Source organism: Adhaeribacter terrigena, from assembly GCF_016623615.1.
GTDB classification, from domain to species: domain Bacteria; phylum Bacteroidota; class Bacteroidia; order Cytophagales; family Hymenobacteraceae; genus Adhaeribacter_A; species Adhaeribacter_A terrigena.
Window position 1 is genome coordinate 1 of the sequence record NZ_JAEHFX010000007.1, and the last position, 57,671, is coordinate 57,671.

Annotated in this window: 40 protein-coding genes (1 of these 40 running past the window's edge); 18 read left to right on the forward strand and 22 right to left on the reverse strand. The window is 47.1% G+C overall.

All coding sequences use genetic code 11. The features are described from left to right. Window positions 1–488: 488 nt before the first annotated feature. Entirely contained in the window at window positions 489–1,958 is a 1,470-nt protein-coding gene (locus I5M27_RS13230; RefSeq protein WP_200506793.1) for an amino acid permease, read from the reverse strand. A 221-nt stretch (window positions 1,959–2,179) separates the two neighbouring features. On the opposite strand from I5M27_RS13230, the gene I5M27_RS13235 reads away from it, so the two are divergent. The 7 genes from I5M27_RS13235 (at window position 2,180) to I5M27_RS13265 (ending at window position 10,670) form a co-directional block, all read left to right on the forward strand. Continuing rightward, complete coding sequence (locus I5M27_RS13235) at window positions 2,180–3,010, forward strand: sulfite exporter TauE/SafE family protein (protein WP_200506794.1); 831 nt, start codon at window positions 2,180–2,182, stop codon at window positions 3,008–3,010. Window positions 3,011–3,348: 338 nt separating this feature from the next. Then, window positions 3,349–4,572 carry an exonuclease SbcCD subunit D C-terminal domain-containing protein gene (locus I5M27_RS13240; RefSeq protein ID WP_200506795.1) on the forward strand — a complete coding sequence of 408 codons (1,224 nt, stop codon included), beginning with the start codon at window positions 3,349–3,351 and terminating at the stop codon, window positions 4,570–4,572. A 9-nt stretch (window positions 4,573–4,581) separates the two neighbouring features. Continuing rightward, the gene (locus I5M27_RS13245) at window positions 4,582–8,253 is read left to right on the forward strand and encodes an SbcC/MukB-like Walker B domain-containing protein (protein ID WP_200506796.1); all 3,672 of its coding nucleotides are present in this window, start codon (window positions 4,582–4,584) and stop codon (window positions 8,251–8,253) included. 14 nt (window positions 8,254–8,267) lie between these two features. Continuing rightward, complete coding sequence (locus I5M27_RS13250) at window positions 8,268–8,501, forward strand: hypothetical protein (RefSeq protein WP_200506797.1); 234 nt, start codon at window positions 8,268–8,270, stop codon at window positions 8,499–8,501. Window positions 8,502–8,722: 221 nt separating this feature from the next. Further along, window positions 8,723–9,346, forward strand: coding sequence for a class I SAM-dependent methyltransferase (locus I5M27_RS13255; RefSeq protein WP_200506798.1), 624 nt, complete (start codon window positions 8,723–8,725; stop codon window positions 9,344–9,346). A gap of 48 nt (window positions 9,347–9,394) precedes the next feature. After that, window positions 9,395–9,922, forward strand: coding sequence for a DUF4385 domain-containing protein (locus I5M27_RS13260; protein ID WP_200506799.1), 528 nt, complete (start codon window positions 9,395–9,397; stop codon window positions 9,920–9,922). A gap of 40 nt (window positions 9,923–9,962) precedes the next feature. Beyond that, complete coding sequence (locus I5M27_RS13265; RefSeq protein WP_200506800.1) at window positions 9,963–10,670, forward strand: thermonuclease family protein; 708 nt, start codon at window positions 9,963–9,965, stop codon at window positions 10,668–10,670. A 116-nt stretch (window positions 10,671–10,786) separates the two neighbouring features. Here the strand turns inward: I5M27_RS13265 and I5M27_RS13270 are convergent, their stop codons facing one another. Both I5M27_RS13270 and I5M27_RS13275 read right to left on the reverse strand, forming a co-directional pair. Continuing rightward, a complete protein-coding gene (locus I5M27_RS13270; protein WP_200506801.1) occupies window positions 10,787–11,641 on the reverse strand; it encodes a universal stress protein in 855 nt (284 codons plus the stop codon). Between the two features lie 152 nt (window positions 11,642–11,793). Further along, window positions 11,794–12,081 (reverse strand): HNH endonuclease family protein, encoded by a 288-nt coding sequence (locus I5M27_RS13275; protein ID WP_200506802.1) that lies wholly within the window; start codon window positions 12,079–12,081, stop codon window positions 11,794–11,796. A 153-nt stretch (window positions 12,082–12,234) separates the two neighbouring features. Here I5M27_RS13275 and I5M27_RS13280 point away from each other — a divergent pair, with 153 nt between their 5' ends. Continuing rightward, entirely contained in the window at window positions 12,235–13,494 is a 1,260-nt protein-coding gene (locus tag I5M27_RS13280) for an MFS transporter (RefSeq protein ID WP_200506803.1), read from the forward strand. Between the two features lie 274 nt (window positions 13,495–13,768). Further along, window positions 13,769–14,437 (forward strand): hypothetical protein, encoded by a 669-nt coding sequence (locus I5M27_RS13285; protein ID WP_200506804.1) that lies wholly within the window; start codon window positions 13,769–13,771, stop codon window positions 14,435–14,437. Between the two features lie 93 nt (window positions 14,438–14,530). On the opposite strand, the gene I5M27_RS13290 is transcribed toward I5M27_RS13285, so the two are convergent. Beyond that, on the reverse strand, window positions 14,531–15,757 hold the full coding sequence (locus I5M27_RS13290; protein ID WP_200506805.1) for an alpha/beta hydrolase family protein: 1,227 nt from the start codon (window positions 15,755–15,757) through the stop codon (window positions 14,531–14,533). 178 nt (window positions 15,758–15,935) lie between these two features. On the opposite strand from I5M27_RS13290, the gene trxA reads away from it, so the two are divergent. Further along, window positions 15,936–16,244, forward strand: coding sequence for a thioredoxin (gene trxA / locus I5M27_RS13295; RefSeq protein ID WP_200506806.1), 309 nt, complete (start codon window positions 15,936–15,938; stop codon window positions 16,242–16,244). Window positions 16,245–16,500: 256 nt separating this feature from the next. Here trxA and I5M27_RS13300 read toward each other — a convergent pair whose 3' ends face one another. Genes I5M27_RS13300 through I5M27_RS13310 form a run of 3 tightly spaced genes read right to left on the reverse strand, consistent with a single transcriptional unit; the run spans window position 16,501 to window position 20,971 of the window. Then, window positions 16,501–18,315 (reverse strand): SulP family inorganic anion transporter, encoded by a 1,815-nt coding sequence (locus tag I5M27_RS13300; protein WP_200506807.1) that lies wholly within the window; start codon window positions 18,313–18,315, stop codon window positions 16,501–16,503. Between the two features lie 50 nt (window positions 18,316–18,365). Next, window positions 18,366–19,259, reverse strand: a complete 894-nt coding sequence (locus I5M27_RS13305) for a bile acid:sodium symporter family protein (protein WP_200506808.1) — start codon at window positions 19,257–19,259, stop codon at window positions 18,366–18,368. 11 nt (window positions 19,260–19,270) lie between these two features. Continuing rightward, window positions 19,271–20,971: an arylsulfatase gene (locus I5M27_RS13310; protein WP_200506809.1), complete on the reverse strand. Its 1,701-nt coding sequence runs from the start codon at window positions 20,969–20,971 to the stop codon at window positions 19,271–19,273. A 616-nt stretch (window positions 20,972–21,587) separates the two neighbouring features. Here I5M27_RS13310 and I5M27_RS13315 point away from each other — a divergent pair. Beyond that, a complete protein-coding gene (locus tag I5M27_RS13315) occupies window positions 21,588–21,899 on the forward strand; it encodes a hypothetical protein (RefSeq protein ID WP_200506810.1) in 312 nt (103 codons plus the stop codon). A gap of 140 nt (window positions 21,900–22,039) precedes the next feature. Here I5M27_RS13315 and I5M27_RS13320 read toward each other — a convergent pair whose 3' ends face one another. Together I5M27_RS13320 and I5M27_RS13325 are read right to left on the reverse strand one after the other, a co-directional pair. Next, entirely contained in the window at window positions 22,040–23,410 is a 1,371-nt protein-coding gene (locus I5M27_RS13320) for a sensor histidine kinase (protein ID WP_234462529.1), read from the reverse strand. Continuing rightward, a complete protein-coding gene (locus I5M27_RS13325; RefSeq protein WP_200506811.1) occupies window positions 23,400–24,779 on the reverse strand; it encodes a sigma-54-dependent transcriptional regulator in 1,380 nt (459 codons plus the stop codon). Before I5M27_RS13325 ends, I5M27_RS13320 begins: the two co-directional genes overlap by 11 nt. Before the next feature lie 566 nt (window positions 24,780–25,345). Here I5M27_RS13325 and I5M27_RS13330 point away from each other — a divergent pair. The 6 genes from I5M27_RS13330 (at window position 25,346) to I5M27_RS13355 (ending at window position 36,069) form a co-directional block, all read left to right on the forward strand. Continuing rightward, window positions 25,346–26,602, forward strand: coding sequence for an efflux RND transporter periplasmic adaptor subunit (locus tag I5M27_RS13330; RefSeq protein ID WP_200506812.1), 1,257 nt, complete (start codon window positions 25,346–25,348; stop codon window positions 26,600–26,602). A gap of 162 nt (window positions 26,603–26,764) precedes the next feature. Next, a complete protein-coding gene (locus tag I5M27_RS13335) occupies window positions 26,765–27,466 on the forward strand; it encodes an ABC transporter ATP-binding protein (protein WP_200506813.1) in 702 nt (233 codons plus the stop codon). Window positions 27,467–27,639: 173 nt separating this feature from the next. Next, window positions 27,640–30,042: an ABC transporter permease gene (locus tag I5M27_RS13340; protein WP_200506814.1), complete on the forward strand. Its 2,403-nt coding sequence runs from the start codon at window positions 27,640–27,642 to the stop codon at window positions 30,040–30,042. Window positions 30,043–30,150: 108 nt separating this feature from the next. Beyond that, window positions 30,151–32,019, forward strand: coding sequence for a M61 family metallopeptidase (locus tag I5M27_RS13345; RefSeq protein WP_234462530.1), 1,869 nt, complete (start codon window positions 30,151–30,153; stop codon window positions 32,017–32,019). Between the two features lie 910 nt (window positions 32,020–32,929). Further along, entirely contained in the window at window positions 32,930–35,251 is a 2,322-nt protein-coding gene (locus I5M27_RS13350; protein ID WP_200506815.1) for a TonB-dependent receptor, read from the forward strand. Continuing rightward, the gene (locus I5M27_RS13355; protein ID WP_200506816.1) at window positions 35,251–36,069 is read left to right on the forward strand and encodes a DUF4249 domain-containing protein; all 819 of its coding nucleotides are present in this window, start codon (window positions 35,251–35,253) and stop codon (window positions 36,067–36,069) included. Before I5M27_RS13350 ends, I5M27_RS13355 begins: the two co-directional genes overlap by 1 nt. A gap of 247 nt (window positions 36,070–36,316) precedes the next feature. Here I5M27_RS13355 and I5M27_RS13360 read toward each other — a convergent pair whose 3' ends face one another. The 3 genes from I5M27_RS13360 to I5M27_RS13370 form a co-directional block, all read right to left on the reverse strand. Next, window positions 36,317–37,147: a purine-nucleoside phosphorylase gene (locus I5M27_RS13360; protein WP_200506817.1), complete on the reverse strand. Its 831-nt coding sequence runs from the start codon at window positions 37,145–37,147 to the stop codon at window positions 36,317–36,319. 198 nt (window positions 37,148–37,345) lie between these two features. After that, window positions 37,346–39,109 (reverse strand): signal peptide peptidase SppA, encoded by a 1,764-nt coding sequence (sppA, locus tag I5M27_RS13365; protein ID WP_200506818.1) that lies wholly within the window; start codon window positions 39,107–39,109, stop codon window positions 37,346–37,348. A 329-nt stretch (window positions 39,110–39,438) separates the two neighbouring features. Next, entirely contained in the window at window positions 39,439–40,707 is a 1,269-nt protein-coding gene (locus I5M27_RS13370) for a replication-associated recombination protein A (RefSeq protein WP_200506819.1), read from the reverse strand. Between the two features lie 307 nt (window positions 40,708–41,014). Here I5M27_RS13370 and I5M27_RS13375 point away from each other — a divergent pair, with 307 nt between their 5' ends. Next, on the forward strand, window positions 41,015–41,890 hold the full coding sequence (locus I5M27_RS13375; RefSeq protein WP_200506820.1) for a DMT family transporter: 876 nt from the start codon (window positions 41,015–41,017) through the stop codon (window positions 41,888–41,890). Between the two features lie 611 nt (window positions 41,891–42,501). On the opposite strand, the gene I5M27_RS13380 is transcribed toward I5M27_RS13375, so the two are convergent. The 10 genes from I5M27_RS13380 to I5M27_RS13425 form a co-directional block, all read right to left on the reverse strand. Beyond that, window positions 42,502–44,736: a gliding motility-associated C-terminal domain-containing protein gene (locus I5M27_RS13380; protein WP_200506821.1), complete on the reverse strand. Its 2,235-nt coding sequence runs from the start codon at window positions 44,734–44,736 to the stop codon at window positions 42,502–42,504. Window positions 44,737–44,868: 132 nt separating this feature from the next. Then, entirely contained in the window at window positions 44,869–46,341 is a 1,473-nt protein-coding gene (locus tag I5M27_RS13385) for a gliding motility-associated C-terminal domain-containing protein (RefSeq protein WP_200506822.1), read from the reverse strand. After that, window positions 46,331–46,900, reverse strand: coding sequence for an RNA polymerase sigma factor (locus tag I5M27_RS13390; protein WP_234462531.1), 570 nt, complete (start codon window positions 46,898–46,900; stop codon window positions 46,331–46,333). Before I5M27_RS13390 ends, I5M27_RS13385 begins: the two co-directional genes overlap by 11 nt. 767 nt (window positions 46,901–47,667) lie before the next feature. Beyond that, entirely contained in the window at window positions 47,668–49,302 is a 1,635-nt protein-coding gene (locus I5M27_RS13395; protein ID WP_200506823.1) for a T9SS type A sorting domain-containing protein, read from the reverse strand. 266 nt (window positions 49,303–49,568) lie between these two features. Then, window positions 49,569–51,230 carry a T9SS type A sorting domain-containing protein gene (locus I5M27_RS13400; RefSeq protein ID WP_200506824.1) on the reverse strand — a complete coding sequence of 554 codons (1,662 nt, stop codon included), beginning with the start codon at window positions 51,228–51,230 and terminating at the stop codon, window positions 49,569–49,571. 233 nt (window positions 51,231–51,463) lie between these two features. Next, window positions 51,464–51,694 carry a hypothetical protein gene (locus tag I5M27_RS13405; RefSeq protein ID WP_200506825.1) on the reverse strand — a complete coding sequence of 77 codons (231 nt, stop codon included), beginning with the start codon at window positions 51,692–51,694 and terminating at the stop codon, window positions 51,464–51,466. Window positions 51,695–51,890: 196 nt separating this feature from the next. Then, complete coding sequence (locus I5M27_RS13410) at window positions 51,891–53,567, reverse strand: T9SS type A sorting domain-containing protein (protein WP_200506826.1); 1,677 nt, start codon at window positions 53,565–53,567, stop codon at window positions 51,891–51,893. A 229-nt stretch (window positions 53,568–53,796) separates the two neighbouring features. After that, a complete protein-coding gene (locus I5M27_RS13415; protein ID WP_200506827.1) occupies window positions 53,797–55,308 on the reverse strand; it encodes a T9SS type A sorting domain-containing protein in 1,512 nt (503 codons plus the stop codon). A gap of 251 nt (window positions 55,309–55,559) precedes the next feature. Further along, the gene (locus I5M27_RS13420; RefSeq protein WP_200506828.1) at window positions 55,560–57,071 is read right to left on the reverse strand and encodes a T9SS type A sorting domain-containing protein; all 1,512 of its coding nucleotides are present in this window, start codon (window positions 57,069–57,071) and stop codon (window positions 55,560–55,562) included. Window positions 57,072–57,298: 227 nt separating this feature from the next. After that, on the reverse strand, window positions 57,299–57,671 hold the final stretch of the coding sequence (locus I5M27_RS13425; protein ID WP_200506829.1) for a T9SS type A sorting domain-containing protein. It continues 1,289 nt past the right edge of the window; only the last 373 of its 1,662 coding nucleotides appear in the window; its start codon lies off the right edge, out of view — the gene reads right to left on this strand; the stop codon is at window positions 57,299–57,301.

Consider the following 57,671-nt stretch of genomic DNA (forward strand, 5'->3'; position numbering starts at 1 on the left):
TCTTTTACAAAACATTCAGTGCCAGTTCCTAAGCCTTTCAAACGTGCGGAAGAAGCTGCCCTTTTTCCGTTTTGGTGTTGCAAAGATACGGTAAGTTGAACCGGATTTCCTAACCACTATTTTGCCAAATTCCTGTTAGCGGCGCGAAAGCTGCAGTAACATTTATAAAAACAGTGCTTTAAGGCCGGAAATATTTTATAACTTTTTTCTAAAGGCCGCGTTCAAGGCTTTTTTTACTGCCGGAAAAGCAAAACCATTTGGCTGGGTGACCTTCGCTTCTCCCTTTTTTGCCCTTGTTTATCTCTATACCAATTATCGGTAGAAGAAGTATTTTGAAAGCTTGCCATTATATAGTATATAGAAACCCCCTTCCGACTTTTTTCCTTTAAAATGATACCGTTTTTATCCGCCTGTCTGGTTAAAAGTAAAAAGCCGCTTCTTTAAAAGGAGGCGGCTTTTTACTTTTTATGCTTTTAACGATAGCGTTTTTATAAGGCTTCGTTCTCTTTTCTTAGTTTGCTGTGCTTTCTTCCATATAAGAAATAGATCGCTATTCCTAATGCCATCCAGACGATGAGGCGTAACCAGGTATCCCACGGCAGATTGATCATCATGTAACCGCAGATCAGGATTCCCAGGATCGGAACCACAGGTACAAATGGCGTTTTGAACGGACGTGGAATATTGGGATTCGTTTTCCGGAGCATTAAAATACCGCCGCATACAATCACGAAGGCTAATAATGTGCCAATACTTACCAGTTCTCCCAAAAGCCCGATCGGGAAAATCCCGGCCACGGTGGCAGCAATTACGCCGGTTACGATGGTTGTAATGTGCGGGGTGTGGAAACGCGGGTGAATTTTACCGAAAACCGGAGGCAATAATCCGTCGCGGGACATGGCGTAGAAAATACGGGGCTGGCCCATAAGCATTACTAAAACCACGGAAGCCAAACCGGCCACAGCACCAATACCGGTAAAGAAGAATAACCATTTCAGGCCCGGGCCGGCAGCCGTTAATGCTACCAGAACAGGATCAGGAACGTTCAGATTTTTATAAGATGTAAGGCCCGTCATTACTAAAGACATGGCTACATATAATAGTGTACAGATACCTAAAGAAGCTAACATCCCGATCGGCATGTCGCGTTGCGGGTTCTTGGCTTCCTGGGCGGCAGTACTAACGGCATCGAAACCGATGTAAGAGAAGAATACTACGGCCGCGCCGCGCACAATTCCTTCCCAGCCATAGCGGGAACTGCCATCAGGCAATAATTCGCGGGCAGGAATAAACGGCTCCCAGTTGGCAGAATTCACATATTGAAAACCAAAACCGATAACCAGTAATACGATGGCTACTTTTATGAAAACAATTAAGTTATTGAAACGCGCCGATTCCTGAATTCCCACTACTAATAAAGCCGTCATGGCCAGAATAAGCAGCACGGCCGGCAGGTTGATAATTGTGCCGGTGGTGGAAAATACTCCGGCTTCATACGCTAAAGGCGCACTGGCGATGGATTCCGGAATGTTTATGCCGGAAGATTTCAGTAAACTGACCACGTTTCCGGACCAGCCAACGGCCACGGTAGCAGCCCCAAACAAATATTCCAGAATCAAATCCCAGCCAATGATCCAGGCAATGAATTCACCTAACGTGGCATAGCCGTACGTATAGGCCGAACCAGCGATGGGAATCATGGAGGCAAATTCGGCGTAACATAAACCTGCAAACAAACATCCTAACCCCGCAATAATGAAAGAAAGTACAATTGCCGGACCAGCTGCGTTGGCGGCGGCAGTACCGGTAAGTACGAAAATACCGGCTCCTATAATAGCGCCGATTCCAAGCATGGTGAGGTTGGTAGCCGAAAGTGTGCGCCGAAGCCCATGTTCGCCACTCTCCGACTCCTGCATTAGTTTCGCAATAGATTTGGTTGCGAATAAATTGTTAGCCATAAAAAGAGTTAAAGTAATAACTGTTTTAAATATTTGAAGAGCCAATATAGGAAATTACTATGCAATTGCACTATAAAGACTCAGGGAAACTTTGATTTTTCTGCCTTATTTGCATTTTTAACCAGTCCAGACTGTACTTTTCACATTAAAACCGCATAAAATATGATGATAAAATTGGCAGACTCGTAAAGAAATAAAGTACCTGCACATTTTATTAAGTCATGGAAACAATCTTACTCACCGATTTCAACACCTTTCATCTGGTTGGCTACCTGGCCGCCATTCTGATCGGGGTGTCTTTGGGGCTGGTAGGAGGCGGAGGATCCATTCTTACGGTTCCGGTGCTGGTTTACCTGATCGGTATCAATCCGGTGGTTTCTACTTCGTATTCGCTTTTTGTGGTGGGGCTCACGTCTTTGGTTGGCGCGGCCACCTACATGAAACGCAAACTTATAAACTACCGCACCGCTATTGTTTTTTCCATTCCCTCTTTTATATCCGTTTTTCTGACCCGGAAATTCCTGGTGCCGGCCATTCCGGAGGTAATTTTTGAAAATGCGGACTTCATCATTTACAAAGAACATTTTATTATGGTATTGTTTGCTGGCCTTATGACGGTGGCGTCGTATGCCATGATCCGGCAAAAACCGCTGCACGGCCATACGCTTCCCAACCCGAAAGTTATTTCTTACCGCTTTATCTGGGCTCTGGGAGCTATTTTAGGCGTGCTAACCGGCACCGTGGGCGCCGGCGGCGGTTTCCTGATCATTCCGGCGCTGATCTTGTTTGCGGGCCTGGAAATGAAAACGGCCATTGGTACTTCGCTCTTAATAATTGCCATCAATTCCCTGATCGGTTTTACCGGCGATATCAGCACCCACCACATCGACTGGATTTTCCTGGGAGGTTTTTCGTCGCTGGCCATTGGGGGGATTTTAACCGGAACGTACGTTTCTACCTTCGTGCCGGGCCAAACGCTGAAGCCGGCTTTCGGGTGGTTCGTGCTTTTAATGGGCTGCGGCATTATTGCCAAAGAAATGCTGCAATTCTAACCGGAAAATTTCTTTACCCTGAAGCACTTTTAAAGCCCGAAACCCTAGTGTTTTATAAACTTCAAACTGAATGTTTGTCTATACTGTCCCTTTAAGTTTTAAGGCTGAAATTCATAGCGTTTTTTTACTACATATATAATAAAGGATAAGCACCTACTTTTTCCGCCCGAAAGCATAGCGTTTTCACAGGCTTGCGAACGGGAGCAAACAATTTCAGAACTTCAGAAACCGCGTGCCGGATCGATCTTTCTTTTTTTCAACTTCCCAACAACCAGTAACTAGTAACCAACAAGCAAAAACAGTATCTTTACTTTCTGGAAAGAAAGGCTGATACTGTGATGAAAGTTTTACATACCTCCGACTGGCATTTGGGCAAACGCCTGCTGCACCACGAACGCACTGAAGAACACCAGCATTTTTTAAACTGGCTGCTCGAGATCATTCAAACCGAAAAAGTGGATGCGTTGCTGGTGGCCGGCGACATTTTTGATACCGGTGCGCCTTCCAACACGGCTTTAAAACAGTATTACGATTTTCTGCGGGCCCTTTATTTAACCGGCTGTAAACACGTAATTATTACCGGCGGCAACCACGATTCCATTTCTACTTTAAATGCCCCGAAAGAATTACTCAAGTATTTCAACATTCACGTAATTGGCGGCGTACCGGCCGATCTGCAGGATGAAATCATTCCGTTAAAAAATGAAGCCGGCGAAGTAAAGTTGGTCGTATGCGCGGTGCCTTTTCTGCGAGATAAGGATGTGCGCCTTTCGGTTGCCGGCGAAACGGCCGAAGAACGCGAACAGCGCATTAAAGACGGCATCTGCAACCATTATAAAGCATTAGTACCTTTCATTTCAGAATTTAAAACGGCCGGAATTCCGGTAATTACTACGGGCCATTTGTTTGCCGCCGGCAGCAGCCCTTCCGATTCGGAAAAGGAAATTCACGTGGGCAACCTCGGCCAGATCTGCGGCGACCAGTTTCCAGTGGAGTTCGATTATGTGGCGTTGGGGCATTTGCACCGGCCGCAAATTGTGGGCGGCTTCAACCACGTGCGTTATTCGGGTTCGCCTATTCCCTTAAGTTTCAGCGAGAACGACGACCGGAAAAGTATTTTGCTGCTTGATTTTGAAGATGGAAAACTCAGTAATTTAACGGAAATGCCGGTTCCGCGGCAGCGCCGGCTGGTGCGGTTTAAAGGCAGCCTGGAAAAAGTACACATCCAGATGCTGAGTTTCGAAAACGATAATCCGTTACCGGCCTGGGCCGAAATCCAGGTAGATACCGAAAGCTTTATTCCAAACCTGGAAGAAAACCTGCGCGAATTACTCGGCGGAAAAACGGACCTGGAGCTGATAACCTGTCGGCAGAATCTGGTGCGGGCCAAAGTTACGTTAGACAGCCAGGTGCAGGAAGAATTGCATTTGCACGACCTGCAACCCAAAGAAGTTTTCCGCAAGCGTTGCGAAGCCGAATTCCCGGAACTGAGCCACGAAGACTTGTTGCAGACTTTCGACGAATTGCTGGAAAATATGGGCGAACAACTGGCTAAAAACTAGGAAACTGCTGTGAAGATAAAATCGATCCGTTTTCTGAATCTGAACTCGCTGCGCGGCGAACACGAGATCTGCTTTGATGCCGCGCCGCTCAGCGATTCGGGCTTGTTTGCTATCACCGGACCGACCGGCGCGGGCAAAACCACCATTCTCGATGCCATTACCCTGGGTTTGTACGGCCGCGTAAACCGCCACGACCGCGATCTGCCATCCGAAATCATGACGCGCCACACGGCAGAAGCTTTTTCGGAAGTTACGTTTGAAGCGCGCAACGTGGTTTACCGGGCCAAATGGAGCGTTTACCGGAGCCGCAAAAAAGCCGACGGCAACCTGCAGCCCATTAAAATGGAATTGTGCCGCGTGGCCGACGAAGAAATTTTCGACCTGAAATCGCATGAAGTTCCGGGGAAAATCTCGGAGTTGTGCGGGCTGGATTACAACCAGTTTCTGCGCTCGGTCATGCTGAGCCAGGGGGAATTTACGCGCTTTTTAAAAGCCAACGAAAACGAACGCAGCGAACTGCTGGAACGCATAACCGATACCGGCATTTATACCGATATTTCGCGGCAGGCGTACCAGCGGGCTAAAACCGAAAAACAAACCTTACAATTACTGCGAAGCGAACTTTCCGGGCAAACCTTGCTGGCCCCCGAACTCGTGGCGGAGTACGAAAATACGCTGGATGAATTGCAGCAATCGGAAAAGGAGCTGAAGCAAAACCACAGTGAAACCGAAACTCAGATCGCCTGGCTGAAGAACCGGGAAAAACTAACCGAAAAGAAAGAACACACCCGGAAAGCTTTGCACGAACTGCAGGAAAACGCGGCGAAATACGAAGCTGATTTTGCGCGCCTGGGGCAACATAAAATTGCGCTGAATTTCCGGCCGGAACTGGTAAAACTGGAACGCGAACAGCAATTCTTAACGGACCTGCAAAGCCAGCAAACCGAAATCCTGACCCAGCTTCCGGAACTGAAAAAGGCCGTAGAAACGTCGCAGCTAAAATCGGAAGAAGCCAAAACGGTATTGAAATCGGCGGAAAAAGTGCTGCATGAAATTGCACCGCTGCTGGACGAAGTGCTTCAGAAAGACGCCGGCATCGAAAGCATCCGCAAACAATTCCTTAAAAACAAAGAAGCGTACCAGCTGGCAAAATCGGCGTTCGATTTGGATGCTTCAGAAGTAGCGCGTTACCGCCAAACGGTAGTTGAACTGGCCGAAAAACTATCGGAACTAAAAAGCTGGTTGCAGCAACACGCCGCGGAAAAAGAACTGAGCAGCGAACTGAATATTTTTGAGCGCTACCTGAAAGACCTGCAGGAAATTATGCAGGCCGGGCAGAAGTGGAAAAAGGAAAAATTAACAGCTACGGAGGCTATTCAGACTGCCAAAATGCAGGCCGCAACCGCTGATGAAAAACTGACTACCCTGGCCACTGAAAAAGCAAAATTGCAATCGGAGATTGCCCAAAATTCCGAAACGCTGCAAACGACTTTGGCCGGAACCTCGGAAACGGAACTGGAAGCGGCGGTGCAGGAATTACCCGTGAAACTAAACAATCTGGAAAAACTGCGCCAGCTGAGTTTGCAGTTTGCGGCAACAGTTTTAAAAGAACAGAATTTAGCGGCGCAGAAAAATTCGGCTTCGGAAAAACTGGCCACGCTGCAAAATACTGAAACAGAACTGAGCCAAAAACTGGAAGCAGCCCGCGGCATTTTAACGCAGTACCAGGAAATTGTAGAGTTTCAGTTGCAGGTGCAGCATTACGAAGAAGCGCGCAAACAATTGCAGCCCGATTGCGAATGTCCGCTTTGCGGCGCGCTGGAACATCCGTTTGCCAACGGCCAAACACCCAAACTGACCGATGCCGCCGAAAAACGCAATGCGCAGCAAAAAACGGTAGCAGAACTGGAGAAAAAATCGGCGGAAACAGTTGCGGACCGATCGGTATTGCAGGCGAATCTGAAAACGCTGGAAAATTCTTTAGCGGAAATGGTGCAGCTGCAGGAAACAATTAAAAAGGACTTTTCGGAAATAAATGCGGCGCTGAAAAATGAGTTTGTTATTTCGGAAACGGATGTAATTTCGGAAGCGATCGCGGCAAATCAGGCGGTGCTTGCCACAAATAAAGTGCAGCTGGAAAATGTAAAAAAAGCAAATCAGCAGATGCAGTTTTTAACTGAAAAACAATACCGTTTGCAAACCGAGACCCTGACCACTACTTCGGTAAAGGAACAGGCTTTGGAACGGCAAAAAACTTCGGAAGAAACGCTGCAAAACGCCGGAAAAGAACTCCACGATCTGCATGAACAATACGCTAATATTGCCGCGGAAGCCACTTCGTTTGCAAACCGTTTCGGCCTGACTTTTTCGGTGGAAAAAGGTAGCGTTTTACTGCAGCAACTACGGCAACGGGCGCAACAGTTTTCTTCCCAAACGGAGACTTTGCAGCTTACCCAGTTACGCGTAGCCGAAGCTGAAGGAAACCTGCAAAAAGTAGAAGCTACGCAAAGCCAAAAGCAAACCCAGCTCGATGCCTTGCAGGCCACTTTAACGCGGGAACATCAGGAATTAACGGCGCTGAAAACCGAACGCGAACAGCTTTTCGGACAGAAAAATCCGGCTGAAGAAAGGACACGTTTAACGGCTGACTGCGAACAGAAAAAAGCGGCGGCGGAAACGGCGCAAAACCTTTGGCAACAGCAAACCGAAAAGCTGAACCTGGCAGAATCTTTCCGGGAAAAATTGCAGCGCGATGCCGCCGTTGCGCAGGAGCATGTGCAACAATTACAAGCGGATCTGGAAGCAAAACTGGTTACGCAAAATATTATTTCAATACCAGCTTTAAAGGCTTTATTCCTGCCCGATGAAGAAGCTACGCAATTGGTTAATCTGCAAACGCAGCTCGAAAAACTGCTTACCGAAACCAGCCAGACCTTAGCCGATACCAGCGCCGAGCTAAAAGCGGAAGAAGCCAAAAACCTGACCCAGGAAACGGTAGCCATTTTAACCGAAAAACTGCTGCAAACCGATCGCGAGATCAGCCAGGCCAACCAGCAAATGGGCAGCATTACCCAGATCCTGAAACGCGAAAAGGAACTGCAGAAAAAGCACCAGGCCCTGGCAATCCGGATTTCCAACCAACAGAAAGAAGCCGAACGCTGGGAAAAATTATCGGAACTGATCGGTTCGGAAAGCGGCAAGAAATTCAGCAAGTTTGCGCAGGGCCTTACGCTGGCTAAACTGGTTACGCTGGCCAACCGCCACCTGCAGAAACTAAACGACCGTTACCAGTTACTCAAAGCACCAAACGCCGACCTGGAACTGCAGATGATAGATACCTACCAAGCCGATGCCGTGCGTTCGGTCAATACTTTGTCGGGCGGCGAAAGTTTCCTGGTAAGTTTAGCGCTGGCTTTGGGCCTTTCCGATCTGGCCAGCCATAAAACGCAGATCGATTCGCTGTTTATTGACGAAGGTTTTGGCACCTTGGATGCGGAAACGCTGGATATTGCCATTACAGCTCTGGAAAACCTGCAGGCCAGCGGTAAAATGATCGGGATCATTTCGCACGTAGAAGCGTTGAAAGAACGCATCAGCACCCAAATCCAGGTAAAGAAAATGAGCGGCGGGGTGAGTAAGATCGAAGTTTCGGCGTATAGTTATGATGGTGTTTTTGTGTGATAAAATCTTGTGCGATGAAACCGAAAATTAAATTTACTTCACTGGAAGCTCAATCAGACCAAAGTGCTTACTGGAAAACCAAAAGCTACGCTGAACGGCTGGCCGAAGGCTTCCGGTTAAACCAAAAAGCATATTGGGAATATTATTCGCAGCCTGAGCCTAAAATGGAGCGCCGGTCAAGGTTATTTATTAAAAATCCGGAGGAAAGTCTGGAAGAATTCTTCGCCCGTAAAAACAGAAGCAAATAATGCTTTAATTGGAAGCCCACACATAAATAAATTTACCGTCCTGAAGATAGCGGAGTACCTTCTTGGCTCCTTGTAGAAACTTTTCTGTAAAGTGCCGATGAGTTGTTTCGCTAACGCTCAACATGACAGTTATTTTTGAAACAGTTCTTCTTCTTTTTGCAAATCCCTGAGAATCCCCACACTTTTACGGCTCTAAAACATACCGTTTTCTCTATATAAACATGAGCCTGAACTCGAACCGCTGGAACCGCATCCGGTACACGTTTTACACCCCGATCTACGATCTGTTGGTGGGCAAAATTTTTACCAGTTCGCGCCGGAGTTCCATTGATTTATTGCAAATTAAGCCGAACGAAAAAGTGCTTTTGGTGGGTGCCGGAACCGGGCTGGATTTTCAGTTTCTGCCGAGACAGGCACAGGTTTACGCCGGCGATATTACGCCTTCCATGGTTGCGAAAATGGAGCATCGCGCCAGGGAATTAAAACTGAACGCAACCATAGATGTAATGGACGGGCAGAATTTGCAATTCCCGGATAATACTTTCGATAAAATAATTTTGCATCTGATCGTAGCGGTAATTCCGGACCCGGTAAAATGTTTGCAGGAAGTAGAACGGGTTTTAAAACCGGGCGGCGAAGCGGTGATCTTCGATAAATTCCGGCCTAAAAACCAGCGGCTTTCAAGCCTAAGGGCATTTTTTAATAAACTTACTTCATTCCTGTTTTCGGATATTACACGGGTGATTGAAACGCTTTTATCATACACGAACCTGAAAATCCGGAAAGATATTCCGGCTAATTTTAACGGTAATTTCCGGATCATATTGGTAAAGAAACCGGTTTAAGTTTTCCCTTTTTCGTTTTTTTCGTAGAAGCTGAAATACTTCCGGAAAATGAAGAAAAACGCGTTCCCTTACCAGTTAGATTTCAACCAGACCGATTTCCGTCAACACCCGGAATTGTACCGCATTGGCGTGGGCGAACAGGGCGTTTTGCTGGTGCAGCCTTACAAAGCCGAGCTCCTGCCCCACTGGAAATTCAGGACCGAAGCAATTGCCAAAGTTTCGGCGGAAAAAATTTATGCGCTGTTTGAAAATTACCTGCAGGAAAAAGATTTTGTAGGCGCCGATATGGCCCGGAAATTCCTGCAAATGGGTTTCACCCGCGCCCGCCGCTATGCCAACCACAAAACCGGCCGCAAGTATAAAACTGGTGAAGAAGATAAAACCGATGGGTTGGAATATCCTTATTCTTCGGGCAGTAAAAACAAGGGCAACGCCATTATTAGACAGGAATCCGACGCACTTACCAGCGAAAAAGCCCGGGCCGCGGCTGTATTCAAGGAATACTGGTTCAAGGCTAAAGACCACCCCGAATACCTGCAACAAAAAGCGGCTTTCCGGGAAAAATATTATGAATAAAAATCCTAGCTTTTCAGCACTGAAAACTAAACCTGAACCTATGCCCCTGAAACCAACTTATTTCCGCAGTTTGTTTTGCTGGTTTTCCGTATTGCTGCTTTTTAATGCCTGCCAGGGCAAAACCCAGGAGGGATATAAAGTGATCGGCATAAAAGACGGCGACACCATTGAAATTCTGGTTGATAATAAACCGGTTACGGTGCGGCTGTACGGCGTGGATGCTCCCGAAAAAAAACAGCCCTACGGCACGCAAGCCCGCAATTTTGCTTCGGAGCTGGCTTTCGGAAAATTTGTAACGCTGAAAGATAAAGGCAAAGACCGCTACGGCCGCACCATTGGGGAAATTATGCTGCCCGACGGTAAATCCCTGAATAAGGAACTGGTGGCCAACGGTTATGCCTGGTACTACAAAGCCTACGCCAACGACCCGAAGCTGGGTTATTTAGAGAACGATGCCCGAAGACTGGAGCGCGGTTTATGGAGCCAGCCCAACCCACAGGCGCCCTGGGATTTCCGGAAGAATAAACGCGATAAAAGCAAAGCTGCTGCCAACAAACCCATTGCCAAACCCACCGATGCCGACCGCGAAGTTTTCATTTGTCCGACCGGCAGCAGCGCCGTTTACCACCTAAAACCCGATTGTTACGTTCTGAAACGCTGCCAGGGCCAGATAGAAGCGGTAACGCGCGGCCACGCCGTAATGAATTTAAGAAGAACGGCCTGCAAAGTTTGCAGCAAAAAACGCTAGAAAGTGGTATGGTTTCCGCCAGTAAAAGTGCCGTTAAAACGCTATGGTTTCAGGCTTAAAAAGTAAAAAGCAGTGCCCGGAAACCCGGGCACTGCTTTTTTTTGACTTGCTGAAAATTAAACCGTAGCCTGGGCTTTTTCGTCCAGCACCAGCATCGGGAATTTGGAATGGTAGGTCAGTTTTTCGGTTAAGCTGCTGTGGAACAGGTTACTGAAAAAGCTGCGGTGCCTTTTCAGGATCACGAGCAGGTCGGTGTTCGTTTTGGTCAGGTAATCTTTCAGGCCCACTTCTTCGTCGGGGTGGATAATGGCGGAAAAATGGACGTTCTGGGCCGCAAACATTTCTTCTATTTTCCGGCCGAATTCAGCTGCTTTTTGCTGGCCTTCGGTATCGGTTTTTTTATCGATGTGCACCACTTCTACATGGGCGCCGGTAAGGGCAGCAAGTTCCAGCACCTGTTTCAACGCCTGGGTATCGGCGTTTTGCAGATCCGAAGCGTAGGCAATTTTCTGAATGCGCGGTTTGCGGGCGTTGGTAGGTATGGAAAGCACCGGGCAATACACATCTTCAATAATAGCCAGGGTATTGCTGCCGATCAGAATTTCTTCCAGGGTATTGCCGCCCCCGGTAGAACCCACCACCACCAGGTCGTAACCTTCGTGCACTACGTAATTGCGCACCGCATCGGCCAGAAAAGCGGTTTTTACTTCATAATCGCAATCCCAGCCCGAGCCGCCATATTGTTCTTTTAGGTAATTGCAGGCCGAAGCCAGCTTATCGGTGGCGTCGCGGTTCATTTCGCCTACTACTTCGGTAGCCACCAAAGCTGTTTCTGCAGTTTCGGCTAAAGGCAGGTGGGTTACGTGCAGCAAAGTAAGCTGGGCGTTCGCCTGACTGGCCAGAAATGCAGCGTACTCCATAGCACGGGTAGAGGTCTTCGAAAAATCGGTGGGGCAAAGTATCTTTCTCATAGGTTTTATGCTGGTAAAAACGCGCAAAAATAACAGTTCTGCTACGCTTCTGGGTTTGATTGCTTAAAGATAACAATTTTTTAATATTACAGTTTACGGCAAGGCCTCACTTTTTAGCTATAAAAGCATAGCCATATTAACAGAAATAATTTTCAGCGGCGGCCCCGTTTATTGGAAAGGCTGTTTATGGGTTTGTTCTGCACCCAGCGCAGGTATTTCTGCAAGGGCCCGGCCTGCTGCAAAGCCGGAATGGAATTGTACAACAAAGCAAGTTCGCGGTTGGTAAGCCGGTTATGAATGGTGGCGTGGCAGGGCTGGCAAAGTTCGGCTGTAGGCCCGTACCGGCCGCCTTCTTCGCGCGGCACCAGATGATGCCGGCTCAGGCTATCCACTTCGCGGCGGCATAATTCGCAGATCTGGGTTTTAGCTTGCTTTTTCATAGCGTTTTTCAGCTTTCCTGCCCTACTTCAGGCCTTCCTGAACAATTTTTCTTACGGTAAAATACATTTACAAACGAATGCGTACTTTTGCCCCCTGGCTTTTTGTTTTTACGTAAACAGGGGCCGTTTACGCTTTCAATTCTTTTACAATTTATGTCCGAATTTCAGGAACGTGCGCCGCAAGCTTCCACCGGCAGCCTGGGCGCCGATCAACTGGTACCAAAAGTGGCGATCCGCGAAGGGTTGCTTTTATTTATCCTGGCTGCCATCCAGTTTACCAACGTCATGGATTTTGTGATCATGATGCCGCTTGGCCCGCAACTGATGCGCGTTTTCGATATTAATCCGAGTCAGTTTGGCTTGGTGGTTTCGGCTTATACTTTCAGCGCCGCGATCTCCGGTTTCTGTTCCGCGTTTTACATCGACCGGCTGGACCGCAAAAAAGCCTTGCTGGGACTGTACTTAGGTTTTGCCATTGGCACCGCGCTTTGCGCCCTGGCTCCCACGTTCGAATTACTGGTGGCGGCGCGCGTAGTGGCCGGTTTGTTTGGCGGTGTTTTAGGAGCGCTGGTTTTAGCCATTATCGGTGATGCCATACCGGAAGAACGGCGCGGCGCGGCTACCGGCAAAGTGATGGCTTCTTTTTCCATTGCTTCTATTGCGGGTATTCCGGTGGGTTTGTACCTGGCGAGTAAAACCAGCTGGCACGCGCCTTTTTATCTGCTTGCCGGTATGAGCCTGTTGGTTTTGGGCTTAGCCATGAAATTCCTGCCCGAACTGAAAGGCCACTTAACCAATGCACCGCACGAAAAACCGCACACAGTATTGCTGAATATTTTCCGGAAAAAAAACCTGCTCTGGGCCTTGCTGCTGGTGGTAATTCTACAGCTGGCGGGTTTTACGGTAGTGCCTTTTGTGAGCCCGTACATGGTGGCCAATATTGGCTTTGAGGAAACTGAACTAAGCTACATTTATTTGTTTGGCGGCCTGGCTACCGTGGTTACTTCGCAAATGGCGGGCCGGCTGGCCGATAAATACGGCAAAAAACGCGTTTACATCATTTCGGCGCTGTTTTCTATTATCCCGATCCTGGCCATTACCCACCTGCCGCGCATGGAGCATTACCTGGTTTTTATCGTTACTACGCTTTTCTTTATCGTTTTCGGGGCGCGTTTTGTGCCGGCCATGTCCCTGATTACCTCCAGCGTAGAACCCAAACAGCGGGGCAGTTTTATGAGCATCAATTCCTCGGTGCAGCAGGCGGCTTCGGGTATTGCGGCGTTTGTATCGGGCCTGATCGTGCAGAAAGCCTCTAACGGCCAGTTGCTGCATTTCGGCACGGTTGGCATTCTGGCTTCGGTAGCTACGGTAATTTCCATTTTTGTAATTCTCAAGCTGAAGCCTGTGAGTTAAAAACGGTATGGTTTTGGGCTGAAAAAGTATAAAGCCCGGCAAAACGCTATGGTTTTAGCTGCAAAAAGTAGGGCCCGGGAAAAACTTCCGGGCCCTACTTTTTTGTGAACATTCCGATACCGATTCTAATTCATGAAAGATCAGACTTTAAAATAAAATTGAACAGCAACCGCATGGTAGTTTCTCCATGTTTTTCCGGTAATTTTGCAGCTTCAAAATTTCCTTGATATTAACCTAACAGTATCATTCATATTTATTTCCCCGGTCACTTCTCATGAACAAAATTTTTTACGTATTTTTCATTGTTATATTTTCCTGGTCGGCAACTCAGGCTCAGCATCTGATTACAGATGCGAACGTAGCGCTGAAACCTGGTATTTATAGGAATTTCTCCGAATTCAAACACAATAAGCCTTCCATAAACCTGCCAGAAAACCATAAGATCAGCAGATCGGGGCCGAAATCAGTAAGCAGTAAAGCCGTTTTCAGAAGGCGGCCGCTTGAAAAAACCGAGATATATGGTTTCTGCGATGGCAAAAACATTTATGTATACCCCCGGCTGGCAGATGTAAGTAAAAAGCCGGCTACGTTTAATAAGATCACCTATTTAGGCCGCTATGCTACATACGCAAGTAAAAGCAAATATGAAGTACCTTCCGCTTCATCCGCTTCCGGCACTATGCCGGTAACTGATAAAGCGGAATACGCGCTGGATATGGGCATGGGCCAGTTTATTGCTTTAACGCCGGAAAAAGTAGCCAAATTGATTGCCGATGATGTCGAGCTTTCAGCAGCCTTTAAAAAACAAAGCTTCAAGAAAAAGCACCTTACTGACTACATCATCCGGTATGCGCAGAAACACCCGGAAATTCCAACGCCACAGCTCAACGTAAAGTCCCCGGAAATTGCACCGGTAAGAAACGCACCCATAGAGCTTGAATAAACATCAGCATCAACGCCGTTTTTTTCTACCTAAAAAAGTCCCGCCAGAGGTTTCCGGCGGGACTTTTTTATGCTTAAAGCATAGCGTTTAAAATTACTGCAAAGAAGCAAACCACGGAATAAGCTCCATGATCATCGGCTGGAAAGTAGTGCCGTGCGTGCCTCCCGGAATCGGGTAAAGATCAAGCTGTTTAGCCCCGTTCTTTTTTAGTTTGGAATACGTGATCTGTGAATTCTGGAACGGAACCACATCATCGGCGGTGCCATGATACAAGCGGGTTGGCGCCTGCGGAGCCCAGTCGGTGAGGCTGTTTTCGGCTAAAGCGTTTATAAACTGTGTTTCGGTTCCGGTTTTAAGGCCGTTGTAAAAAGCTTCGGTAAAAAGCTGGCTGGGCAATTTCGGCAATTCAGAATTTACCTGTCCGCCGGTCTTGGAGCCATCCAGCAAACCCGGAATTTTAGAGGCGTAAGGTTCTTTAAAGAGCTGATTCAGGGGCCGGTTCCAGTTATTGGCCGTGTTGTAAGCCTGCGTTAAAAAGGCCAGGTACGATGGATGGTTATACGTTTCGCCGGAAGCAATATTGCCGATCATGGCCGTAAGATCGTACCCGCCCGCGCCGGCCGCTACCCCGGCCAAAGTCAGGCCCGGCAACGGATTCGCTTCCAGGTTTTTCTGCGCGGCCAGCGTTACGTAACCCCCTTCGGAATAACCGGCCAGGAATAATTTATTGCCCAGCGGAATATTCTGATCTTTACAGAAAAAGCGCCCTGCCCGGATGATATCGCGCACTGCAGTGGCTGAATAGGTTTCGTTGTAGTACGGATGTAAGATCTGTTTCGAAGCACCGTAACCTAAATAATCGGGTATAAACGTGGCATAACCCGCCGAAGCAAACAATTCCGGGCCGTTAAAGGAAATCGGGAAATTGCTCGGGGCATCTTTATGAGCAAACAAGGTTCCGTGCTGCGCGCTCAGAATGGCCGGCGGGGTTTCTTTGTTTCTTGGAAAAACCAGTAAACCCGAAGCCTGTGTTTCGCGGCCCTGATACGTGGTATTATACACTACGCTGAAAACGGTAATGTCGTATTTAAACTCGTTGTTAAATTGCGGATACCCGTTTTTAGAGGCAATATCCCGGATGGTTTCTACGGGAATAATGCCCACGAACTTAAACGAAACCAGATTGCTTTTTTCGCTCTGGGCGGCTTCTACAGCCGGCGGATTCGCCTCGGCTTCTTTTTTACAGGCAGTGCCGGTTAGCAGTGAGAAAAATAAGACCGAGGAATATAAAACTGTTCGGAAATTCTTTATGAAATGCATATTTTACAAATAAGGAATGCAATTAATAAAGATAAAAACACCGTTTAAAGTTCCGGAAAGCCGGGTTAACCCAAGGCAAGCTGCCGAAATTTTAAGGCAAACTTTCTTCCGGAATCTATCATAAAACCAAGCTACCTTGCGGCCGTAAAAACAAACTCCGAAAACAACTCAGAAAGCCATGGCCAAAAAATCTTTTAACGAACTGATAAACGCTCCGGGAATGCCCGTTCTGGTAGACTTTTTCGCCGAGTGGTGCGGCCCCTGTAAAGCCATGGCGCCCGTTTTACAACAAATAGCCGCGGAGCATGCCGGGAAAGTAAAAATTATTAAAGTAGACGTAGATAAAAATCCGGCGGCAGCGCAGCAATTCCGGGTGCAGGGTGTGCCAACGTTAATTTTGTTCCACCAGGGCAAAACCATCTGGCGGCAATCCGGGGCAATGCCGGCGCAACAGCTAAGCCAGGTATTAAAACAGCATATTCAATAGTTTGTGCTTCGGGTTTTTAAAGCCTTAGGAATTAGTTTTTAGAGCTAAAACCATAGCGTTTGGCAGGTATCCAACCTATTATGGACAGCATTAAACCTGTTCCATCTTTTCGCGGTTTCGAAAACGTGTTCCTTTTAATTAAGAGCCCTTTCAACGCTACAGAAAGGAAAACAGCGTGAACGTAATGCCCGAACTGTTTTGCAGAAATAGCGAACAAAAGCTCAAGAGCCGTTTTTATTATTTTTTACAAGATCAACTAACTTCTTTCTGCATTATCCGGCCCGGCCACCGTTTGGGGATCGTCCTTTTCCTGGCTGCCAATACTAGCAAGCCAACGCTGGGCTTCGAGCACGACCTGACGGGTGCTTCGCCCAATAATAGCTTCTTTTTTCCGGATGTACATGCCGTGTAAAACTTCCGATGCGGCCTGAATATTAAACGAGGCGTAACTGTTGGCGCCTAATTCCGTGATGTAAAACCTGCCATTTGCCTGTTTTATTTTCTCGTAAAATTTTTCCAGCACTTCAATCAGCGTGGCGCCAATGTTATTCCGGCCCCTTAACTCCAGAATTATTACCGGGTGTTGCGTTTCCCGGCTTATTTTGGGCCATTGGTGTTCCAGCATGCGGGCACCGGCAAAATGCAAATCACCATCCACCGCAAAAATATGGATCGTGGCATTTTCAAGCTGTTCCGGTACGGCTATTTCTTCAAAGCTGCCATCGGGCAGAAGCCGTCGCCGGTGCAGTTTTACCAGCTGGGAAGAAGTAAAAAAATAAAGCGTAAAAGATAAGATCACCCCGATGAGTACGGCCACCTGAATAGGCATAAATAAAGTAATGAGGAACGTGCCGATTAAGCCGATCCGGGAAGCCAGCCCCGCGTTCCACACCTGCTTATTTTCCTCGAAATTCAACGCGCTGGCCATGGCAAAGATCATAATGGCGGCCAGTACCGGCATGGCCACGTTTCCCACCAGTTTCGGCAACAACAAGATCAGGGCTAATACCAGGAGCGCGGAAAAAATGGCAGCCCACCGGCTTTTAGCCCCCGAAATAATGTTTAACGAAGTAGAACCCAAAGAGCCGCCTACGCCAATGCCTCCTAACATTCCGGACGAAACATTGGCAATGCCCTGACTGATAAAATCTTTGGAAGTGTTGGAACGGGAACCATCCGGGTTGGGCACGCTCTGACTAACGCCTGCCGCCTGAATAAGCGTAACGAATGCCAGGGAAAACGCACCGCTGAAAAGCGCTGTATCTAACAATGAGAAATCAGGCAGGCGCAAAGGTGGCAGACCACTTGGGATCTCTCCCACATCACTTACCAATTCTACGTTGTTCCACTTCAGAAAAAAAACAAGCAGGGACGGCAGGGCAATGGCTACAATGGCAGATTTATTTCCCAAGGGCGTTTTAGGCAAGAGAATCATCAGAATAATGGTAGCCAGTCCCGGTATAAGCGCATGCCAGTTGGTGCGATCAAGATGCTGGAACAGGTTAATGGTCTGCATAATTTTATTAGAACCTTCGGCCGCGAAACCAAAAAGCGTAGGCAACTGGCTTAAAATGGTAAGCACAGATATGCCCGCTAAAAAACCCGTAATTACGGAATAAGAAACAAACCGCACGAGGTTACCCAGCTTCAGCAAACCCATAATAATCATGATGGCACCAGATAAGATCACCAATAAAATGATGGCGTCTACCCGCTGCTCCTCCGGATACGTTTGGGTGAGCTGAAACAAAAGAAAGGCTGCGGCGCTGGTAGTAGAAATGATCATCAGTTTGGAACTGTTAAATAATCCGCCGGCCAGGCAGCCCCACACAGCCGCGAACAAACCCATGATCGGGCTTACCCCGGCCAGCAAACCGCAGGCCATGCCGTCCGGGATTTCGTTCATGGCCACGGTCAGGCCGGCATTCAGATCATCCTTAAAAGTTGCTTTCTTTATGTGCTTCTGGAAGTAACGGGCTACCGTGTGCCTGAGTGCGACCTCGCCCGGCAGCAAATCTTCGGGAAGCTTTACTTTCTCTTTTTCCGTCTGATTTTCTGGAGGAACCGCCATGCCGTCTGGTGCTTTTTTTTAGATCGGGTTGTTAATATTGCCTTTATCAATCAGGTTTTCTGGTGCCCCATTTTCCGGTCAGGGTATATCACTTTAATTTTGTTGTCTTTGGAAAGCATTTTCGCAATCATCAAAAGCATGGCTATGCCTATGGTATTCGCAATGGTAATAATTACCAGCACCTCCGGGTTATTGGCAAAATTTTCGGCGGCAATGATCATGCTGGCGGCAGTGTTTCGCTGAGCTGTTCCCAGCGCCCCTACGTCCTGCAAATTGTCTTCGCCGGTTAAACCGCCCATAAAGTAACCGATGCCGAAAGCTCCTAAAACGAAAACAATCCCGATCAGAATCGCGCCCTCTCCCCAGATTCCTTTAAGTTCCGGAAAGTAGCCGGCCAGCGTTGAAAAAATTACCAGGTACAAAACCCAGTTACCGATCTTCGCTACCCAGGGCTGCATAGCTCCCGTTATTTTGGGCAGAAATTTGGCAACCAGTAATCCCAGAATGATAGGAAGTATCAGCTGCTTTATTAAGGTCCAGGCAATTTTAAAACCGTCGATCTCGATCTCAGAAATAAGCCGGGGCAATACCAGCGGCACAATTACCACCGTACCTAAAATCAGCTTGATCATGGTACTGGCACCCAGCGCCAGTTCATGGTCGGCCTCCTGGGTGAGTTTGATGAGAAACGGCGCACCGGCACAAAGGCTGAAGATGGCGAGCCCGGTGCTCAGGTAAGGGTCTGTAGGAAAGAAATACAAAATTGCCCACATGAGCAAGGGGGCAAAAACGAAGTTGGCAACTAGCATCAGCAGGGCAAACTTCCGGTCCCGAAAGTAATACAGAATGTCGCTTACCTGCTGCGTCAGGCCTACATTGAACATGGTTAAAAAAACGAAGACCGGAAGTAGCGTTGCCGATATTTTTATAAGGACTTCAAACATGGCCCGTTTATTTAATCCCCTAATTTAACCGGCTGTGCCGCTTCCCTTGTTGCGTTTTGAGTTTCCGTGCCGGAATCGATACGGTTTTTAGGATCGAAGCGGTAAAATTCTTCAAAACCTAATTTAGCCAGAGCCGGATCGCCGTTGGATTTTATGTAGCCTACCGAAATTGCGTACGCCTGCCAATCGGCCATCAGCTCATTAAATTTGGCCGGGAATTCTGCGGCAAGGTCATGCTCTTCTTTCAGGTCTTCTTTCAGGTTGTATAAATGCCACGTATTGCCGGTGCCATAAGGCGGGGGCATAAAGATCAGTTTCCAGTCGCCTTTTATTACGGCTTTGCATTCGCCCATTTCAAAACCCAGTACGTCAAAATCATTTCGAACAGATTGTTTGGTTTCTTCCTGTAAATAAGGTTTTAGCGAGGTTCCATAAAGTGGTTTCAGGTTTTTACTTGTTTGCGGGTACTTTAAATTGGCAAAGTCTAAAATGGTAGGAAGCAGGTCGGTTACGTGCAGCAATTCATCTGTTACTACGCCTCGTTTATGCACCCGCTTCCCGGAAACGATCAACGGCGTTTGGGTGCCGCCTTCGTAAGTAGTGAGTTTAAAGTAAGATAGCGGGGTATTGGCCACTTCGGCCCAGGCCGGGCCAATGGAAATAAAGGAATTGATTTTGCCGTAATTTTCCAGGCTGTTATCGAAATTGCTGTTAATGAATGGTTCGGTATTGGGAGCGTAGAAACTTGGTTCTTTGGGGTTGGCGCCGTTGTCGGAGAGAAAGAAAATGATGGTGTCGTCGAACTGGTTCAGTTCTTTCAGCTTGTCAAACAAGCGCCCCAGGTTCCAGTCCAGATTTTCGATCATGGCGGCATAGATCTCCATTTTCCGGGCGGCTTCTATTCGCTCGTCCCCGGTGAGTTCGCCCCAGCTTTTAAACAGGCCGCTACCTTCATTTGCGGTAAGGGTTTCGGGAATCAGGCCTAATTCCTTCATCCGTTGCCGCCTTTTTTCCTTAATAACGTCGTAGCCGCCATCGTACACGCCTTTGTATTTATCCAGCCAATTGGCTGGCACCTGCAGCGGGTCGTGGGGCGAGGTGAAAGCCAGGTAAGCAAAAAAAGGCTGCTGGTCGTTTTGCTCCGCTATATACTGCATCATTTTATCGGTGTAATAGTCGGAGGAATAAAAATCGGGCGGCAGGTTTTCTACGGTTCTTCCGTCTTCGGAATACTTGGTGTGGGGCTGCTCGAAAGCGCTCAAAGCCCGCTGATCGTTGAAGTGACTCACGCCGCCGCCTAAAAAAGAGAATGTTCGTTCGAAACCGCGGGCATGTGGCCGCCGCTCTTCGTGTTCGCCCAAGTGCCATTTTCCCGCCATGTAGGTGTGGTAGCCCGCATCTTTCAATATTTCGGGAATAGTCAGCACATTGGCGTTCAGGTAGCCTTCGTAGCCCGGCTGCATATATTGATTGGTGGCGTGCATGGTTGGCATAGCGCCCAAACCGGCATGGTGGTTATCGCAGCCGGAAAGCAACATAGACCGGGTGGGGGCGCACAGCGAAGAAACATGAAAATGCCGGAACCGGACGCCGTGATCGGCCAATTGCTGCAGGTTCGGCGTACGGATCTCGCCGCCAAACGGCTCGCAATCGGAATAGCCCATGTCGTCTACCACAATGAGCAGGAAATTAGGTTGCCGTAAATTACTCATGCATTAGATACTTTAATTGTTAAAAGCGGCTCTCCTGATTTTCAGGAAGGGAACAATTATTAAATGCAGTATGGAATAAAAAGGAAAGTACAAACAAGAACTGCGGAACGGTTACAGTAATACGTGTAAGCTGTTTCTCAGGATCCTATTTTCAACAAGCAGGAATTCGGATTTGTTTGGAAAATGCGGGGAAAACGGAAAAGGATTAAAATCGAAAACTTGCACGAGGCCCGGCAAATTCACCTTCCTAAACCGCTGTTGCGGAAAAGAGGATTTATAAAAAAACGAAAATTCTATTGGCTGAAGTCGACAGAATTTTGGCATATCGCTTTAAGCTGAAAGCATCGGGGCAAATCCGCATGGCGGCAATGGCGCAACTATTAAGCCTGGTGCAGAAGTAGTATATTCAGTAGTTTTTGGGGCGAAAAGGATAGCGTTTTGGGAAAGGAAACTGCCTTTGTTGGTGAAAACACCAATAACCGCATGCTAAATACCAATTTTTGTTATATTGACTAAATTACATAAAGTATATTCGTTAATTCCATTACATTTATCCGCCTAACGGTGGTGGGATAAGCGTAGTGATTACATACATACAGTAGTTAGCAATAATAAAATGGATATTAAAAATTCTCGTTGGGACAGTTCAACAATTACAAAAACTATTTCATTGATAATTTATTGTAGTTGGTGGGTTTACGCGTTTGATTTTCTTTATAATAAGGATTATGACAATAATTATGCAGGTGCAACTGCTTCATTGGGAATAAGTTTAATGGCACTTCTTGTAATAGTGGTTTTTACTACAGGATTTATAGTTGCAGCAATTAAGGAAAGAAAAACCAAAAGGTTGTTTTGGAACATAATTTCCTTACTTATTATACTCCTTATTCCTTTAGGTGGTATATTCTTATTTGAGAACTTATAAAAGAAAAAATTACTAAAGGCTAACCACACCTAAACGTCAGCTTCGCTGCCGTTTAGCCAAGTACGTTAGACAAAAAAGCCCGCCCCTTTTCCAGACCAGACTTTTTCCCTTCAAAACGCTACCGTTTTCCGCCTAAAAACTCACTTATAAAACAGCAAACTAAAAACCGTTCCCTTCGGCTCGGCGGAGCGCATTTGCAGGCTGCCGTGGTGCAGTTTCATGATCTGGCGCGACAAGCTTAGACCAATGCCGGAGCCTTGCTTTTTGGTGGTGTAGAACGGCACAAAGATCTTATCCAGGATTTCTTCGGGTACGCCGGGGCCGTTGTCTTTCACTTCGATGCGCACCAGATCCCGCTGTTTTTCATCGGAAAAAGCGGAAAGTTCGATGACCGGTTCGGCTACATTTTCGCAGGCTTCCACCCCGTTTTTCACCAGGTTCAATAATACCTGCTCGATCAGTTCCGGATCGGCGGTAATTTTAATGGGCGTTTCCGGAAGCAACAAGCGCAGTTCCGCCCGCTGGAAAGCCGGTTCGTTTTGCAGCAACCGGGCTACTTGTTTCAGCAGGTCATTAACCACTACGGTTTCTAAATGCGGCGGCGGTACGCGGGTTAAACGGCGGTAATTCTGCACGAAATGCAACATGCCGGTGCTGCGTTTTTCAATGGTCTGCAAACCCGTCCGGATATCGTCCAGGTTTTCGTCTTCTGCAATTTCTTCTGCCGAATACAAAGTTGCCACGCGTTCATCTACTAATCCTCTTATGGTAGAAGTAAGCGAAATAATGGGCGTAACCGAATTCATGATCTCGTGGGTTAACACGCTGATGAGTTTCTGCCAGGCCGCCAGTTCCTGCTCTTCCATTTCCGACCGGATATTTTGTAACGAAACGATGCGGATACGTTTGTTCTGTGAATAAAAACCGGCCACCGAAACCAGCAGCATCAACTGGTCCTTTTCGCGGTCTATTTTTATCAGTTTGGTTTGCCCGCTTTCCAGATGCTGAGCCGCCTGCACCAGTTCCGGACTGATCCGTTCCAGCGCTTTCACGTTTTTAACGAACGGCACCTGCAACACCTCCTTGGCAACTTTGTTAAAAAGCTGCACCTGGCCTTCATCGTCGAAAGTAAAAACGCCGATGCGAATGTGCTCTACAATGGCCTGCAAATAATGGTAATGCGCTTCCTTTTCCGATTTTATTTTCTGAAAGGCATACATCATTTCGTTCATCTGGCCGTGCAATTCCTTAAAAGAACTGCTTTGGGCGTTTTCGGTGAACCGTTGCGTGAAGTCGGAATGCCGGATAGCGGTAAAAAAGCGGGAAAGCTCGCGGTTGGTACGTTCTACGAAAAAAATCAGGTCGTAGATCAGCGCGAAAATCACAAGGCCTAAACAAAAGCCCGTTACAAACCAATGCTTCACAAAAAAAGCCAGTACCAGCAACATGGCCGCCAGCGTAATGAGACCTACGCGCAACACCACCCCGGCCCGAAAACGGTTATAAGCCATGTTTCTCGATTCTGCGGTACAAAGCGGTGCGCGTAATGCCCAGGTCGCGGGCGGCGTGCGTAATATTTCCCGAATGTTTACTCAGCGTTTTCTGCACCATCATTTTTTCCAGGGCTTCCAGCGTAATTTCGGTGTCGGGAATAGCTGTTGTTTTTGCGGGCGCGGCCGAACCGAAATAAAAATCTTCGGGTTGCAGGGCGCTTTGGTCGCAGAGAATAACGGCGCGCTCCACAGCGTGCTCCAATTCCCGGATATTGCCCGGCCAGCTGTAAGTTTCCAGTTTCTGCAAGGTTTTGGCAGCAATGCCCAGGTTTGGTTTCTGGTACTTGCGCCGGAAATTCTGCAGGAAATGCTCCACCAGAAGCCGGATATCTTCGCGGCGTTCGCGCAGCGGCGGCAAATTAATTTCTACGGTATTGATCCGGTACAAAAGGTCCTGCCGGAATTTTCCTTCGGCCACCATGTCGTATAAAGGCATGTTCGTGGCGCAGATCAACCGGATATCGATCGGTTTGGGTTTGTTCGAGCCCAGGCGCGTGATCATGCGGCTTTGCAGCGCGGTGAGCAATTTCGATTGCAGCGGCAAACTCAGGTTGCCGATCTCATCCAGAAAAAGGGTACCGCCGGAAGCAATTTCGAAGCGGCCGGCACGGTCTTCTTTTGCATCAGTAAATGCGCCTTTCATGCTGCCGAATAACTCGCTTTCGAACAAGGTTTCGGAAACGGCACCCAGGTCTACGTTTATAAAAACTTCCGAAGCCCGTTTCGATTTCCGGTGCAGCGCTCTGGCTGCCAGCTCTTTCCCGGTTCCGTTTTCGCCCAGGATCAGCACATTGGCATCGGTAGCGCCTACTTTTTCGATGGTTTGATAAACTTTTTGCATGGCCGGCGAAGTGCCGATGAATTCACCGTAATGCCGGTCCATGACCTGGTTCAGGTGCTGTTGTTTGGTTTGCAATTCCTTTACTTCCTGCCCGGCACGGCGTAATTTACAGGCGCTCATGAGCGTGGCCAGCAATTTTTCGTTTTGCCAGGGCTTGGTTACAAAATCGGTAGCGCCTTCTTTCAGGGCCCGCACCGCCAGCTCAATATCGCCGTAAGCCGTGATCAGAATTACGATGGCGTTCGGATCGAACCGGAGGATGCGTTTGAGCATGGAGAACCCTTCCTGGCTGCTGGTAGCCCCGGCTGAATAATTGAGATCGAGCAAGATCACGTCGTAGGTTTCCGCCTGCAACAGCGCCGGTATCTTTTCCGGATTGGGTTCGGTACGCACCAGCGAAAAATGCTGTTTCAGGAAAATGCGGCCGGCCGTTAAAACGTCTTCTTCATCGTCTACGATCAGGATCTTGCAGTCTATTTTGCTCATTTTTTCAAACGGAATTTGGGTAAATTATGCGGAAAAACGGTAGGGTTTCAGGGCTTAAAAGTCGGGCTAAATAGCTGAATGGTTAAATGGTTAAATTGTTAAATGGTTTTATAAAAAGAAAATGCTTTTTCAACCCATTACCATCCTGAAAGGAACTTGTTATTTCTGTGCAACTATACAATAAGGTTCTTACAGAATTACAAGTTGGGGCGGGAATAAATTCCGAATTAAAACCCAAATGATTTTTCAACCATTAAACAATTCAGCCATTTAACCATTTAGCATTTCAGCCACATAATAAAATTTAACATTTCAACATATATGCCATTTCGCGGGGCAATGTCCGAAAACGGGCAATACGAGCTAAAATCGTAAATTTCGGTTTTTGCGGCTTCCACGAAGATACAAAACAATGTCCGGAAACGTACACTTCATTGTTCAGTAACGCACAAAATATTTACCTCCCTTACGGTTAAAAACCGCATTTCTGCCTCCGGAACCCACCTTTTCCTTTGTGGCATGTAAGTTGAAAAGCTGCATACAGCATTCCCGAAATTTTACCGCATATGGACCGCATTCTTGAAAAGAAAACCTGGACGCCTAAAAAGATCGCGCTGATAGCTGCGGGCGTTATTTTAGCGGTTTTCCTGTTTTATACCCTGGTTTTTGCCGATCACAAAGCTTCCCTGAATGTAAATAACGAACGCATTACCATTGGCCAGACCACTACCGGAAATTTCCAGGAATTCATTGCCATAGACGGCAACGTGGAACCACTCAAAACTATTTATTTAGACATGGTGGAAGGCGGCCGCGTGGAGAAATTGTATACCGACGACGGCCGCAAAATAAATGCCGGCGACACCATTCTGAAGATCTCGAATTCAACCTTGCAGATCGATTTTCTGAACCGCGAAACGCAGCTTTTCGATCTGGTAAATGAGCGCCAGAATTCGGAAATTACCATGAAGCAGGACCAGATCAAAGCCCTGAATGCGCTGGCCGAAATTGAGTATAACCTGAAACAAGCCGAAAACAAATACAAACGCAGCAAAAACCTATTCGCCGAAAAAGTAATTCCGCAAGCCGAGTACGAGCAAACTGAAGACGAATTTAATTACCTGAAACGCCGCAAAGAACTGGCCGAACGCTCCCTGAAACAGGATGCCGAACTGATGACCAAACGCCTGCGCCAGCTCGACCAGAGCATAAACCGCATGCAGCAGAACATCAACATTGCCCGCAGCACCCTGAGCAACCTTTACATCACCGCCCCGATCAGCGGGCAACTTTCTACTTTAAAAGCGGAAGTGGGTGAAAGCAAAACCGCCGGCGAGAATATTGGCCAGATAGACGACCTGAACGGTTTTAAAGTGAAGGCCAGCATCGACGAACACTACATTTCTAAAGTATATCCAGGGCTGAAAGCAGCGTTCGATTTTAACGGCCAAACCCATAGCGTTTCAGTTGCTAAAGTTTTCCCGGAAGTGCAGAACGGCCAGTTTCAGGTAGACCTGGAATTTCCAGAGGGCAAAACCCCGGAAGGCATCCGGCGCGGACAATCGTTGCAGATCCGTTTGCACCTTTCCGGCGGCGATAAAGCAACGTTAATTCCGCGCGGCGGTTTTTACCAGAGTACCGGAGGTGCCTGGGCGTTTGTAGTAGATAAAAGCGGTAAATTCGCCGAAAAACGCACCATAAAACTGGGCCGGCAGAACCCGCAATACTACGAAGTGCTGGCCGGCTTAAAGCCCGGCGATCAGGTAATTGTATCGAGCTACGACGGCTACGGCGATATTGAAAAACTTAATCTTGAAGATTAATTGAATTGCTTAATTGTTTAATGGCTAAATGGTTGATATTAAAACCCTAATCTCAGATAAAAGAATTTATCCAGATCAACAATTTAACAATTAAGCCATTTAACCATTAGGTCACACTTTTTACCCCGAAAACCCTACCGTTTTACCTAACCGAAAAATACCATGCTCAGAACCCTAAACCTCGATAAAAAATATACCACCGATGAAGTGGAAACCACGGCCCTGAACCGCGTAAGCTTCGAAATTAAGCAGGGCGAATTTGTGGCGATCATGGGGCCTTCGGGTTGCGGAAAATCTACTTTGCTCAACATCATTGGTTTACTCGATAATCCTTCGGGCGGGGAATTTTATTTTCTGGATAAAGAGGTTTCTAAATTTTCGGAACGCCAGCGGGCCGATCTGCGAAAGGAAAATATCGGGTTTGTATTCCAGAGTTTTAACCTGATCGATGAGCTGACGGTGGCCGAGAATATTGAACTGCCGCTGATCTATTTGAAAATGCCTTCGGCGGAAATTAAAAAACGGGTAGATGAAGTGATGGAACAAATGCAGATCGCGCACCGCCGCAACCACTTTCCGCAGCAACTTTCCGGCGGGCAGCAGCAACGCGTGGCCATTGCCCGCGCCGTGATCAGCAAACCAAAATTAATTCTGGCCGATGAACCAACCGGTAATCTCGATTCCGCCCACGGCCAGGAAGTAATGAACCTGCTCACCGAACTAAACGAAGCCGGCACCACCATTGTAATGGTTACCCACTCTCCTTCCGACGCCGAATACGCGCACCGCATCATCCGGTTATTCGACGGCGAAATTGTAACCGAAAATATCAACGCCCGCAGTTTTGCCAAGGAAATGCTGTAGAATCGTTTTTCGTTATTCGTTGTTCGATTTCTAATAATCAAAATTGAATGAACGTGGCGAGCATTTCAACATTACTGCAGAACAAAAAACGCTATCCTTTTCAGGCTAAAAAGTCAAAGTCCAACCCAAAGCTCTGATCGACAAAACCGAATAACGAGCAACGAACAACGAAAATGCTAAAAAACTACATAAAAATTGCCTGGCGGAACCTGGTGCGCAATAAAGTTTATTCGGCGATCAATATTCTGGGTTTGGCTATTGGCATTTCGGCCTGCATCCTGATATTTTTGTTTGTGCGCGATGAACTGACCTACGAAGCGCATTTCGACAAAGCCGACCGCATTTTCCGGGTTACGAACGATATAAACCTGCAGGGCCAGACTGATAAATTTGCCCTCACACCTTTTCCCCTGGCCGAAACTTTAAAAAAGGATTTTCCGGTGGTGGAAGCCGTAACGCGCGTAATGCCCATTGGCAAGCAAACCGTGTGGCTCGAAGATAAGGTTTTCAGCGAAGAGAATTTTTACTTTGCCGACAGCACCTTTTTCCGCATTTTCAACTACCCTTTCCTCTACGGCGATCCGGCTACGGTGTTAGATGCGCCTAAAACCGTGGTAATTACCGATGAGTTGGCCAAAAAGTATTTCGGCACGCCGGAAAACGCCATGGGACAAACCCTGAAATTTAGCAAAAACACGCATAAAATAACCGGCGTTTTCCGCGACCCGGGGCATTCCCATTTTAAACTGAACGCGCTGCTTTCGGTAAATACCTTCGATGAAACGCTGAAAAAACAGTTCAGCGGCGATTGGTTCCGGATGAGTTTATACACCTATGCCTTATTACCTGAAGCGAGCAAAAAAAGCGAATTTGAAGCCAGCCTCGACACTTTTTACGCCAAAACGGTAGTACCCTGGATGAAGGAAAACAAGCTGAATGCCAGCATGCAATACCACGTGCAACCCCTGCCCGACATTCATTTAAACAACGAATTTTCCTACGATCTTTCGCCGGCCGGCAATAAGGCTTACGTGTATATTTTCGGGTTGGTGGCCTTGTTTATTTTGCTTATTGCCTGCATCAATTATATGAATCTTTCCACGGCGCGTTCCGCGAAAAGAGCCAAGGAAGTGGGTTTGCGCAAAGTGATCGGGGCGCACCGCTCGCAGCTGGTACGGCAATTTGTTGGGGAATCGGTTTTTATAACCATGCTGGCTATTTTAGTGGCTTTGGCTTTGGTAGAATTGCTGCTGCCGTATTTCAATGCTTTAACCGAAAAGAACTTCTCGCTGGCAAATTTCGGCAACGGCCCGTTCCTGCTGGTCATGCTGCTGATCGTAGCGTTTGTTGGTTTGGTTGGTGGTTCGTATCCGGCATTTTTCTTATCGGCATTTAAGCCGGTAGATGTGCTGAAAAGTGATAATAGTCCGCGGGGCTCCAACGCCTGGATGCGCCGGATACTGGTCGTTACGCAGTTCACCATTTCGCTTATTCTCATCATCGGCACCATCGTGGTTTTCAGCCAGATGCAGTTCCTGAAAAACAACGACCTTGGTTTCAATAAAGAACAAGTGGTGGTAATTGATATTCCGAACGGGGATACTATTTTGGTAAACCGCTTGCCTGTGATCCGGCAGAAATTTTTGAGCAATCCGAACATCACAAAAGTATCGAACGCAGCCTCAATTCCTGGCGAACGTACCGGCCGCTTATTGTACCTGGCAGAAGGCGCAAACGGTGGACAGATGGAGGAAAAAACCCTGAGCACGATTTTCGTAGACTACGATTTCCTGGATATGATGGAGATTAAACTCAAGGCCGGCCGTAACTTTTCGCGCGAGATAAAAACCGATGATTCTATGGCTTATATAATAAATGAAACGGCGGCAAAATGGCTGGGCTGGAAAGACCCGATTGGCCGGAGTATGGAAAATGGTTTGGGCGCGAAAGGTAAAGTAGTAGGCGTGGTAAAGGATTTTCATTTTGCTTCGCTGCACAATAAAATTGAGCCGCTTGCCCTAATGCTGGCCCCGAAAAGCCAGGGTTTTTTAATGGTACGCGTAGCGCCGCAGAATTTGCCGGCCACGCTAAGCTTTATAGAAGAAAACTGGCGGGCTTTCGATAACAAGCACCCGATGGAATATTTTTTCCTGGATGAGAATTTCAACAAACAGTACCGCGCCGAAGAAAAAATGCTGACCGTTTTCGGGTATTTCGCCGCGCTTACTATTTTAATTGCCTGCCTGGGTTTATTCGGGTTGGCCAGTTTCACGGCCGAGCAACGCACCAAAGAAATTGGGATCCGGAAAGTATTGGGCAGTTCGGTTACCGAAATTATGCTGCTGCTGAGTAAAGATTTTGCCTGGCTGGTGCTGATCTCCATTTTGCTGGCCGCGCCCATTGCCTGGTACGGCATGAACCGCTGGCTCCAGGATTTTGCTTACCGCACCGAAATACATTGGTGGATCTTCGTTTTATCGGGTTTGGCAGCCTTAATAATCGCCATGCTTACGGTCAGTTTTCAGGCGGCAAAAGCAGCCCGGTTAAACCCGATCAAAGCCCTGCGCGCCGAATAAAACCAAACCTTGCTGAAAACAGTATGTTCTGAAAGATAAAAAGCAGCGCATTGCATTTTTCCGCCACGGCGTTTTCTTTTCTACTTCCAATTTCTAAACTCCAAACGCATGCATATTCTTTCTAAAGCAATGTTGCTACTGGCTTTCAGCGGCACTTTCTTCACAGCTTCCGCTACCGATCTGCCTTCCGGCGATCGCTATAAAGTAAACATCGACCTTACCAAAGTGCAGGACGATAAAGTGCCCGTAACCATAAAAGTACCCGAAATAAAGGAAAAGGAAATTATTTACAACCTGCCTAAAATTGTACCCGGCACCTATTCCATTTACGATTTTGGCAAATTCCTGAACGAATTTAAGGCTTATGATAAAAAAGGGCGCGAACTGGAAACCGAGCGCCTGGATCTGAACCGCTGGAAAATTGAGGACGCAAAAAAACTCGATAAAATTACCTATTGGGTGAACGACACCTGGGACACGCCCAATAAAGAAGACATTGTTTTTGAACCGGGCGGCACCAACATAGAAGCCGGCGAAAATTTCCTGATCAACACGCACGGTTTTGTAGGGTACTTCGATAAAATGAAGCAGGTACCTTACGAACTTACCATCACCAAACCCGAACGCTTTTACGGCGCCACACCCTTGGTAGCTTCCTCATCTACGGCTACGTCCGATACGTACGTGATCCCTTCGTATATGGAACTGGTAGATTCGCCGCTGATGTATAACAAACCTGATACTACAGTGCTGAAAATCGGCAATGCCGATGTGCTGGTTTCGGTTTATGCCCCTTCCGGGAAGGTAACTTCCAAAACGGTAGCCAAAGAGCTCGAAAAAGTGCTTAATGCCCAGAAAAATTATTTGGGCGGCAGCCTGCCGGTAGAAAAATATGCCTTTCTGATCTACGTGGCCGAAAAACCCAACCGCACGGGGGCTTATGGCGCGCTGGAACATTCGTATTCGTCGGTTTATTATTTCCCCGATATGCCGGAGCAAATGATGGCTGATCAGGTCAGGAATATTGCCGCGCACGAATTCTTTCACGTGGTAACGCCGCTGAGCATTCATTCGGAAGAGATCGGAAATTTCGATTATATGAACCCGAAAATGTCGCAGCATTTGTGGCTTTACGAAGGCGTAACCGAATATTTTGCCACCCATGTGCAGGTAAATCAGAAACTGATAGACAAAGAAGAATACCTGGATAAATTAAAGGAATACCTTGCCGGCGCCAACGCTTTTAACGATTCGCTGCCCTTTACCGAAATGAGCAAAGGCGCGCTGGACAAGCACAAAAAAGAATACGGCAACGTGTACCAGAAAGGCGCTTTGATCGGCCTGGCGCTCGACATCCGGCTGCGGGAATTATCGGACGGCAAATACGGCGTCCTGAACCTGATGAAAGACCTTTCGAAGGAATACGGCAAGAATAAAGCTTTTAAAGACGAAGAACTTTTCGACAAAATTGCCCAATTGACTTACCCCGAGATCCGCGATTTTTTCCGGAAATACGTGGAAGGAACGCAGCCTTTGCCTTTAACCGAGATGTTTAAAAAAGTGGGCGTAAATTATGCTACCAATGGCACCGAACCCCGCCAGACCCTGGGCCGCTTCACCATCGGTTTCGACCCCAAATCCCGCCGCCTGATCGTAGCCGATACGGAAAACATGAATGCGTTCGGCAAGAAAATGGGCTTTAAAAAAGACGACCAGCTTATATCTATTAACGGTGAAGACATGAGCCCCGAAACTGCCGCCGAAGTGCTGGAAAAAAACGTAAAATATGCGCCTGAAGGAAGCAGAATTACCGTGGTTGTGAACCGGAAAAATGCGGCCGGAAAAATGCAGGAGGTCAAGCTGAAAGGCAGACTGATGAAGACGCTGGAAAAAACCGAAAATCAGCTTAGCCTGGATCCGATGGCAACGCCGAAGCAAAAGAAATTACGCGATGCGTGGTTGTATGGTGGTTTGTAGTTTTTAGGGGGAAAAGCATAGCGTTTTTCTTTCGGTTATCTTGGCTTTTTCCGTCATCTTGACGTGAGGAGGGATCTATTTAAGCTGATAAGAAAGGTTGTTATTGAGTTTTTGAGCCTGAAAGGATACCGTTTTCATAGTTTGCTTCTGTTTTTAGCTACAAGCATAATACTTTCAATTAAACTTTCTCCCTCAAGCCGGGCGGCTTCGTTTCTGCGTTCGCGGCTGCAACCCTTCTTGCCCTGCCGGGCTGCCTCGTTCCTCGGCACCGGAAGTCTTGGAGGCCGCTCTCACAGAAACTGGTGTCATTTTCCCTCCGTAGTTGGCTTTCTTTTAGTTTAGTTATCTGGATAACTTGATTCTCAGGAGACGCTGCGCTGGCGATAGGCGTGAAATTGATAATCCTGGAAATTCTAAAATTTGCTACGCCTAACTTCGCTTCTGAAAATTCTGATTCAGACAAGAATCTTTTAATCCTTAATTCTAGAAATCCCAATTGGCTTCGCCGGATTACGTTTCAGACAAAAATCCTGGCAATCATATAAATCCTGAAAATCGTGTTCAGACATTCATAGCCGTCTGCTTTAGCTGGCGGTACTACAGGAGAAAAGCTACCTCTCCGGTTTGTAGAAGAGGGCTGGGGTTGTTCGCCATGCTTGCTGAATGGTTTACCACGCATACGGATCTTCTCCCAATTTAAACTGTACCATTTCTGATAACACACAGCTTGCAGAGCCGGACCTAATTGAGTATATTTAAATCTGCAATGTGCAAAAGGAAAAGGGAAAAGTTAAACCAAAAAGCCGGAATCGGAGTTTAAAATAAGCCGGGCTTTCCTACGTTTGCTCTCTGGAAGCGCCGCAGTGCCGGGCCGGATTTTTTTATTAAAAAAGGCGCAAGCCTTTGTTTCATGGTTTTCAAACGCTTACAATTTTATTTCTGCGGCCTTGTTTTGCTGCTTGTCTGGTCTGCCGCGCCGGCCCAAACGCAATATACGGTAAGTGGTACCCTGCGTGATGCCAGCACCCGAGAACCGCTGATCGGGGCTACCGCCATGATCGCTGCTTTAAACAAAGGCGCTACCACCGACCTTCAGGGAAATTACGCTTTTTCGGTTCCGGAGGGCAGCTACACCATTCAGTTTTCTTACTTAGGTTACCAGACTATTTCGCGCGAGATTGCAGTTACTAAAGATCTGGAATTGCAGATAGCGCTGTCTGCTTCTGAAAACCAGTTACAGGAAGTGGTAATCGAAGCCGGAAACCTGAACGAAAAGCTGCGGACCACGCAAATGAGCGTAGAAAACCTGACCACCCGCGAAGCGAAACTGCTGCCGGCCTTATTTGGCGAAGTGGACCTGATAAAGGTGCTGCAGCTGAAACCCGGCGTGCAAAGCGGCGGCGAAGGAACCAGCGGCTTGTACGTGCGCGGCGGGGGCGCAGATCAGAATCTGTTTTTAGTGGATGGCGCTACGGTTTACAACGCTTCGCATTTATTTGGCTTCTTCAGTATTTTTAATCCTGATGCGGTGCACAGCGTGGACCTTTACAAAGGGGGGTTTCCGGCGCAATACGGTGGCCGGCTTTCGAGCGTGGTAGATATAAACATGCGCGAAGGCAACAAGCAGCATTATGTAACGAGCGGCGGCATCGGGCTGATCGCTTCGCGGGTTACCGTAGAGGGCCCGATCCAGAAAAACCGTTCGTCGTTTCTGCTTTCCGGGCGCCGCACGTATTTCGATGTTTTTACCCGCAAATACAATGATATAAACGAGGGCAAAAAAGATTTCGACCCGATCCCGGATTATTATTTCTATGATTTTAACGGCAAAGCCAGCTTCGAGATCGGCGAAAAAGACAAGCTTTTCTTTACCGGCTATTTCGGCAACGATGTGTTTGGGTTCCAGAGCCCTTCGGGTTTCAACTTCGATTTTAAATGGGGGAATAAAGTGGGGGCTTTGCGCTGGAATCACCAGTTTTCGCCGAAATTCTTTACCAATACCACTGTTTCCGTTTCCGATTACCAGTATAATATCACGAACAAAGTTGCCAACCGCAGCTTTAATTTAGGTTCCAGCATTCGCGATTATAGTTTCCGTTCTGATTCCGATCTTTTGCTCGACAGTGCCCATACACTTAAATTCGGCGCTTCGGCAACCCATCATAATTTTGGCGTAGGGCGGTTAAGTGGCGGGACTTCCGATGGAACCGTGGCCTTTAATTCGGAAGTGGCGCATACGGGCACGGAATTCGGCGTTTATATTTCCGACGATTTTAATGTAAACAGCCGGCTGGCTTTGAATTACGGCGTGCGGCTTTCGGGTTTTGCGAAAGATACCAGTGTGTTTTTTGGCCTGGAACCGCGGTTTTCGGCCCGCTACAACCTTACCGAATCGCTGAGTCTGAAAGGCAGTTACACGCGCATGGTGCAGTATGTGCATTTGGTTACCAATTCGGGTGCGAGTTTGCCTACTGATGTGTGGTATCCTTCCAACAACATTGTAAAACCGCAGCTTTCGAACCAGGTGGCCGTGGGCGTAACCAAACTTTTCGGGCAGGGCAGGTTTTTGTTCAGCAACGAAGTTTATTATAAATGGATGAACCGCCAGATCGATTTCCGGGATGGTGCCCAGCTTTTTGTGAACCCGAATCTGGATCAGGAATTTATTTTCGGCAAAGGCTACAGCTATGGCAGCGAATTCTATTTCGAAAAGAAAACCGGCAAAACCACCGGCTGGCTGGGCTATACGCTTTCCTGGACCAACCGTAAATTCCCCGATATTAACCAGGGCAAGATCTTCCCTACCCGTTTCGACCGTCGCCACGACGTTACGTTTGTGGTTTTACACCAGCTCAACAAACGCCTGAACCTGACCGGCAGCTGGGTTTACGGCACGGGCAGTTCGTATTCGGTGCCGCTGGGTAAAACTGTTTTCCAGGATATTGCTTACGCCAATGTGCAATACGTACCGCTTTATCCGCAGGAACGCAATAATTACCGCATGGTGGCTTATCACCGTTTAGACCTGGGGATGGTTTATAAACTGAAACCGAAACGCGGCGAATCGGACCTGACGTTCAGTATTTACAACGTTTATAACCGTAAAAACCCGTATTTTATTTACATCGATGCCATTGAGAACGGCGACGAAACCAAGATCCTGGGCTTCCGGGCAAAACAGGTTTCGTTGTTTCCGGTAATCCCGGCCGTAACCTATAATTTTAAATTCTGATGCTGCGCCTGAACCGACTTTTTACCTTGATTTTGATAGCGTTTTCATCGGCATTTTCGGGCTGCGACATGGATAAGGAAATTGACCTGAACCTGCCCGAATTTGAAAGCCAGATAACCGTAGAATGCTACCTGGAACCCGGCAAACCATACCGCGCCACCATTACCGAAAGCACCAGTTATTTCGGCCGGCCGGAACCCATTTTAGTGCCCGATGCTACCGTAATTATTACGCACAACGGCAAAGCCGACACGCTGCTTTTTAAACCAGGCTATGACTCTGATGTACGCAAAATTTACACGCATTTTTCGGAAACCGTTGTGACTGGAAATCCGGGGGATGCGTATTCGCTGGAAGTTTTTGATTCGCGCGGGCGGCGGGTTACCGGCTTTACCAGGTTTATGCCAACGGTTCCGCTCGATTCGGTTGAATGGAGTATGAACGATGAACGCTCCATATCGTTGCTGGCTAAATTTACGGACAACGGCAGCCAGGAAGATTTTTATCGGTTCACGGTGCACCAGGACAGCCTTTCGGACCAGAAACGAACACACGATTTTTACAGCAACGACCGGCTTTATAATGGACAGAAATATGCCTTTGGCACTTCCTACCGCTTTTCCCCTGACGACACGGTTTTTGTAACCCTGTACCACCTGGAGCCGCAGTATTATGTTTTTTTAAATACGATGGATGATGCGCAGGATGCGAACGGCAACCCGTTTGCGCAGCCAATTGCTTTGAAATCTACCGTACAGGGCGGTATCGGGGTTTTTGCAACGCTTTCTTTTGACCGGAAAAGGGTGATTTTGAAGTAGGTTGTTTTATTCTATTCAGAGTAGAAACGAACAAGCATTTGGCCTTTCGGTATTAACGACTTTTTTGGCTTAAAAACATAGCGTTTTTTTATCAACCCGACTTCATTTCTAATACAATTCCTCGAAGCTAAATCGGAACTGAATGGTTGGAACGTTATCCGTTTTAGGTTAGGTATTTTGCCGGCGCTTCCACCAAACAAAAAGCCCGGAACAAAATATGCTCCGGGCTTTCTGTAATTTTCAATTTCTATTGATTGCTGGTTTTAGGCTGGCGTTCGATGAGGCTTTTGATGAGCAGCGTCATGCGGGGTTCGGCTTTGGCAGCAGCTTCCAGAATATCGAGCAGAATTACCTTTTTGATCTTGCCGGGCACGCACATATCGGTAATTACCGAAACGGCAAAGCAAGGCAAACCCATGTGGCGGGCGGCAATAATTTCCGGAACGGTGCTCATACCCACGGCATCAGCGCCGATCAGACCTAAATAACGGTATTCGGCTTTGGTTTCGAGCATAGGTCCGGGTACGCTTACGTATACGCCAAACTGCAACGCAATTTCTTCTTCCTTGCTGATGATCTTTGCCAGGTGGATGAGTTCTTCGTCGTAGGGTTCGCTCATATCCGGGAAACGCGGCCCGAGTTCATCCAGGTTTTTACCGATGAGCGGGTTGGTTGGCTGCAAATTGATGTGATCGGTAATCACCATCAGATCGGAAGTATTGTATTCCGGGTTCAGGCCACCGGCGGCGTTAGAAACGAATAATTTCTGAATACCCAGCATTTTCATGATGCGCACCGGGTAAGCAACCTGTTCCATGGTATAGCCTTCGTAATAATGAAAACGCCCCTGCATTACAATAACTTTGCGGCCGGCAAGCTCCCCTAAGATCAGTTTCCCCGAATGGCTTTCTACCGTAGAAACCGGGAAAAAGGGAATTTCGTCGTAAGGAATCGTGTCATAAATAACCAGGTCGTTTACCAGGGCGCCAAGGCCGGTACCTAAAATAATACCAAATTCCGGCATAAATTCTCCGGCCCGGTTCTGCAAATAAGCTACTGTTTCAAAGTATTGCTGCATGGTGGTTCTCTTTTTTATGCGAAGGTAAAACCTTGCTCCTAAATTTAAAGGATAATTTATCGGTTTTATAACAAACAAACCTCACAGGTTTCTTACGCCTGTGAGGTTTTATTTTTCAGAAGTAGTTTTTGCAGCTGAAACCCTACCGTTTTATAAGTTGGTTCTGAGTTTTCAGGCTGAAAAAGCTACCGTTTGGGGTTACTGTATTTGCATTTCGAAAGGCAGGCGTGCCTGGATTCCGTTCAGGGTTTTTAGTTTCCGGATCATTTGCAGGTACCGGTAATTTTCGCCAAGTTCGGTTTCGATCATAGAAGCGCGGGCCTGATCCTGGAAACCGGACATTAATTGCTCCATAAAACCTTTCTGAGCCGGTAAACGACGCACGCGGTAATCGCCTTCTTTTAGTTTGGCAGCAGCGGCGGCAAGTTTCACGGCATCGTCCAGGCCGCCAAAAACGTCAACCAAACCGTGTTGCTTGGCTTCTATACCTGACCACACGCGGCCGGAAGCTATTTTCTGCAATTCGGCAACCGGCATGTTTCTACCTTGGGCGGCTTTGGTGGTAAAGTCGGCGTAAATGCGCTCTACTTCGTGCTGAATGGTTTGTTTTTCGTAATCGGTCATGTCGCGGGTTACGGTTGGCACGTCGGAGAATCTACCGGTCTTTACGCGGTCTACGGTTACGCCGATCTTGTTTTTCAGGAAATCTTCGAAGTTCGCCAGCACACCAAAAACGCCGATGCTGCCGGTAATGGTGTTGGGGTGCGCCACAATGGTATCGCAGGCCATGGCCATGTAATAACCGCCGGAAGCTGCCACATCGCCCATGGAAGCAATTATTGGTTTTACTTTTTTGGTGAGCATCACTTCGCGCCACATCACATCGCTGGCCAGGGCACTGCCGCCACCGGAATTAATACGCAGCACCACAGCTTTCACTTTATCGTCTAAACGGGCTTTGCGGATCGCTTCGGCGTATTTAGTGCCACCAATGTTGTCTTCGTCGCCGTCGCCGTCCACAATGTCGCCGGAAGCGTAGATTACCGCAATGCGGTTGCGGCCGCTTTCTTCGTCTTCAGGTTTTACTTTTTCATATTTTTTCAGGCTAATCAGGTTCAGCTCTTTTTTAAGTTCGGTACCGGTTTTCTTTTTCATAAAATCCAGCGCTTCGTCGAAATAACCCAGATTCGTAACCAGGCCATATTTTAAAGCATCGTCGGCGTTGTGCACCAGCATAGAATCGGAAACGGCTTTCATTTTTTCGAACGGAAGCTTGCGGGATTTGGCAATATTCTGGAGCGCAAAGGTATTCAGGGAATTCAGGAAAGCAGTGGTTTGCAAACGGCTCGGTTCGCTCATTTTATCTAAGAAAAAAGGCTCTACGGCACTTTTAAACTCGCCCACTTTAAAGATATACGGCTGAATGTCAAGCTTTTCGAACATGCCTTTAAAGAACACCACTTCCGAGCTTAAACCGTTAAATTCCAGCGTTCCGGCCGGGTTCAGGTAAATTTTATCGGCTACGGAGTTGAGGTAATACGATTTTTCGGAACACAGATCGTTGTAAGCCACAATAAACTTACCCGACTTTTTAAAGTTCAGCAGTTCGTTGCGGATCTCTTCGAGCGTGGCCATTCCGGCCTGCACGCGCGTTACATCCAGGTAAATGCCTTTGATATTGGCATCGGTTTTGGCCTTGCGGATCGCATCTTTAATTTCCTGCAAACCCAGGTCGTTGCGCACCCCTACCATCGGAATACCCAGGTCGGTGAAAGGATCGTTGGTTTTACGTTCGGCAATCGGTTTATCGAGTTTCAGCTCCAGTACCGAATTTTCGTCGATAGAAACTTCTTTATCGGAGCTGGCTACCGATGCAATACCAATGAGCAGGATGAAGCCAATGAAAAAAAATAACAGCAGCCCGACAATGGTTGCTAATACATATTTAAAAAATTGCCACATTTTGTTAAAGATTAATTTTTAATTTTTAATGAATAATGAATCGCGGATTTTACAGATTTAAGGATCTCGCGTAGTTTTACGGGTGTAAAGCAAAGCGTTTTTAATCGCTGCGTTTTAGGATTAAATGATTTCGCTGCGTTTTTTAGCCTGAAAGTATACCGTTTTCGATAAATCAAATTAAATGATTTCGCTGAGTTTTAACATCTGAAAGTATAGCGTTTCGGAGAAATTCAGCAGCATTATTTTCTGCCTTCAGTACTTCGCTTTGCAATTTCAGCCATAAAATTAACGAATAACAATATTAATCATTATTCATTAATCCTTAACCATTAATAGCCGTACTTTTCGCCCCACATGTTACGCAGGTTTTTACGCATTTCGTTTTCGCGCGGGTTGTTTCCGGGGTCAAATAAAACCGTATTTTTCAGGGCATCGGGCAGAAATTCCTGCACCACAAAATTACCGTCGTAATCGTGCGAATACTTATAATTCTGGCCGTAACCTTGCTCTTTCATGAGTTTGGAAGGCGCATTGCGCAAATGCATGGGCACCGGTAAATTTCCCTGTTCACGCACCAGTTTCTGGGCATTGCGAATGGCCATATAAGCTGCATTGCTTTTGGGTGAAGAAGCCAGGTAAATGGTGGTTTGCGAAAGTAAAATATCGCTTTCCGGGTAACCAATTACCGATACGGCCTGGAAACAATCGTTGGCCATGACCATGGCAGTCGGGTTGGCGTTACCAATGTCTTCGGAAGCTAAAATGAGCAAGCGCCGGGCAATGAATTTCACGTCTTCGCCGCCTTCAATCATGCGCGCCAGCCAGTAAACGGCCGCATTGGGATCGGAGCCGCGAATGGATTTGATAAAAGCCGAAATAATATCGTAATGCATTTCGCCGCTTTTATCGTAGAGCACCACGTTCTGCTGCGCGATCTGTTTCACCCATTCGTCGGTAATAACTACTTCTTCCGAATTGGTACCTTCTACTACAATCTCAAGTAAATTGAGCAGTTTCCGCGCATCGCCGCCCGAAATATTGAGCAACGCTTCGTATTCCTGCACGGTTACTTTCTTCTTTTTCAGGTACACATCGTTCGCCAGCGCATTTTCTACCAGCGCGATGAGTTCTTCTTTAGTTAAATGCTTCAGCACGTAAACCTGCGAACGCGATAACAAAGCCGAGATCACCTCGAACGAAGGGTTCTCGGTGGTGGCACCAATCAAGGTTACAATGCCTTTTTCCACCGCGTTCAGCAAGGCATCCTGCTGCGATTTGCTGAAGCGGTGAATCTCGTCGATAAACAGAATGGTTCCAGGGCGGCTTTTGGCTTTTTCAATAACTTCCCGGATATCTTTTACGCCGGCATTTATTGCACTGATAGCCGTAAAAGGCAATTTCAATTGCGAGGCGATGATATTGGCGAGCGTCGTTTTTCCCACGCCCGGCGGCCCCCAGAGAATAATGCTCGGGATCATGCCCGACTGGATATAGCGGCGCAAAACGCCGTTTTCGCCCACCAAATGCTGTTGCCCGGCAAACTGATCCAGGTTGTGCGGGCGCATGCGTTCGGCCAATGGTATTTTAGGTTGGTTCATGCTGAAAGGATGGTTAATGAACTCACGATTAAGGTTAATTGCATCATGAGCCAATAAAATGGTAGTGCTTATACGCAGGATACAAATATCGGAATATTTGGAATGATTGAATTAGAGAATGTTGGAATTGAGGAAATATGAGAATTTAAAAATCAGAGATGCGGTAAAGTTTTGCTGTTTTACTCTACAGGTTAAAACCCGTAGAGCAGTAGCGTTTCCATATTCCTGCATGCAATCATTTCCCTATTCATTCAATCTCTAATTCCATCATTAAAAACCTATCTTTGCGGCCTTTCTTTAGCAGTACATGAATCAGCAATTAAAAGTACACCTGGCGCTTTTCAGCGTGGCGCTTATTTACGCGGCCAATTACAGCATTGCCAAAACCGTAATGCCGGAATTTGTAAAGCCTTTCGGGTTGATCGTGATAAGAGTAGTATCGGCGGCAATATTTTTCGGTTTCTTATCGCGCTTTGTGGTGAAGGAAAAAATTACCGGCCGCGCCGATAATATCCGGTCGGTTTTGTGTGGAATTACAGGCATTGCGGTAAACCAGCTGTTCTTTTTCGGTGGCCTGAACCTCACCTCTCCTATTCACGCTTCGCTCATCATGGTTATTACGCCGGTAATTGTGTTGCTGATGTCTGCGATTTTGCTCAGAACACCAATTCGCTGGCTGAGTTCGCTGGGTATTTTTGTGGCTGGTGCCGGTGCCATGCTGCTCATTTCCGGCAGCGGGAAAGAAGCCGGCGGCAGCAGCGTGATCGGCGACATTTACATTCTTTTGAATGCGGTTTCTTATGGTATTTACCTGGTTTTGGTAGCCCCGCTCATGCAGAAGTACAAAGCTATAACTATAGTAAGCCGCATATTTTTCGTAGGCGCAATTATTGTAATACCATTTGGTTACGACCAGGTTTTAGCCGCCGACTGGCAGCATTTACCCGCGCAGGTTTGGCTGGCTATTGTGTTTATGGTGGTAGCGGTAACGTTTCTTACGTATCTGTTTAATGCCTGGGCCTTGCGATTTGCTACCCCAAGTTTGCTGGGCGTGTACATTTACCTGCAACCGGTTCTGGCTATTCTTATTGCTGTTTTTCTGGGCCAGGATGTTTTCACGCTGGAAAAAGGGCTGTATGCTTTACTGATCTTTATCGGGGTATTCCTGGTGAGCAGAAAGTGAAAAAACCGCACGTTAAAAATGCTGAACCTGACAAATGTTGCGCTACCTGCTACAACGTTTCAGGTTTAAAGGTTGAATAATAAACGGAAAATAAAGTGCTGGCTTTTTATTCAGCGGAAAGCTGACGTTTCTTTAGCCCGGACGTTTCTTTAGCCCGGTAGTAATTTCCATTTCCAGAAGCTTCGTTTCAACCGCCAGACTACCAGAAGTTATTTCATAAATTTTAATATCAACGTAGCGTAGGATTTAAACCTTACGCTACGGTTATATTAAAAAGCAATAAGCTAACCGGAGCCCGCGCCCGACTCTTTAATAGAAAGCTTCTAAAAATCGAAAAACGCTATACTTTTCCGGCTAAAAACTCATACTGCCCGCTTCACCTTTTAAGGCGGAAAAGAATATAATTCACGCCGATCTATCGAATAACTATAAGCTCTCTGCTTTTAAGATCAACTCCTAAAACGCTATGGTTTAAGCCTTAAAAAGTAATAACCGGTGTGTATCAAAATAGTTTTTTGATTGCAAAACCTTGACGTCTTGCAATCAACCGGAAACAAAAAAAAGCCCCGGCATAATGCCGGGGCTTTTTACTTGATGGTTATTTCTTAAAGTTAGTCGCGAACAATCTCGAACCAGCCTTTGTAAGATTTACCGCCGTTTGGCTCTTGCATGATGTAGTAGTAAGTACCATCGCTCACACCTTCGCCACCGAAGCTGTTATCGTAGCTGCTGTATTCTTTGATCAGCACACCCCAACGGCTGAAGATTTTCAGGGAAGTGTTTGGCTGAATGCCTACGTATTCGAATACATCGTTCAGCTTATCGCCGTTCGGAGTAATTACGTTAGGTAAGAAGAACGGACCAACAATTACGTCTACTGATTTAGTTGCCTTACACTGACCGTCTGCTGATTTAACAGTTAAGGTATATTTGGTAGTTTTCAGCGGAGATGCGATCGGGTTCATTACAGTAGAATCTGATAAATCTCTGCCAGGTGACCAGCTGTATGTGAAACCAGTATCAACTTTTGAAAGGTTTACATTGATCTGAGCAGAACGGCCGTAAACGATGTGTTGTTTATTTTCCTTGTTAGGTCCGTAAGCAACTTTAATATCGTTGATAACCGGAATTGGATTCACTTTAACCAGGATCGAGTCATAATCGAAGCAACCGTTCAGAGAAGCATTTCTAACAGTAACTCTGTACCAGGTATCCTGAGTAGGCGTTACTACAATGTTTTTCTTTTTCTGATCGGCAGGATTTAAGCCTGGCGCTGCTTCCCACTGGTATCTGTAACTAGCCGTATCACCCAGGATTGAATCCGGACGCATTAAGTTAGCTGTAATTGGCAGTGATTCGCCTAAGCAGATGGTTTGTACGGTATCCAGAATATCTACGCGGTTATTAGAGATAACTTCGATCTTGATAACTTCGTTGGAAACCCCTTTCAGCGGGCAAGAGTTGTCTTCTAAACGAACCGGGATCAGGAATACTCTACCGATATCGCTTGGAAGCGGCGTAATGTTGATCACCGCTCTGGTTTTAGAAGTACCGTTATCGAATACCTGGAAGCTACCGTTAGGCAGTGTAGAACCGGCACCTGGGTTGAAGAATACGGTTACGCTATCATTTGCATTCTGATCTTTGAAATCTACAGTAATGCGCGTAGAAGTACAAGTCTGAACCTTATAAACTGTATCACCGATAACTGTACCGAAAATTGGAGGAACCGGACGAGGGTCTGTTACTGGAGGAGTGTTGCCACCGCAGTCTTCAATAATGAACATGATATCGCGACGGATGTAACCAACGTTTACCATAACGCCGTTGATTTTGCGCCACTCTTTGATCTTAACCACTACCGCGTATTTGTTTTTACCTAAGTTAGAAGCAGTGTTAGGATAATATTCAGACGGACGGAAGGCGATTTCACCTGTTTGTGGATCGAGGAAGAAATATGGTTGGGCAAATACAACCTGCTGACCCTGAGTCCAGGTTACGTTGTAAGATGAAAGCGGATATGTAGGTGAATAATTAGTAGTAACACCACCACCGAAGATCGCGATCTGAGGATTTGAACCTGGCTGGCCTGGAGGAATAGTGTTAAAAGGAGGTTGCGGAGCAGGGTTGATAATTGTTCCATTTGGACCGCTGCCAATTGGGTTATAAGTAGCTGGCAGAGTTGCGCTTTCCATAGATGAATCTAACTCATAAGATACTGAGTCACCGTCAAATTCAAGGGCGTTCATACTGTATCTAACTTCCTGGTTGTAGCAAACGAACGGAATTGGAATGTTCAGGTTGTTGAACTCAGGAGAGCTGTTGTTGTGTACGATATTGGTTGGGGTTGCACCAGGCAGGTTCGGAGTGAATAATTTCACATAAGCCTCCAGGTAAAGTGTACCCTGACCGTTTAAGTTAGCAGTAGAAGGACGGCAGCATTCGCTCCAGCTGAAGATCCAATCGGCGCACTGCGCTTCTGTTGCAGAGAAAGTAACGGTTGCTTTAAAAACTACTTCCTGGTAGTTAACCAATTGGTTGGAAGCACAGGTCTTCGGAATGCTTGGGCAATAAGGGTCACCAATTCTGGTTGCCCCGATCTTGGTCATAGGAATATTACGGCCCGGGTTACAGCCCGTAGATTTCGCATTAAGCGAAGCCGACGAAGGCGGGGTAACACCAGAACAGTCGCTGTACAGCTTCATTGTTACAACGAAAGTGTTTGGCGCGATACAGGCATACGTCATATCTCCACCTTGCATGTGGGTAGCGTAGCTCTTTTGGGAGGAGAATGCGAGCAACACGGCGGTTACCAGCAAACTGCTTAATCGTAGGAGTTTTTTCATTGTGTAGTAATTGTTGAAGTTGTGAAATTATTAATTTTTTAAATTATATAAAACAGTTTTTAAAATTTATTGAAAATAATTTAATAAGGATAATTATCTGATTATCAATTATTTGCAACAATTTCTATTAAATCAGCGCAGAATCTCTACCCAACCTTTGTAGGTTTTATTTTCGCGGGGGGTAGTTATTATATAAAAGTAAGTTCCGGATGCCAGTTTTGGCGCGTTCCATCTATTATCGTATTTTTTCTGTGCGTAAACCATTTTACCGTCGCGGTCAAAAACTTCGAGGTTATAAGGGCCTTCTTCCGGCAGCTGCACTTCAAAATAATCGTTCAGGCCATCGTTGTTTGGCGTAAAGATATTCGGAATAGCTTTTGCCGTTGCCAGCATATCGCCGGGAGCTACTTCTACTTTCAGGCTGTCGGTGAACACGCAGCCGGTTGGAGCGGTTACCAATACCCGGTAAGTGGTAGTTTGAACTGGGGCAGTTACCAGGCGGCCGGTTTCATTTTCAGCTACGAGCTTATTACCGGTAACCCATTGGTAGGTAGAACCGCGCGGTGCGCCTTTTACTTCGAGCGTAGATTCCTGGCCTTTGCTAATGCGGGTAAGTCCGTTGAAAGAAGCCGTGAAAGCCGGGCTAACCTGAACGGCAAACTGGTAAGCCCGCGGCGTGGCATTGGCACAACCTGCATCGGCCACCCAAACGGTAAAGTTATAAGGCTGTTGACGAGCCATATCCGGAGCCGGCTGCCATTGCAGCTCAGTGGTGTTGGTTTCAGCATTGGTTACGAGCTGGGCACCCGGAAGCACCTGGGCTACGTTGCTGGTAAGGTTTACTTTTTCCGCTTCGTTGGTTTTAATAAAGATCCGGGCTTGTAGCATCTGGCAGCTCGAAAGTGCAATGCGGCTGCCCTGCAAGGTATCTTTTCCAATTAAAACGGTAGCAATTTCAGGTTTAAAAGTCTGGTTGCAAGGCAGGCCCAATGCAACCGGCTGACCGGCTGACATGCCCTGATTACCCATATTGGAACCTGGCCGGTTAGCGGCAACTGCAGGCCAGGCCCAATTGGTAGTTGCTGTGCGGTTCGCTTGTGCAGCATTTCTTACAGCAGTTTTCTTGTTAGTAGTTACAGCTGCAGGTTTTACTACGGCTACTTTATCTGTACCATACTCGGCAGTTACTGCCGGAAGCGTATTTAATACCGGGGTGGTTTGATTTTGATCGATTTCAGCTGCCTTATTTTCAGCAGCATTTACTCCAGAAACTTCGGTGCGGGTATTATCAGGAGCAATTTCAGCTTCCGTTTGCGGCATTTGCGCAGCAGCTACCGCTTTTTCTTCCAGACCGATAGCGTCTTTCATCACCTCAGGTTTAACCAGAAGCGCTACATTTAAGGCGGTAACCAGAATAGCCGAGGCCACAACACCCAGCTTAGCCAGGCCGGCGCTGGCAGAAGTGGCGGCGGCCGCGTTTGGCTGGGCAGCGTTCAGGTTGTGCAGGCGGTCTTCCAGCTTGTCCCAGTCGGCCGGGTTGTATTCCGGTTCCGGCTGGTTATCGAAGGCTTGCTGTATAAACCGGTCGAAGTCTTTATCTTGCATAACTGGTGCGGTTTTCTCTATCTGAAAGCGTGATCATTTTCTGTAATTTCATGCGGGCCTTAAACAAATTCGATTTAGAGGCTCCTTCGGTGATCTGCAGTTTTTCGGCTATTTCCGGATGGGAATATCCTTCTATCACGTGCAGGTTAAAAACCAGGCGGTAAGAAGGCGAAAGCAACTGCACCATAGCCAGAATTTCTTCTGCCGAAATGGTATCTAAAACATCTTCAAAACCCATTTCGCTTTCGGCGTAAACCAGGTCGAGGCTGTGGTAGTGCTTGCTGTTTTTCCGGTAATGGTCTATGGCCGTATGCACCATGATCTTGCGCAGCCAGCCCCGGAAGGCTTTGTCTTGCTGGTAAGTCTGTAAATTGGTGAATACTTTCATAAATCCGTCGTTCAGAATTTCAGCAGCTTCCTCACGGCTATCGGCGTAACGCAGGCAGATGGCCATCGAAAAACCATAGTACTGTTTGTAGAGCATTTTCTGGCTTTTCAGATCGCCGCGAATGCATCCATCAATCAGGTCTTTCTCGTAAAGGTCTACTGCGGTGCTCAACAGAATGGGGTTTTAAGCTGTTTCTAAATATAGGTCGGATAAAGTTTTGCAACCGTTGCCTGCCTTCTAAAAAAAAGTTTATTTTTTTTTCAACCCTGTTCAGCATCCGGTTCTCTTTACCGGGAAGCATAATTATAAACAGGTCGGAATGAAAGCGTTAAGGGTTGCCTGGGGCTTCAGACTTTTTTTAAATTTAAGAAAAAAAAAGCACAATTACCCGTTTCCGGGGCCTGGTGCGACCGGGCAAAAAAAAATCCCGCCGTAACAGCGGGATTTTTCCAGGAATATATGCAAATCATTACTACTCAATTTCAGGAAAACAGTTGGCGGCACCAGATAAATCTGCTTTAAAATAGCTTTGTGCGCTTTGCCAATGTTTAACGATACAATTTTACGGCGGCTATTGCCCGAAAAAAAGGAAACTATGCCATGCAACGTAACAATTGTTTTACCACCTTTTCAGGAATATTTTCAGAACCACAATTCAATTTCACAAAATATAAAAACGGCAAAAACCTCAAAAACAACCGTTTTTAGTCTGAAGCTGTCTTAATTTACTTCAATTTATGCGCTAATAATTTTCCGGAATTATAATTAAAACGCAACATACTGCTTACACTATATTCAACAAAAAGCGCGTTCTGAAATTGAATCTGAAGCTCTAAAACCGGTGGAAACTGAAAGGCCCAGCGGTGATTTTATAAACAGCAAAAAAAAAGTCCGGGCTTAACCCGGACTTTTTGAGGCAAAAAGGATAGCGTTTTTGCTTATTGCAGTTTGGTAAACTTCAGGGTTTGTACAGTTTTGCCCGCGGCAACCAGCCTGGCAACATAAATACCGGAAGCATGTTTACCTGCGTTCTGCCACTGCACATGCTGTTCGCCGGTAGTAGTTTTAGAAATGCTGATCTGATCTACCTGCTGGCCTAGTACGTTACAGATCACAATTTTTTCGGCTTTGGCAGGCAGGTTGAACTTAAAGCTTACCTGGTTGGTGAACGGGTTGGGATAAGCCAGGAAACTGGTATTGGCGGCAATTGTTTCGTTGGTAGCGGTTACGCCGCCGGTATTGCTTACGCGCACGCCAAAGGTTTGCACCTGAGCTCCTCTTACCGGGCAGGCATTATCGCGCACGGTAACCCGGAAATAGTAGATCTGGTTGCTTACATCGTTGGCCGTCGGGATCCAGACCAGGGTTCCGGTTGGGCGGTTGCCCGGCGAAACGGAGAAATTGGCGCCTGGCAATATCTGGGCCGCATCGCTGGTCATTTCCAGCACATCATTGGCGTTGTTATCGTCGGCGGCCATCACAAAGTTAAGCGGGGTGCCCGGCCGAAGCGTGATGATATCGTTTGGTGTGATTTGCTGGCCATTGGCTAGCGGATTAGCTACACGTGGGTTTTGGTTCGGACCGCAATCCATAACGGTAATGAACATATCACGGCGGATGCTGCCGATCTTAACAGCCTGGCCGTTGATCCGGCGATATTCATCTACTTGTACAACCGTTACATATTTATTCAGTCCCTGGTTAGATGGCGAATTCGGGAAATAGGCCGTTGGCGTAAAGGAAAGACTGCCGTTCTGGCTGTTCAGATCGAAATAAGGAATCGCAACCGGGGTGGCCTGGGTCCAGTCTACATTAAAGGAATGCATGGGAAAAGTGGCCGTAAATGTGCCGGCTGGTGCCATGGCGGTTTTGGTAGAATTTGTATCCGGATCGTTTATCAGGATTGAAGCGTAATTATTGTACGGCACCGAGGTAGTTGGATTATCGAGCGGGGTGGTAAAGCTGTAAACCAGGGAATCTTCGTCTATATCGGTGGCATAGGCGCTCAGCGTTATAGGTTGGTAAGCATTTACGTAAGGTACTACCAGCGAGCCGAATTCCGGCGAATTATTATAGATCGGGTTCGTTGGCGAGCCTAAATTCAAATAGGCTTCGGTATACATGGTACCCTGCCCCTGTAAGTTAGCTGTAGAAGGGCGGCAGCATTCGTTCCAGCTCAGAATCCAGTCCGGGCATTGCTTTTCAGCCGGCGAAAACGTTACCGTAGTGGTAAAAGTGGTTTCTTCGTAATTAGCATAAAGAGAATTGGCAGAGCAAGTTGCCTGGATCTGCGGACAATACGGACTGCCTATTACTCCCACCCCTACTTTCGTCATCGTTACATTTCTTCCGGCATTACAGCCCTGCGATTTTATGTTCAAACTTGCTGTTGTAGGCGCAGCAATCCCGGAACAATCGCGGTACATCTTTAATTTCACAAGGTACACACCCGGGGCGGCACAGGTGTAATTCATTTCGGTGCCCTGAACGTGGGTAGCTTCAACATTCTGCGTAATGCCGGCAAACATCAAGGCCAGGGTTCCGGCCATCAGGTTTCGTAATTTTTTCTTCATTGGTCGTTTTTTTTAAGTGAGGAATATTTGAAAATTAAAGAATCACAACAAGCTTTGAAAGCATTCTACTAAAATTGTTCTTATATTTATTTTTCAGGCAGACACCGAATTGTGGTTCCGGGTTGCCCGAGCGTGCCAGAATATATTTTAAACCCAAAACCCGGAATGAGAGCTTCATCCCGGGCTTCGGATAATTCGGCAATAAATAAACAGGATCAGTTATCAGGCCATGAGTTTTTCAGGCTGAAACCCTAGCGTTTTACTTATTACAGTTTGGTAAACTTCAGAGTTTGCACGGTTTTATCGGCGGAAACCAGTTTGGCAACATAAATACCGGCGGCGTGTTTTCCGGCGTTTTCCCACTGCAGGTGCTGTTCGCCTGATGCGGTTTTAGAAATTTCGATCTGATCTACCTGACGGCCTAAAACGTTGTAGATGATAATGCTTTCGGCTTTTACCTGCTGGTTGAATTTAAAGCTTATTTTATCGGTGAACGGGTTTGGATAAGCGGTAAAATTGGCGTTAGCAGCGAAAGCCTTTTTAATGCCGGTTACATTTCCGTTCTGCCGCACCCGGACGCCGATGGTTCTTTCGTGGTAGCCGCGCATCGGGCTGACATTGTCTTTCAGCACCACATTGAAATAATACGGCTGGTCGCGTACATCGCTGGCAGTTGCCGTCCAGGTAACAGAGCCAGCCGGCAGATTTAAACCATTTTGCGAAAACACCGCTCCCGGCAAAATGCTGCTTACGTTCGAAGTCATCAGGACCGTACTGGTAGAATCCTGATCGGTGGCGGTTAGTTTCAGGTTCATGGTAACGCCCGGCCGAAGCTCAATCAGATCGCCTTCGGCAATAGCGGTTGCATTCATTTCTACCTGGCTCAGATATGGGTTAGCGTTGCCTGCACCATCTATTACATCGATATACGTTTCGCGGCGCACCGAACCGATTTTGGTAGGTACTCCGTTTATTTTCCGGTATTCATCTACCTGAATGGTGAGCACGTAGCGGTTCTGGCCCATTTGAGAAGGCGGCCCGGAAGTGGTAATATAATATGCCGGTTGGAAAGCAATATTACCGGTATGGGGATTCAGCTCGAAAAATGGTTGGGCATTGACCACTTGTTGCCCGACCACCCAGTCTACAATTATAGAGAACAACGGAAACGATGGAGAATAATTCGTACCTAGTGCCGGCATAACAGCAATTTGCGGATTATTAATAGTATCGAAAGGTGGCTGCGGATTTGGATTTATGAAATGCCCTGCACCATTACCTGGAAGAGGCCCATACGTCAATGGCTGGTTGGCGGAGGTTAAAGGCGCTACCGAACTGTATACCAGCGAATCGCCGTCGGCATCCTGGGCTAGCGCGCTTACCAGTATTTTCTGATTATAGCCAGCTGGTGGGGCATTGAAATTAATGGTATCGAACTGCGGTGAGCTGTTTACCAGGTTAGGCAGCAATTTTAAATGCGCTTCGGTGTAAATAGAACTGGTGCTGGCGTTGTTGAGATTGGCAATATCGGTCCGGCAGCAGGTGCTCCAGCTCAGGACCCAATCGGTGCAGCTTTGTTCGGCTGCCGCAAAAGTGAGGGTTCCGGTGTAGGTGCCCAGGGAGAGAATTCCCTCGTAACCGGCATTACAACCACCTAAAGCCGCCGGCCCTTTCACCGATCTTATTTGCTGGCTTGCCAGGTTCAGGGTAATATTGCGGCCGGTATTGCAACCCGGCGCGGCAACCGTTATTCCCATGCTGGTCGGGAAAGCTGTGCTGTTGCATTCACGGTAAAGTTTAAAGGTTACTTCGTAGGTGTTGGGCGCAAGCGCTTTGTAAGTAAGCTCGGTGCCGGCAAAGTGCGTGGCATAGGTACTAAATTTAATGCCAGCCAGGAAAAGTAAAAGCAAGAGTAGTTCTTTTTTCATGATTGTAGTGATTGAGGATTACAACAGCCCGGACTTTTGAAGCGCTTCTGGGGTTGGGCCTTTCTAATAACAGGTCGTAAATAAGCGCCCAAAGGGTTGCCTTGTTAGCAAAATATTTCTCCGGAAATATCAGGCTTTACTTTTTCCGGCTGAAAGCATAGCGTTTCTGAAACTACCTAAGAACATAAGGAAGAGATGCGGAATAATGCACAGGAGTTTGGGGAGTTAAAAGGCTAGCGTTCGGCGCTGCAGATCAGGTTATTTACCGGGCTTAAACTGCTTTTCGGTTTTTCTTTGCTGGCCGGTTCATCAGCCGAAAAGATTTCTCCGGTTGCTTGTATTTCCTGCGGGTCACAAAATTTACCGGAGGCAGTGAGCAAAAGAGTGCGGCGGGCGGCGGTTTCATTTGCTGCAATAGAAAAACCCGTTAACAGCCAAAGCAGCAGATAGCAAAATCGTTTCATCTTGTCGGGTTTTAAAAGTTTAGGTAATAAACAGCTCGTATTTTCTACCAGGTTGCTTACATAAACAAGACACCTGAAAACTCCAAACCGTTGCCCGGGCCGGCAGGCATTTCTCTCTTAAGAAGCATAAAAAAACCCTTCCTGAATTTCTTGAGGAAGGGTTAGAGTTTTCAGGCCTGAAACCCTAGCGTTTTGCTTACTGCACTTTCGTAAATTTCAGGGTTTGGAGGGTTTTACCTTCCGAAATCAGTTTGGCAACGTACAAGCCGGCGGCGTGCTTGCCGGAGGTTTCCCATTTAATTTCCTGAGTGCCGGAAGCGGTTTTAGAGATCGTGATCTGATCTACCTGCTGGCCTAATAAATTGAAGATCATGATGCTTTCGGCTTTGGCCTGCTGGTTGAATTTAAAGCTTATTTTATCAGTGAACGGGTTTGGATAAGCAGTAAAATTGGCGTTAAAGATCAGGGCATCTGTGGTACCGGTTACGCCCCCGGTGTGGCTTACCCGAACGGCAAACGTTTCGGTGTGTACGCCGCGCAGCGGGTTAGCATTATCGCGGAGCTGCACCTGGAAATAGTACGGCTGGTCACGCACATCTGCGGCGGTTGGCGTCCAGGAAATGGTGCCGGTTGACGCATTGCCGGTTGTGTTTGTAAGGGTGGCGCCGGTTAAAATAGCCGAAACGTTGGAGGTTATGCTTACGGCATCCGCAGCATTTCCATCGGAAGCGGCAATCTGCAGGTTAAGCGGGGTTCCGGGACGCAACTGAATTTCGGTGCCACTGGCAATGGGTTGGTTATTAGCCATACGGGCAGTTACCTGCGGATTCTGATTGGCTCCGCCATCCATTACCTGGATCAGGGTTTCGCGGCGGACGGAGCCTACTTTCACAATTACATTATTGATCTTCCGGAATTCTTCAACCTTGACAGAAACCAGGTACCGGTTTTCCCAATAAGCGGCGCTGTCGTAGTAAACGGAAGTATTGAACTTAAGCGCTCCGTCGGCAGCTTCTAAATAAAAGTAAGGCGCCGCAAATACAACCTGTTGCCCGGGAGTCCAGGTCACATGATAAGAATCCATGGGGTAAGTTGCTGAATAATTAGTAATGCCACCGGCAAAAATAGCGACCTGCGGATTAGAACCAGGATTACCAGGCGGTAAATTGTTGAAAGGAGGCAGTGGATTATAGTTTATCATAAAACCACCAAGGCCACTATGACCAATGGTATCATAAGTGATCATGGTATTATGGCCTTCCAGCGGGGTTACCAGGGTATAAACCAGAGAGTCGCCGTCAAGGTCCCGGGCAGACATGCTCAGTTGGTGATCCTGGTATTTGTTTACGAAGAGTACCGGCGCATTGATAGAATCGAATTCCGGGGAGCTGTTTACCAAACCGGCTTGCAGTTTCAGTTCCGCTTCAGTATAAAGCACGGTTACCGTTGGATTGAGGGCATTCCTGGCTGGCGTGCGGCTTGCGTTGGTTACGCTTAGCCGCCAATCGGAACAGCTGAATTCGGCGCTGGAAAAAGTTACTTTGCCGCTGTAGGTTACCACTTCATATACCGAAAAAGCAGCAAAAGAAGCGCAGTTTACAGTGGTTGCGGGTCCGTAAGGATTAACAAGTTTGCGGGAATCCTGATACAAAACCACAGTTCTGCCGCTGTTGCAGCCAGGTGCTTTCAATTCCAGATCCATGGTTGCCGGAATTGGGGCGCCCGTACAATCGCGGTAATGTTTGTAGGTAACCTGATAAGAATCGGTTCCGGTTTGCAGGTAAGCTATTTCACCGCCCAGATCGTGGCTGGCCACGGAAACCAGGCTGGTACCCAAAAAGAAAAAAGCAAGCAATGGTATTAATTTCTTCATAAGTAGTAGTTAAAGAGGCAGAATGTGGTTGAAGAAAACGGCTTTGCAACAGAAGCGCTTCAGGAAGATAACAGGCCGTTTAATAATAGGTCGTATGTTAAGAGCAAAGAGTTGCCTTGCTCTTAACAGTTATTTCATTTTTTCTCTAACCGTTGCAAAAAGTATGAAGCCCGCTCTTTTTACAGCAGCGGGCTTCATACTTTTTTACCTTAAAACGATACCGTTTTGCTTATTGCACTTTCGTGAATTTCAGGGTTTGCGTGGTCTTGCCGGCTACTTCCAACCGGGCTAAATAAACGCCGGAAGAAAATTTATGCGCATTTTCCCAGGTAATCTGCTGCGTTTCTGAAGATGTACTTTTCAGTGGAATGCGATCTATTTCCTGGCCTAAAATATTGCAGATCACGAGGGTTTGTACTTTATCTTTCGAGCTGAACCGGAAATGAACCGCAGTAGAGAACGGGTTAGGAAATGCAGTGAATTCGGGATCGAAGGTAGCTGCGTTTTGTATTCCTGAAGGACCTGCCACTACTTTAATACCGTAGATCTGCGTAACCGTGCCGCGAACCGGACAGGCATTATCTTTTACCATTACCGGGAAATATACGATCTTATTGCTGGCAACCGGCGGCGCCTGCCACCTGATGGTGCCGGTAGGTCTTTTGCCACCGCTGGAAGTAAAGCTAAAGCCGGAAAGGGCCGGACCGGGCATCAGGGCCGTGAGGCTATCGGCGGCGTTTGCATCGTCGGGGGCAAATTTAAAGATCAGGGAACTGCCGGCCGGCACCTGAATGATGCTGTTTGGCGCAACCGCCTTGCCATTGGCTGTAACCTTACTGATCTCCGGGTTTACATTTGGCGCATTGTTAACCATGTATACCGGCAAATTGCGTTGCGCAGTACTTACTTTGGTCATTACGCCGTTAATCTTCTCATAAGCCGTTGCCTGAATTACCACTGCATAAGCATTATGCTCGGGATTAGCAGAGGGCACAAATACGTTCGGAATAAAAGAAAGCAGGCCTGTATTGGGGTTCAGTTTTAAGCCCGTAGCGGTCGGAACTGGATTGTTGTAGGATAAACCCGGCGCGTAAACCAGCGGCGTATTATAATTCTCGAGGGCGGGCACCAGGGAGTATGCCAGCGAATCGGGCCCATAATTTTTTCTTTCTTCAGTAAAGTTGCTGATCGTGGCCGGTGCATTTACCGTTACAAACATATCTGAAGGCGCTACAAAACCAGGCGAACTGTTGTTTCCGGAATAGGCTGCGGTATTAATGTAAGCTTCTACATATAAACAGGATTTTATGGCGTCGGGAAGATTGGCAAATCCGGAACGGTCGCAGTTTCTTACGCTGAGTAACCAGTCTTTACATTGCAGCTGCGCAGGCGTAAAAGAAAACGTAGCACTATACACCGACATGCGCAGATTAATTAAAGCATTGCTGGTGCAGTGGTTCCCGGCAGATTCACAGTAAGGGTTCAGGCTCTGGCTGACAATGGTCTGATGTTCGGAAGTAAACGTTGTGCCAGTATTGCAGCCCGGCGATTTTAAATTGAACTGAATGCTGGCCGGCGGAATGGTGGAACGGCAATCATAAAAAACTTTATAGGTAGCCAGGAAAATATTGGGCGCTAAACCTGTATATTCTATCTCCCCTCCTATTAAATGGGTGGCCTGGCTGTTTTTTGTGCCGAAAAGTGCCAGAAAAAGCGAAAAAACAGCGGTTAATTTTTTCATAACTCAGAAAGGATAAAACCCGGGTGTATTGCTCTCAGAAAGTTCTAATATTTCAGGCAAAATTCCAAAAATATCTGGGCATAAACTAGATACGAACCAGACACTGAAAACAGCCGGACCGTTGCCTGCTGTTTCAGGTACTTTCCAATAAAATCCGGGGCAATTTGGCTGGTTTTATCTTTTGCGCCTGCCAGAATAATACCGGTAAGCGTTTTCAGGGCTAAAATCCTAGCGTTTTAATTACCACTTCCCTACAGCTTCGTGAATTTCAACGTCCGGATGGTTTTATCGGCGGAAATAAGTTTGGCAACGTAGGTTCCGGCGGCGTATTTACCGGCATTCTGCCAATGGATATTTTGTTCGCCGGAAAGGACTTTTGGAATTAAAATTTCGTCTATTTGCTGACCCAGCAGGTTGCAGATCATAATCCTTTCCGCTTGGGCTGTCAGATTGCAGGTAAAACTTACGGCCTCGGTAAACGGGTTAGGATACGCCTGAAAACCTGCATCAAAACGGGCATCATTTTGCAACCCGAGCGGGCTAGCCAGTAATTTCACGCCATAAACCCGGGTGGTTACGCCTCTTGCCGGGCAGGCATTATCCATAACCATAACCGGGAAATAGAATATCTGATCGGTAGCAATTGGGGCGGTATTAAACGTTAAGGTACCAGTAGGCCGGTTTCCGGTAACTATTGCAGTGTTGGTATTAGCAGGGAAACCGGGAAATTGCGGATCAGGCAAAACAAGGGTTACAACATCGCCCGCGTTTGCATCGGCGGTACTGAACTGGAAATTTAATACATTTCCCGACCGGATTGAAACAAGTTCGTTGGGCTGCACAGGTTGTCCGTTGGCGCTAACGTTAAGCAATTCCGGATTGAGGTTAGCCGGGTTGTTCACAATAAAAATGGGCAGATTCCGCTGCGATGCACTTACTTTCCGGGAAATGCCGTTTATTTTCCGGTAGGCTGCGGCTTCCACCACCACAGTATAAGCATTGGGGATTGTAGCGTTGCTATGATACACATTCGGCGTAAAAGTCATGATACCGGTATTCGGATGCAGCGTTACACCAGAACTTGTTGGCAAAGGCTGGCTAAAGGAAGTATTGGCAGTATAATTCAGAAAAACATTCTGGTCATTCTTTGCCGGCTTTAAGCTGTATACTATAGAATCTGGCTGGGAATTACTCAGTATGGCCTGATTATTATAGGTAGCCGGCGCATTGAGGTTAAAAATTAAGGAAGCCGGGGGTACAAACGCGGGCGAATTTGCCTGTAAACTGCCCGTGAACGCCGTTAACGTTGCTTCCACATAAAGGCAGGCATTCTGGGAAGGCTCAATATTGGCCACCACGCTTTTCGAACATTCTCTTACGCTTAAAAACCATTCTGCACACTGAAACTGGGGAAGCGAAAGGGCGAAAGTAGCCGTGTAGGTAGCTACCATGGCAAGCTGAGGCGGGTTTGCACCACAATTATTGCTGGTTCCGCCATTTATAAACAGTGATGTATTGGTTTGTAAATTTCCTGTAAGGGGAAAACCCACATTACAACCCGGCGACCGCAAGTTAAAAGTAACATTTGAAGCAGGGGGAATGACACTATTTGCTAAAGCGTAACTTTTATAAACGGCTAAAAAAACCCCGGGCGAAACGGCTTCATACGAAATTTCTGCGCCGATAATGTGGGTTGCCTGGCTGTTGCGCGAGATGAAATTTAAAGTGCATACAAGCAATAAGATAGCAGTAAAATTTTTCATAGGCGCAGGCAAATTACGTTCAGTGCTACAATTGATAACTCCGGGCTCCGGCAGACAAATATAATTCGGAATTAACTGATAAACAGTTGCCTTAGACTGCAAATTTATTTTTTACAATAAAAATCCTCCGTTATTGTTATCAATGAAGTTCTTTTTTATGGAAATCGGTACAAACAGCCAGACAGACCGTTCCTACAGTTTTTGCACCAGAAACCCTAGCGTTTTTTTTATTGCAGCTTGGTGAATTTCAGGGTTTGGATGGTTTTATCCTCTGAAATCAGTTTGGCTACATAGGTTCCGGCGGCATGTTTGTCTGCACTTTGCCAAGTGATCGAATGTCCAGCAGAAGTATTTTTGGGAATTGCAATTTCCTCTATTTGCTGGCCAAGGAGGTTGTAGATGGTGATAGTTTCGGCTTTGGTTGGCTCGTTTAAACGGAAGGTAATTTCATTGCTAAACGGGTTGGGAAAAGCAGTAAGGCTACTTTTGGTATTAAGATTTTCAGAAACGGATAAAGGATTCTTTATGACCTTTACGCCAATTAAAAAATCATTTCTCCCTCTAAACGGACAGAAATTATCGGCCACCCGGATATTAAAG

Excerpts from the sequence above, each read along its gene's own strand:
- I5M27_RS13230 (WP_200506793.1), bottom strand. The coding sequence starts at position 1,958 with ATGGCTAACAATTTATTCGCAACCAAATCTATTGCGAAACTAATGCAG.
- I5M27_RS13235 (WP_200506794.1), top strand. The coding sequence starts at position 2,180 with ATGGAAACAATCTTACTCACCGATTTCAACACCTTTCATCTGGTTGGC.
- I5M27_RS13240 (WP_200506795.1), top strand. The coding sequence starts at position 3,349 with ATGAAAGTTTTACATACCTCCGACTGGCATTTGGGCAAACGCCTGCTG.
- I5M27_RS13250 (WP_200506797.1), top strand. The coding sequence starts at position 8,268 with ATGAAACCGAAAATTAAATTTACTTCACTGGAAGCTCAATCAGACCAA.
- I5M27_RS13255 (WP_200506798.1), top strand. The coding sequence starts at position 8,723 with ATGAGCCTGAACTCGAACCGCTGGAACCGCATCCGGTACACGTTTTAC.
- I5M27_RS13260 (WP_200506799.1), top strand. The coding sequence starts at position 9,395 with ATGAAGAAAAACGCGTTCCCTTACCAGTTAGATTTCAACCAGACCGAT.
- I5M27_RS13265 (WP_200506800.1), top strand. The coding sequence starts at position 9,963 with ATGCCCCTGAAACCAACTTATTTCCGCAGTTTGTTTTGCTGGTTTTCC.
- I5M27_RS13270 (WP_200506801.1), bottom strand. The coding sequence starts at position 11,641 with ATGAGAAAGATACTTTGCCCCACCGATTTTTCGAAGACCTCTACCCGT.
- I5M27_RS13275 (WP_200506802.1), bottom strand. The coding sequence starts at position 12,081 with ATGAAAAAGCAAGCTAAAACCCAGATCTGCGAATTATGCCGCCGCGAA.
- I5M27_RS13280 (WP_200506803.1), top strand. The coding sequence starts at position 12,235 with ATGTCCGAATTTCAGGAACGTGCGCCGCAAGCTTCCACCGGCAGCCTG.
- I5M27_RS13285 (WP_200506804.1), top strand. The coding sequence starts at position 13,769 with ATGAACAAAATTTTTTACGTATTTTTCATTGTTATATTTTCCTGGTCG.
- I5M27_RS13290 (WP_200506805.1), bottom strand. The coding sequence starts at position 15,757 with ATGCATTTCATAAAGAATTTCCGAACAGTTTTATATTCCTCGGTCTTA.
- trxA (WP_200506806.1), top strand. The coding sequence starts at position 15,936 with ATGGCCAAAAAATCTTTTAACGAACTGATAAACGCTCCGGGAATGCCC.
- I5M27_RS13300 (WP_200506807.1), bottom strand. The coding sequence starts at position 18,315 with ATGGCGGTTCCTCCAGAAAATCAGACGGAAAAAGAGAAAGTAAAGCTT.
- I5M27_RS13305 (WP_200506808.1), bottom strand. The coding sequence starts at position 19,259 with ATGTTTGAAGTCCTTATAAAAATATCGGCAACGCTACTTCCGGTCTTC.
- I5M27_RS13310 (WP_200506809.1), bottom strand. The coding sequence starts at position 20,971 with ATGAGTAATTTACGGCAACCTAATTTCCTGCTCATTGTGGTAGACGAC.
- I5M27_RS13315 (WP_200506810.1), top strand. The coding sequence starts at position 21,588 with ATGGATATTAAAAATTCTCGTTGGGACAGTTCAACAATTACAAAAACT.
- I5M27_RS13320 (WP_234462529.1), bottom strand. The coding sequence starts at position 23,410 with ATGGCTTATAACCGTTTTCGGGCCGGGGTGGTGTTGCGCGTAGGTCTC.
- I5M27_RS13325 (WP_200506811.1), bottom strand. The coding sequence starts at position 24,779 with ATGAGCAAAATAGACTGCAAGATCCTGATCGTAGACGATGAAGAAGAC.
- I5M27_RS13330 (WP_200506812.1), top strand. The coding sequence starts at position 25,346 with ATGGACCGCATTCTTGAAAAGAAAACCTGGACGCCTAAAAAGATCGCG.
- I5M27_RS13335 (WP_200506813.1), top strand. The coding sequence starts at position 26,765 with ATGCTCAGAACCCTAAACCTCGATAAAAAATATACCACCGATGAAGTG.
- I5M27_RS13340 (WP_200506814.1), top strand. The coding sequence starts at position 27,640 with ATGCTAAAAAACTACATAAAAATTGCCTGGCGGAACCTGGTGCGCAAT.
- I5M27_RS13345 (WP_234462530.1), top strand. The coding sequence starts at position 30,151 with ATGCATATTCTTTCTAAAGCAATGTTGCTACTGGCTTTCAGCGGCACT.
- I5M27_RS13350 (WP_200506815.1), top strand. The coding sequence starts at position 32,930 with ATGGTTTTCAAACGCTTACAATTTTATTTCTGCGGCCTTGTTTTGCTG.
- I5M27_RS13355 (WP_200506816.1), top strand. The coding sequence starts at position 35,251 with ATGCTGCGCCTGAACCGACTTTTTACCTTGATTTTGATAGCGTTTTCA.
- I5M27_RS13360 (WP_200506817.1), bottom strand. The coding sequence starts at position 37,147 with ATGCAGCAATACTTTGAAACAGTAGCTTATTTGCAGAACCGGGCCGGA.
- sppA (WP_200506818.1), bottom strand. The coding sequence starts at position 39,109 with ATGTGGCAATTTTTTAAATATGTATTAGCAACCATTGTCGGGCTGCTG.
- I5M27_RS13370 (WP_200506819.1), bottom strand. The coding sequence starts at position 40,707 with ATGAACCAACCTAAAATACCATTGGCCGAACGCATGCGCCCGCACAAC.
- I5M27_RS13375 (WP_200506820.1), top strand. The coding sequence starts at position 41,015 with ATGAATCAGCAATTAAAAGTACACCTGGCGCTTTTCAGCGTGGCGCTT.
- I5M27_RS13380 (WP_200506821.1), bottom strand. The coding sequence starts at position 44,736 with ATGAAAAAACTCCTACGATTAAGCAGTTTGCTGGTAACCGCCGTGTTG.
- I5M27_RS13385 (WP_200506822.1), bottom strand. The coding sequence starts at position 46,341 with ATGCAAGATAAAGACTTCGACCGGTTTATACAGCAAGCCTTCGATAAC.
- I5M27_RS13395 (WP_200506823.1), bottom strand. The coding sequence starts at position 49,302 with ATGAAGAAAAAATTACGAAACCTGATGGCCGGAACCCTGGCCTTGATG.
- I5M27_RS13400 (WP_200506824.1), bottom strand. The coding sequence starts at position 51,230 with ATGAAAAAAGAACTACTCTTGCTTTTACTTTTCCTGGCTGGCATTAAA.
- I5M27_RS13405 (WP_200506825.1), bottom strand. The coding sequence starts at position 51,694 with ATGAAACGATTTTGCTATCTGCTGCTTTGGCTGTTAACGGGTTTTTCT.
- I5M27_RS13410 (WP_200506826.1), bottom strand. The coding sequence starts at position 53,567 with ATGAAGAAATTAATACCATTGCTTGCTTTTTTCTTTTTGGGTACCAGC.
- I5M27_RS13415 (WP_200506827.1), bottom strand. The coding sequence starts at position 55,308 with ATGAAAAAATTAACCGCTGTTTTTTCGCTTTTTCTGGCACTTTTCGGC.
- I5M27_RS13420 (WP_200506828.1), bottom strand. The coding sequence starts at position 57,071 with ATGAAAAATTTTACTGCTATCTTATTGCTTGTATGCACTTTAAATTTC.